This is a genomic window from Arenimonas fontis (genome assembly GCF_008386465.1).
In the GTDB taxonomy this organism is placed as follows: Bacteria; Pseudomonadota; Gammaproteobacteria; order Xanthomonadales; family Xanthomonadaceae; genus Arenimonas; species Arenimonas fontis.
Genome location: NZ_VUOD01000007.1, coordinates 1 through 56174, shown reverse-complemented (window position 1 = coordinate 56174; position 56174 = coordinate 1). Strand labels below are relative to the sequence as shown.

The window sequence follows — 56174 nt, the reverse complement described above, 5'->3', positions numbered from 1 at the left end:
GCCAGGATCGCCGGGCTCAAGGCCGAGGAGGCCGGCCTGCAGGTGGCCGGCTCGGTGATGGCCTCGGACGCCTTCTTTCCCTTCCGCGACGGCATTGACGCCGCCGCCGCCGCCGGCATCGCCGCGGTGATCCAGCCGGGCGGCTCGATGCGAGACGCCGAGGTGATCGCCGCCGCCGACCAGCACGGCATGGCCATGGTCTTCACCGGCCGCCGCCACTTCCGGCACTGAAGCCATGAACGAGGCCGCCGGCACCGCGAGACGACGCCTGTGGCGCGGCCTCGCCCTGCTGCTGGTGCTGGCGGCGCTGGTCGCCTGGGGCATGGACCGGCAACGCGAACGGGCGCAGCGGCAGGCGGCGGCCGACGAACTGTCGCGGGTGCTGGCCGAGTTCCGCCGCGGCCTGCCTACGCCCTACGCGCCCGGCCTGGTCACCGAGAGCGCCGGCTTCGAGGGGACGGCGCTGGTGATGACGATCCGGGCGGAGAAGCGCCGGGTCGGCGACGGCGACGAAGGCCAGCTGGCAGCGGTGCGGCGGGCCGAGCAAGCGCTGATGCTGCCGCTGTGCGCAAGCGCCGACGTGCGCTTCCTGCTGGCGCGCGGCCTGACGATCAAGCGCCGGTTCGTGGACGGCGACGGCCGGGTATTCTTCGACATCGAACTGGGGGCGGACGATTGCGGCCGCGCCCGCACGGGAGTCACGCCATGAAGATCCTCGTCATCGGCTCGGGCGGCCGCGAGCACGCCCTGGCCTGGAAACTGGCGCAGTCGCCGCGGGTGCAGGAAGTGCTGGTGGCGCCCGGCAACGCCGGCACCGCCGCCGAACCGCGCTGCCGCAACCTGGACATCAAGGCCAGCGACCTGGACGGCCTGCTCAATGCCGCCGAAACCGAAGGCGTGGCCTTCACCGTGGTCGGTCCGGAGGCGCCGCTGGTGGCCGGCGTGGTGGACCGCTTCCGCGAGGCCGGCCAGCCGATCTTCGGCCCCACGGCCGCGGCCGCGCAGCTGGAGGGAAGCAAGGCCTTCGCCAAGGACTTCCTGGCCCGGCACGGCATCCCGACGGCGTTCTACGCCGTGTTCGAGGACGCCCGGCTGGCCATCGAGCACGTGCGCGAGCACGGCGCCCCGATCGTGGTGAAGGCGGACGGGCTGGCCGCCGGCAAGGGCGTGGTGGTGGCGATGACGGTGCAAGAGGCCGAAGCCGCCATCCGGGACATGCTGGAGGCCAATGCCTTCGGCGAGGCCGGGGCGCGTGTGGTCATCGAGGAGTTCCTCGAGGGCGAGGAGGCCAGCTTCATCTCGATGGTGGACGGCAGCACCGCCCTGCCGATGGCCACCAGTCAGGACCACAAGCGCGTCGGCGACGGCGACACCGGCCCGAACACCGGCGGCATGGGCGCCTATTCGCCGGCGCCGGTGGTCACGCCGGAGGTGCACGAACGGATCATGCGCGAAATCGTCGTGCCGACCGTGCGCGGCATGGCCGCCGACGGCATGCCCTTCACCGGCTTCCTGTACGCCGGCCTGATGATCACGCCGGAGGGCGCGCCCAAGGTGATCGAGTTCAACGTCCGCTTCGGCGACCCGGAAACCCAGCCGGTGATGCTGCGCCTGCGCAGCGATCTGGTGGACCTGGTCGAGGCCGCCATCGCCGGCCGCCTGCATGAGGTGAGCGCCGACTGGGATCCGCGTCCCAGCCTGGGCGTGGTGCTGGCCGCCGAGGGTTATCCCGGCACGCCGCGCACCGGCGACGTCATCGCCGGCCTCGGCGTGGACCCGGGCCCGGACGCCAAGGTCTTCCACGCCGGCACCGCCTTCAGGAACGGCCAGGTAGTCACCGCCGGCGGCCGGGTGTTGTGTGCCTGCGCCCTGGGCCAGGATCTCGCCGAGGCCCGGCGCCGCGCCTACGCCGCCGCCGCCAACCTGCACTGGCAGGGTGTGTTCCACCGCGGCGACATCGGCTGGCGCGCCCTCCGGTCCTGAGCGGGCAGCGGGGCGGGAAACACGGGGGCGGGCATGGCACACAACCAGTTCGAACTGTTGCGGCAGCGGCGATTCCTGCCCTACTTCGTCGTCCAGGCCCTGGGCGCCTTCAACGACAACGTCTATCGGCAGGCCATCATCGGCCTGCTGTTTTTCATGGGCGTCACGCCGGAACAGCGCACCCTGTACACCAACCTGGCGCCGGCGCTGTTCATCCTGCCCTACTTCCTGTTCTCCGGCCTGGCCGGGCAGATCGCCGAACGACTGGAGAAGCAGAAACTGATCCGCATCACCACCGCCATGGAGATCGGCATCATGTCGGTCGCCGGCATCGGCTTCCTGCTGCAGTCCATGCCGCTGCTGCTGCTGGCGCTGTTTGCCACCGGCCTGCAGTCCACCCTGTTCGGGCCGGTGAAGTATTCGATCCTGCCCAGCGTGCTCAAGCCGGAGGAACTGACCGGCGGCAACGGCCTGGTCGAGATGGGCACCTCGCTGTCCATCCTGCTGGGCATGATCGCCGGCGGCCTGATTTTCGTGCTGGCCGGCCAGTACGGGCCGGTGACGGCCGCCAGCGCCATCGTCCTGCTCGCCGTCACCGGCAACCTGGTGGCGCGCGCCATCCCGCGGGTCGAGGCCTCGGCGCCGGACCTGAAGATCCACTGGAACCCTTTCCCGGAATCGCTGCGGGTGCTGCGCCTGGCCCGACGCCAGCTGGCCGTGCGCAACGCCATCCTCGGCATCTCCTGGTTCTGGTTCGTCGGCACGGTGCTGACCGCGCAACTGCCGACTTACGCCGAGCGGTTCCTGGGCGGCGGCCAGACGCTGTACCTGTTCTGCTTCGTGCTGTTCTCGGTCGGCACCGGCGTCGGCTCGCTGTTGTGCGAGAAGCTGAGCCGGCGCACCGTCGAGATCGGACTGGTGCCGCTTGGCGCGATCGGCATGACCGTCTTCTGCGTGGACCTGTACTTCGCCCAGCCGCAGGCGGCGACCCAGGCCGGACTGACCGTGCGCGAGTTCGTCGCCGGCGGCAACTGGCGCGTCGTCATGGACCTGACCGGCATCGGCCTGTTCGCCGGCCTGTTCATCGTGCCGCTGTTCGCCCTGGTGCAAAGCCGCACGCCCAAGGCCGAGCTGTCACGGGTGATCGCCGGCGTGAACATCCAGAACGCCGGCTTCATCGTCCTGGCGGCCGGCCTGGGCATAGCGCTGCAACTGGGGCCGGTGAACATCCTCGGCATCACGGTGCCACTGCCGGCGCTGAGCATCCCGGAGATCTTCCTGGCCCTGGGCATCGCCAACGCGCTGGTGGCGATCTTCATCTTCAGCCTGGTGCCGGAGTTTTTCCTGCGCTTCCTGGCCTGGATTTACGTCTCGCTGTTCTACCGCCTGCGCATCCGCGGCGTCGAGGACAACGTGCCGGACGAGGGCCCGGCCCTGCTAGTGTGCAACCACGTCAGCTACATGGACCCGCTGGTGATCAGCGGCGCGGTGCCGCGGCCGATCCGTTTCGTCATGTACTACCGGATCTTCAACATCCCCGGCCTGCGCTGGGTGTTCAGGGCCTACCGCGCCATTCCCATCGCCGGCGCCAGGGAAGACCCGGCGGTGCTGGAAGCGGCCTTCGAGGCCATAGACCGGGCCCTGGCCGAAGGCGAGCTGGTCTGCATCTTCCCCGAGGGCGCGCTGACCCGCGACGGCGAGATCGCGCCCTTCAAACCTGGCGTCGAGAAGATCCTGGCGCGCCGGCCGGTGCCGGTGGTGCCGATGGCCCTCACCGGCCTGTGGGCCAGCATGTGGAGCCGGCGTGACAGCCGCCTGGGCCGCCTGCGGGTGCCGCGCCGGCTGCGCGCGCCGGTGCAGCTGATCGCCGCGCCGCCGGTGCCCGGCGAATCCGCCAGTGCCGCCAGCCTGGAAGCGCAGGTGCGGGCGCTGCGCGGTGACCGCCCCTGAGGCCGAGCCCTGGTCATCATGCCGATGCGCGTCGCACCGCATCGGCGCCATTGACGCATCCTGCCGTGCGCCGCAAGCTTGCGCCAGCGCGGCAAGGCCCGCGCGGCATCCAGGGGAATCGCGGGGGAGCACATGAACTGTCCGAATTGCGGCCACAGCAACAGCGCCGGCGCCAGCGCCTGCGAACAGTGCGGCGCCAGCCTGGCGGCCGCCGTACCGCCGGCACCGCCCGCCGCGCCCCCGCCGCCGCAGTATCCGCCGCAGGCCCCGGCCCAGGCCGGGCCGCAGGTGCCCAACCACCTGGTCTGGGCGATCCTGGCCACGATCTGCTGCTGCCTCCCCACCGGCATCGTTTCGATCGTCTACGCCGCGCAGGTGGATGGAAAGCTGCAGGCCGGCGATCTGGCCGGCGCCCGCCAGTCCTCCGACAACGCCAAACTCTGGGCCTGGATCTCCTTCGGCCTGGGCCTGGTCGGCATCTCGGCCTATTTCGGGCTGGCGTTCCTGGGCTTCCTGGCCGATGCCGGCCGCCATTGACACCACCACACCGACCCGGTCCGCGCCAGGCTGGCGCGGACCGGCCATGTTGCTGACGATCGTTGCCGGCGCGCTGCTGCTGCGCCAGGCCGACCCGAACGCGCCCGGCAGCCTGTTGCCGCCCTGCGCATTCGAGTGGCTGACCGGCCTGTACTGTCCCGGCTGCGGCGCCACCCGCGCCCTGCACGCCCTGGCGCACGGCGATCCGGCGCGCGCGCTGGCGATGAACCCGCTGCTGGTGCTGTCGCTGCCGGCGATCGCGCTGATGCTGGCCCGCGTCGCCGGCTGGCTGCCGGCGTCCTGGCAGCCGCTGACGTGGCGCCTGTCCGACGCCCGCCCCTGGGCCGTCGTCATCATCGCCTACGCCATCACCCGCAACCTGCCCTGGGCCCCTTTCTCATGGCTGGCCCCCGGGGGGATTCATTAGCCGCGACCAGAACCCTCAGGTCGTCCAGCCGGCGAGGACGAAGAGGGCGATGATGCCCAGCCATAGCAGCAGGACGCGCCAGACCAGGCTCATGGCGTCGCGCAGTTCCAGCAGGCCCGGCGCCTGGGCCGGACCGTCGGCGGCGTAGGCATCTTCCTCGGCCAGCTCGATGGCCACCGAAGCGCGGGCGGCGGCGCCCAGGAAGCCGCTGTCCAAGCGCACGCCCTCGGCGTGCCAGTCGCGCCAGGCACTGAGGACGCGGTCGAAATCGGCCGCCAGGGCCAGGCCGAAGGTCATCAGCTGGGCGACCGGCCAGTTCAGCACCGCCAGCGCCGCGCGGGCCACGCCGCGCTGGCCCTCGGGCAGGCTGCGCCGGGCCTCGCCCTGGGCGCACAGCGACACCAGCCGGTAGCCGATGGCCCCGACCGCGCCGGCCACCATGAACCAGAACAGCACCCCGAACCAGCGCCACAACGCGCAGCGGAACACCGCCTCGACCAGGGCCGGCCCTTCGCAGCTGGGTTCGCCGCCTTCGGGGAACAGGGCCTGCGCCGCCTCGTGCCGGGCCTGCGGCTCGCGTGCCTCGATCACCGCTTCGACATCCAGGTCCAGGTCGCGCGGGCCCCAGGTGTAGAGCAGCGCCAGCAGGGCGAAACCAAAGGCCGGCAGGCCATAGAACAGCTCGTCCAGCAGGAACTGCGCCAAGCCGACCAGCAGCAGCGGCAAGCCCACCGCCACCAGCAGGCCGACCCGGTTCGGCCATTCGCCGCCGCCGGTTCGGGCGCCCAGCCAATGCAGCCAGGCGATGAACCAGTCGTAGCGGCGCAGACTCGGCAGCGCCGGCACCAGGTGACCCAGCAGCAGGGCGACGACGACGGCGATCAGGGCGGCGGACATGGGGGGATTCTAGCCTTGTCCGGCCAACCAGGCGTCTATCAGCCAGCGGGCGATGGACAGGTGCGGCGAAAGCTTGACCTCGCCGCTGGCCACGGCGGCCAACAGGTCCTGCTTCGAGAACCAGCGCGCCTGTTCCAGCTCGTCGCCGACCACCGGCTCCACCGGCAGGCCCTCGGCCTGGAAGCCCAGCATCAGGCCCATCGGAAAAGGCCAGGGCTGGGAGGCGAGGTAGCGGCAGTTCAGCACCGGCACGCCGGCTTCTTCCATCACTTCGCGCGCCACCGCCTGTTCCAGCGATTCGCCGGGCTCGACGAAACCGGCCAGCACCGACCAGCGCCGCGGCGGCCAACTGGCCTGGCGGCCCAGCAGCAGGCGCCGGCCGTCGCTGACCGCGACGATGACCGCCGGGTCGGTACGCGGGTGGTACTCCAGGCCGCAATGGCCGCAGCGTGCCTGCCAGCCGGCACGCGAGATCAGCAGGCGCTCGCCGCAACCGCCGCAGTGGCGCTTGCGACCCTGCCAGTGCAGCAGGGCGCGTGCCTGGGCGGCCACCGCGGTTTCCAGGGCCGGCCACTGGGTCGCGGCACTGCGCAGGTCCAGACGGCCGGGCAAGGGCTCGGCCAGGCTCTCATGCGCGACAGCAAACCAGGCGCCGGCCTCGGACAGGCCGAGGAAACTGGCGCCGGCGGGGCGTTCCTCGCCCAGATCGCGGCCTTGCAACCAGCCTGGCGCCTCGACGCTGCCGGCAAAACGCAGGTGGCCTTCGGCATCCACCGCCACCACCCGGGCCGAGGGCCAAAGGGCCCGCAACTGGTCGGGATCGTCCCGCAGCTGCTCGGCGCGGTCCAGGCCCGGACCGCGGAAGGCGTAGCCGGGCGCGGGCGCCTGGGTCACGGCTCAGGCGGAAAAACTGCTGCCGCAGCCGCAGGTGGTCTTGGCGTTCGGGTTGCGGATGACGAACTGCGCGCCCTGCAGGCTCTCGCGGTAATCCACTTCGGCGCCCATCAGGTATTGCAGGCTGAGCGGATCCACCAGCAGGGTGACGCCGTCGCGCTGCAGCGCCAGGTCGTCCTCGGCCTGCTGCTCGTCGAACTCGAAGCCGTACTGGAAACCCGAACAGCCGCCGCCGGTGATGTACACCCGCAGCTTCAGCCTCGGATTGCCCTCCTCGGCGATCAGGGCGGCCACCTTGGCGGCGGCAGCGGCCGTGAACTGCAGGGGGGCGTCGAGCTGCTGGTAGCTGGGCTGGGTATCCATGGCCGGAAGGATATGGGGCCGCGCGGCCGCCGCTTCAAGCATCCTGTGCCTCGGCCTTGCCGCGCCGGATCGGCGTGGCGCCGGCCGGCAGTTCCTCGGCTGCCGGGGTCTCGCCGTGGATCAGTCGGCCGGTGACCGTGGCACCGGCCGCCATCTCCACCACCTTGTAATGGATGTTGCCCTGGACCCGGGCCTTGGCAGTGAGTTGCACCCGTTCGTAGGCGTGCACGTCGCCGGTCATGCGGCCGGAGATCACCACCACCGGCGCGCGCACCTCGCCTTCGATGGCGCCGTCCTCGGCGATGGTCAGGACGGCGTCGGTGCCGTCCTCGGCCAGGACCTTGCCGAAGATCCGGCCTTCCACGTACAGGCCGCCGCTGAAGCCGATGTCGCCGCGGATGGTGGCGTGCGGTCCGACCAGGGTTTCGATGGCGGAGTTTCCGTTGCGGGGGGATTTCTTGTCGCCCATGCCGAGCATCTCTCTAGTCTCCTCGTGGTTCCGCGGCCTGCCAGGGGAAGGCCTGGTCCACGGTGTTGCCGTCCGCGCGCAACTGCACCCGGACGCGCTGGGGGGTGAAGCCGTCCGGGAGCATGATGCTCCCTTCCAGCTGCTGGAAATAGCGGAAGGAGAACGGCTGTCCGGGTGCGCCCGGCTTCTGGACCAGTTGCTCCCACGGCAGGCTCATCAGCCGGCCGTCCTTGACCCCCTCCACGGTCAGGCGCGCCTCGCCCTTGCTGATGGCGCCGCGGTTGAGGTTCTGGGTCAGGGTTACGGTATAGCGCCAGGTGCCGCCGGCCTCCGGCGCGAACACGGCTTCGTGCACGCTCAGGCCGCGGCGTTGGCCGGTGGCCCCGACCAGGCGCTCGTAGAAGGCCACGTCGGCGCGCAGGCCGGAAATCTCCTCCTCGCGCTCGGCCAGGGTCGCCTGCAGCTCGGCGTTGGCGGCCCGGCTGATCTGGTCGCTGCGGCGCAGGGTGGTGACGTTCTGCCGGAGTTGCCGCACCAGGGCCTCGGCCTCGCTGGCCCGGCGGGCGGTCAGCGCCAGCTCCTGGCGCACCTGTGCCAGTTCCGGCACGGCCCGGCGAGTGGCCCACACGCCCACCGCCACCAGCGAGCCCAGCCAGGCCGCTAGCAGCAGCGCCAGCAACACCTTCTGATAGGGGCGGTGCGGCACGACGACGAAGCGCGGCTTGTCGGGAACGGGGGTACTCATGCGGGCGGGGGGACCCCTGGGGAAGACCGGCACTAAAGCCGGGGGACTCAGGCAGCGTCAAGGCGGAGGCTCACTATACTGTGAACGCCGTCACGTTCCGGGGAGACCGCCATGACCGAAGCCCATGTGTTCGCCCTCGGCCTGGCCCTGGCCTGCCTGGCGGGCGTGCGGGCCTACCTGACGGTATTCGGTGTCGGCCTGGCAGGCTTGATGGGTTGGGTGGACCTGCCCTCGGCCCTGGAGGTGACCAGTTCGCCCTGGGTCCTCGGTACCGCCGCCGCCCTGGCCCTGGTCGAGTTCGCTGCCGACAAGATTCCGGGCGTGGACTCCGGCTGGGACCTGCTGCAGACCCTGGCGCGCATTCCCGCCGGCGCCTTCCTGGCCGCGGCCACCCTGTCCGACGACGGCCAGCTGGGCACCGGTGCCCTGGTGTTGGGTGGCAGCGCCGCGCTCGGCATGCACCTGATCAAGACGGGCACCCGCGCCGCCATCAACACCTCGCCCGAGCCGGTGTCGAACTGGGTGGCCTCGGCGGGCGAGGACATCACCGCCCTGGGCGCGCTCGCCCTGGTGTTCGCCCATCCCTGGCTGGCCCTGGCGCTGCTGTTGCTGGCGATGCTGGCCGCCGCCACCCTGGCCTGGTGGGTGTTGCGCTGGATCTGGCGCCGCCGCCCGCGCCTGCGCGCCGCGCCCGGCTGAACGCACCCGGCTGAATGCGCCTGGCCGGCACCGCCCCGCGCCGGCGTTGGCTTCGGGGATGAGCCCGGCCGCACTGACAGTCTCCCGGTCGGGGGGCATAATCCGGCCAAGACCGGGGGAACCGCGATGAATCCGCACGACGAGTCTCGGCTCGCCGACCACCGCCACGCCTTCCTGCGCCACCTGCCCCGGCGAGTGGAGTTGATCGGCCGGCGTCTGCACCGCTTCCTCCAGGATGGCTGGGACATCAATGGCCTGGCCCTGATCCACGACGACGCCCGTTGGCTGGGCGCCGCCTGCCAGCGGCATGGCCTGGACGAGGCCGGCCAGCACCTGGGCCATCTGCACGGACTGCTGGCCCAGACCCTGCGCGACCAGGAACTCCCCGATCCCGCCCTGGGCGAGCGTCTTTGGCGCCTGATAGAAGAGATAGGCGAGGCCGTGCCCATGCTGGCCGAGGTCGCCGCCGAACCGGCCGCGCCGGGGCAACAGGCGCAGACCCTGCGGCGGGCGGAAACGCCGCCGGCGCATTACTGGCGCCGCTGGGGCGACGACGCGCCACCGCCGGCCAGGGCCGCTGCCGGACCGGCCGGGGCCAGGCCGTCCACGCAAGCGGAGCTCGCGCCGGCGGCGTCCGTCCGCAAGACTGGCGCCCAAGCCGGTCCGGAAGCGCGGAACGGGACGACGGCCGGCACCAATCCCGCGCCTGCTCCGGCCACGTCTGCTCCGGCCACGTCTGCTCCGGCCACGTCTGCTCCGACCGCGCCTGCTCCGGCCGCGCCTGCTCAGGCCGCAGCGGCTCCTGCTCACAGACCCGTGGCCGATGCGGCGCGCGCGCCCAGGCCGGCCGCGCAGCCCGCCCCGCCCCGCCCGGTGCCGCGACCGCCGGCCTCGGCGCCGCCGGCCCCGGTGGACGGCTTGCGCGTCTATCACCTGACCGACCATGGCCCGCTGTCGCTGGAACTGGACCAGCGCATGGAAGCGCTCGGCTACGAAGTGGAGCTGCTGGAGAGCGCCGAGGAACTACACGAGCTGCTCGGCGCCCTGCCCGCCCACCTGGCCCTGGTGGATGCGGCCTTCCAGAGCCGGCTGGAGGCGATCGGCGAAACCGTGCGCCAGGCCCGCGAGCGCGGCCCGCACCGGATATTGCTGGTGGCCCTCTCGGAGACCGACGACATCAACCTGCGCCTGGCGGCCCAGCGCGCCGGCGTGGATGCGCTGGTGATCGAACCCGACGGCGCCCAGGACGTGCTGCGCCGCCTGGCGCAACTGTTGCAGCCGGGCCCGGAAGAGCCCTACCGCGTGCTGATCGTCGAGGACGACCGCGGCCAGGCGCTGTTCGCCGAGGGCATCCTGCGCAATGCCGGCATGGAGACCCGGGTGGTGCTGGACTCGCTGGACGTGCTGGCCGTGCTCAACGAGTTCCAGCCTGACCTGGTGCTGATGGACCTGCACATGCCGCATGCCAACGGCATCGAGCTGACGGTGCTGATCCGCGAGCAAGACGGTTTCCTGGACACGCCGATCGTGTTCCTGTCCGGGGAACCCGATCCGGATCGCCAGTTCGACGTGCTCGAAGCCGGCGGTGACGATTTCATCGCCAAGCCGGTCCGTCCACGCCACCTGATCGCCGCCGTGCAGAACCGCATTCAGCGTCATCGCGCCACGCTGGCTCGACGTGGCTCGCGCCATGGCCGCGACCCGGCCACCGGCCTGCACGACCGCGGCGAACTGATGGCACGCCTGGAGGCCCGCCTGGCCGGCGGCCAGGGCGGACCCGGCGGCGTGCTGTTCCTGGAAGTCGAGAGCGTGAACCTGCTGCGCGACCGCTTGGGCCTGACCGCGCTGGAACAACTGCTGGCCCAGGTCGGCCGCATGGTGGCCGAGCGTGCCGGCGACACGCCGGTGGCGCGCTTCGGCGACGGCAGCTATCTGCTGCTGGACGAGCAGCGCGACGGCGCCGGCCTGGAGACGCTGGCCAGCCAGTTGCGCGGCGCCCTGGTACAACACCCCTTCGACGTGCACGGCCATCCCTTGCGCCTGCGCGTCTCGGTCGGCATCTGCGCCTTCGAACACCGTCTGGCCGACGCCGCCGCGGTGCTCAACGCCGTCGAGCGCGCCGCCCGCGAAGCCCGCACCAGCGAAAAGGGCGTGCGCAGCCACGAGCCGGCGCAACCGAGCGAAGCCGCGCGTGAAGCCTCGCTGGTGCAACAGATACGCGAGGCCATCGCCCTGAACAGGCTGGAGCTGCATTACCAGCCGGTGGTGGCGGTGGCAGGCAGCGACGACAGCCAGTACCAGGTGCTGCTGCGCCTGCGCGACGCCGAGGGCAAGCTGCTGCCGGCGGCCGAGGTGGTGCCGCTGGCCGAGCGCGGCGATTTCATCCTCGACATAGACCGCTGGGTGCTGACCGCGGCGTTGAAGCTGATCCGGCAGCGCCGCGCGGAAGGCAAGCCCTTGCGCCTGTTCGTCACCCAGTCGGCGCTGACCCTGGCCGACCCGGGCCAGGCGGCCTGGCTGAAGTCCGAGCTGGCGGCGCACGACGTGCCCGGCACCTCGCTGGTGATCGAGCTGCGGCTCGAGGACGCCGCCGTCCACGCCGCCACCGTGCGCGAGTTCTGCGACCGCATGCTGGACGACGGCGTGCAGTTCTGCCTGAGCCAGTTCGAGGCCGGCCGCGAACCGGAAAGCCTGCTGGACCGGCTGCCGCTGGGTTTCGTCAAGCTGGCGCGCAAGTACACTGCCAGTGTCCTGCCGCAACCGGTGCGCGACGAACTGCGGGTGCTGATCGAGCGATGCCACCGGCACGGCCTGGAAGTGATCGGCCACGGCGTCGAGGATCCGCAGGCGGCCGCGACCTTGTGGATGAGCGGCATCGACTTCATCCAGGGCAATCTGGTGCAGCAGGCCGACACCGACATGGATTTCGATTTCCAGCAGGCCGTACTCTGATGCGAAGGATCGCTCCCAATCCCAACGACGCCCTGATCGTGCGCTGGCTGGCCATCGCCGGCGCGGCCGGCGCCGCCGCCGCCGCGGCCATGGGCCATTTCAGCGACAACTGGCTATGGCAGACCATCGCCCTGGTGGCCGCCCTGCTGGCGGTGGCCGGAATCGCCGGGCTCTGGCGCGCCTTCCGGATGCGCAATCAGGCGCTGGAGGAAGCCGCGCAGCACAGCGGCGAACGGGTGCGGGAAGTCAGCGCCCTGCAGGAGGAGCTGGCCCTGCACCGCCGCCTGGAGCGGGAGCTGACCGAGGCCAAGCAGGCCGCCGAGGCGGCGATGATGGCCAAGGGCGAGTTCCTGGCCACCATGAGCCACGAGATCCGCACCCCGCTCAACGGCATCATCCCGATGCTGGACCTGCTGATGAGCAGCCGCCTGCAACCGGACCAGCAGGAGATCCTGCGCACCGCCTACACCTCGGCGCGGCAGATGCAGCGGATCGTGGACGACATCCTCGACTACTCCAAGCTCGAGGCCAACAAGGTCACCCTGGAGACCACCAGCTTCAACCTGCGCGAGCTGCTGGACTCGGTGATCCGGTTGATGGAAAAGCCGGCCGAGAGCAAGGGCCTGCGCCTGAGCCTGCAGATGGACCCGGCCGTGCGCCTGGCCGTGCGCGGCGACCCGGTGCGCCTGCGCCAGGTGCTGACCAACCTGCTGAGCAATGCGGTGAAATTCACCGAGCGCGGCTCGGTCACCCTGTCGGTGACCCGGCGCGGCGAGGGCCGCACCCAGCACGAGTTGCGTTTCGAGGTGGCCGACACCGGCATCGGCATCCCCCGGGAGGGCACCGACCGGCTGTTTCGTGCCTTCAGCCAGGCCGACGCCAGCACCACCCGCCTGTACGGCGGCACCGGCCTGGGCCTGGTGATCTGCAAGCGCATCGTTGACCTGATGGGCGGCAGCATCGGCGTGGAATCGCAGCCCGGACGCGGCTCCACCTTCTGGTTCGAGATTCCATTGCTCAAGGCCGCCGGCGACATCCAGGGCCAGCGCACCGACCTCAATGGCGCCCGGGTGCTGCTGCTGAGCACCGATCAGGCGCTGCGCCAGCGCCTCACCCAGGCGGCGCCGGAATGGGGCGCCACCCTGACCCTGACCGAAACCACCCAGGACGCCCTGACCCGCCTGCGCACCGCCCTGAGCCGCGGCGCCACGTGGGCCTTCGACCTGCTGCTGGTGGACCTCAACAGCGTGCGTTCCACCGCCATCGCCCTGCACCGCAACCTGCGCCGCACCCCCGAGCTCGAGGATCTGCGCCTGGTCTGGCTGCACGGCGAGGAGACCGTGCCGGCCGAGTTGTCGCAGGCGCCGCATTCGATGATGCTGCCGCGGGTCACCGGCGTGTCCGAACTGCGTTCGTCGCTCACCAGCTTCCTGGCCGCGCAGGCCGGCACCCGGGCCGTTGCCACCGAGGAGATCCCGATGCAGGAGCACAGCCCGGAGCCGGCCGTTCCATCCATCGCCGACGCCCAGGCCCGAGCCGCCGCCGGCAAGCTGCGCGGCCGCGTGCTGCTGGTGGAGGACAATCCGGTCAACCTGATGGTGGCCCAGCGCCTGGTCGGCCTGCTGGGCCTGCACTGCGAAACCGCCGACAATGGCGAAAAGGCCCTGGAACGCATGAGCCAGGGCAATCTGGACCTGGTGCTGATGGACTGCCAGATGCCGGTGAAGGACGGCTACACCGCCTCGCGCGAATGGCGCGAATACGAAGTCAGCAACAACCTGCCGCGCCTGCCGATCATCGCCATGACCGCCAACGCCATGGCCGGCGACCGGCAGAAATGCCTGGACGCCGGCATGGACGATTACCTGAGCAAGCCGGTGGACCGCCGCCTGCTCGAGGCCACCGTGGCCCGCTGGCTGAGCCAGCGCCATGCCGGCGCGCCGCCGGCGAGCCTGCCGACCCCGGCACCGGCCGCGATGACCATGCCGGCCGGGCCGGCGGCGGCACGTCCGGCCGCTGCGGTCCGCCCCGCAGCACCCGCGCAGGCAGCGCCCGCGCCGGTGCCCCAGGCGCGGCCGGACGGAGCCGCCGGCCCGCTGCCACCCCGACCCGTTGCGCCTGCCGCCGCGCCGGTGCCACCCCGCCCTGCGCCGGCATCGGCCGTGCGATCCACAGCCGCGCCGCCCCTCCGGGCACCGGCAGCGGCACCCGCCCCGGCCACCCCGCCTACGGCCGCCGATGTTCCCCCGCCGCCACCGCCGGTCTTGGCCGCCGACGTGGTGGATGAACTGCGGTCGGTGATGGGCGCCGAGTACCTGAGTCTGGTGCGCCTGTTCCTGGAAGATGCGCCCGGCCACGTGCGCGCGCTGGAAGCGGCGGCGGCGGCCGGCGACATGAGCGCCATGGTGGCGCCGGCGCACACGCTGAAGTCGGCCAGCGCCAACCTCGGCGCCATGGCCCTGTCGGCCGCGGCCAAACGTATCGAACTGGGTGCCCGCCAGGGCGTGCTGCCTCGGCCGGCGGTGGCGGTGGCGGTGCTGGAGTCGGAGTTCCGCCGCGCCGAGCAGGCGCTGCGCGGCTTGCTGCGCTGAGCGTCGCGCCGCCCGCGGGCCAGGCCCGGCACGATACCGGGCCGCCCGGACGGCGTGAGTCCACGCCGCGCGCGGGCGTGATCGCAGGGATGCCGGATCCCGCGCGCGGGACCCTGGGCGAGGAAGGGTATCTCAGCCGCCCATCTTGGATTGCAGGTAGTTCTGTTCGCCCACCCGGCCGATCAGGTCCAGCTGCGTTTCCAGCCAGTCGATGTGCTCTTCCTCGCTTTCGAGGATGGCCACCAGCAGTTCGCGCGAGACGTAATCGCCGACCTGCTCGCAATGGGCGATGCCGGCCTTCAGGTCGGGCACGGCCTGCTGTTCCAGCTTGAGGTCGCACTCGAGGCATTCGCGCGGCGTCTGGCCGACCAGCAGCTTGCCGAGGTTCTGCAGATTGGGCAGGCCGTCCAGGAACAGGATGCGCTCGATCAGCCGATCGGCGTGCTTCATCTCGTCTATGGATTCCTTGTACTCGTGCTCGGCCAGCTCTTTCAGGCCCCAGTTGCCGTACATCCGTGAATGCAGGAAGTACTGGTTGATGGCGATGAGCTCGTTGTACAGCGCCTTGTTCAGGTGCGTGATGACCTGGGCGTCACCTTTCATGGCGGGCCTCCTTGCGTGCTTGACGTGGGAGCAGCCTAGCCCGATCGCGCAGCCGATGACGTAAAGGCAATCGCTCGCGTTTGCCAATCGGGTGCGTTCTCGTTTGCGGGGCCCTCACCCCGGCCCCTCTGCCGCGAGGGGAGAGGGGAGGAGCCGGCACGCCGGCGCGCGACCAGGCCGCCGGCCCCTCTGCCGCGAGGGGAGAGGGGAGGAACGACACGAAGCCGCTCTCCCTTTGTGGGGGGGGGTTGGGGAGAGGGGATTACGGAGAGAGAGTGATGTCCCGGATCCCTGTGCGGCTCAGGCCGCCGCCAGCACCGGCAGCGGGAACTCGTTGCGACCGCGGGCTTCCGCCAGCAGGGCGCCGGCCAACTCGCCGCAGGTGCCGCAGCCGGTTCCCAGGCCCGTGCGCATGGCCAGCTCGGACACGGAGGCGCAGCCGGCCCCGGCCGCCTCGCGGATGTCCTGGTCGGTAACGCCGTGGCAAATGCAGACGTACATGGAACCGCCTGTAATGGGAACGGTTCGCATTCGACCCGAAATGAGAATGCTTGTCAACACCGGATGGCCGAGCGCCTGGCCGGAGGCGGGCAAACGTTCAGGCGGGCGGGCGACTGGCCCGCCGGGCAGGGCTGCCGGGCTCCAGACTGGCGGGACTGCCGGGCCCCTGACCCGCCGGGGCGAGCCGGGGATCGGCTTCGGCCCGCCGCGGGGAAATCAGCCGCCCGTCCGCAACGGCCGCCGGAAGGCCGGGCGGTGGCCGGCGCGCATGGCCCGCGGGCGCAGTTCCTCGGCCGGTTCCGGCACCGCGGCCTGGCCGGCCACGTCTCGGGCCCGCGGCGCCAGGTGCGAGAGCGCGCGCAGGTAGACCTCGCGCTTGAAGCTGACCACGTGCCGGGCCGGGTACCAGAAATCCACCCAGCGCCAGGAGTCGAACTCCGGCTTCTCGCTCAGGTCCAGGCGGACATCATCCTCGGCGCCGGTGAGACGCAGCAGGAACCAGACCTGCTTCTGGCCGATGCACACCGGCCGGTTGCCGTGGCGGATGCAGCGCCGGGGCAGCCGGTAGCGCAGCCAGCCCGGGGTGCTGGCCAGCACTTCCACGTGCCGGGGCTCCAGGCCGACCTCCTCGCGCAGCTCGCGGTACATGGCTTCCAGGGGCGTCTCGTCCGAGTTCATGCCGCCCTGGGGGAACTGCCAGCCGTCACGGCTGACCCGCCGGGCCCAGAACACCCGGCCGTCGCCGTGCATCAGCACGATGCCCACGTTGGGGCGGTAACCGTCCGGATCCACCACGGGACGGACTCCAATGCTGTACTGCGGGCCAGCCTGCCACAGGCCCGCGCGCCACCACAAGCGCGACGGCCCGGCCGAATTGACAGGGCCGCCGGGAGAGCCGAAAATTCGCGGCCCTGTCCGCCCCGGACAGCACCCGTGGCTATGTAGCTCAGCCGGTTAGAGCACAGCACTCATAATGCTGGGGTCGGTGGTTCGAGTCCACCCATAGCCACCACTTCCGAGCCCGCCGATTGGCGGGTTTTTCGTTTCCGGGCAGCGCCCTGGGCAGAAGATCTGCCTGGCCGACCCATTCCTTCACTGGGTATGCCGACGTAGGGCAGACATGCCCGCATGGATGTGGGTCAACACCCCTGCGGACTCTTGCTACTTTTCGCCCATGGCTACCGCCGGCAACTTCGCGAGAAGTTCAAATCCCTCCCCGAGGGCGCCACGACAGAATCGTGGCGGCTCAGGATTTGAACCGCCCGCTCCTGAACGTCCGGGGAAAACTTCGCTGCCTTTCTCATTGCTCAATCCTCTCAACGGAATGAGCCTCCGGTAAAGGCGGGGCGGTTCAGGACGCACATGTTCGTGTGACGCCGGACGCCGCCGGTCATGGCCGCGACTGCAGCCCCATCACTTCCGCCACCATCCGCATCGTGTTCACGTGCAGCTGCACGACTTTCTGCAACGGTTCCTGGTAACCGCCGGCCAGCACCCAGGCTACCGGTACGCCCGCCGAATGCAGCCCGGAGAACACCTGCAGGTCGCGCATGGCCATCTGCGCCGTGTCGAGGAAGCCGCCCAGCGGGTCGTCCACATGCGGATCGGCGCCCGCCTGGTAGAGCACGACGTCGCAGGTATCGGCCAGGCGCGCCACATCCGATTCCACCTGGGCCAGGAAGGCCTGGGGATCGCAGCCATACATCCATTCTTCGCCGGCGGTGATATGGGTGATGCCTTCGCGGCCGACGCGGTCGAGGATGTCCTCGGTACCGTCGCCGTAGTGGTAGTCGTAATCGAGGATGCCCACGCGCAGGCCCGGGCGATCGGCCCTCAGCGCCAGGGCCGTCACCATCAGGCCGTTGAAGGTGCAGAAGTCGGCCGCCTTGTCCCAGCCGGCGTGATGGAAACCCGACACCGGCGCCGCCACGATACCGGCGCCATCCAATGCCCAGCGCGCCGCGCTCAACAAGGCGCCGCTGGTCCAGGGCAGGCTGGCGGCCACCGCCGGGTCTCGATTGCCGAAGCCGTTGGGCCGGCGCCCGGCCAGTACGTCCTCGACGAAGCTGCGCTCATGGGCGAGGCACAGCTCCTGCACCGTGACCGGCTGCGGCGGCCGCACTTCCAGGGCCGGCCACTCGGCCCGCCAAGCCGCCATGACCGCCGCCGGCTTGGCCGCACTCGGCGACAAGGCCTGCATGGGCGCATTCATCCGCTCGCTGTAGATCGCCTTCATTGACGTACTCCGGCAGGACCCGCTGCCGATTGTCGCCACGCCGCCGTCTCAGCCGTCGAGACGGCAGTCGCGATACTGACGGCGACCGGCGTCCGTCCACGACAGGCGCCGGGGACACCACGGCGCGAGAACATCTCATGCGCGACGAAGACTACCTGGACCTCCCGGTCATCTGCAGACCCGCCGGCGTGGACGGCCGGCCAAGCTGGCTGGGTTACCGCTTGCCCGGCGACATCGCCGAAACCCTGGGCATTCCCGCCGGTCCGTGGCCCGTGCCGGTGCGTTTCCTCCATGAACACCTGGGACGGACCCGCCGGCTGATCGATCCGGGCGCTCTGTGCGCATTCCTGATGGCCGACCGTGCGCGTCCGCGCCCGAGCCCTCGCCACATTGCCGGCACGGAGATGCAACGCGCCCTGCTGGCCCACCTGGCCGGCGGCGACATCCGTGAAAGGGTGCTGGCCGGCGGCACCGACTGGCGGGCGGAGTTCGGGCCGGCCCCGTCGGGTCCGGCGGTCGGGCTGCAGGCCCATGCGCGCACGCTCGCCCTGCTGGCCCCCGGCGCCGAGGCAGCGCTGCGAATCACCTGTTTCGAGCCGCTCGACCATTGCGTCGCCGGCATGCTGCTCGACCTGGTCCGGCGACGCCCGCCCGCGGATGGCCAGGAGGCCGTATCGCCGGACTTCCGCGCCTTGCTGGAACGCGCCGATGCCTTCACCAACCATCACGCCCGCCGCCTGGGAAGGCCGCACCTGCGGGCCTGGCCTGGCGGGCTGGAGGGCTCAAGGCCTGGTTGCTACCCGCCCGACCTTTCCGCCGCCCTGCCGGCCGCGCAATGTGGCATCCAGCTGCGGCTTCGCGACGCCTGGGGCCAGTATCTGGACGCACTGCTTGGTGACGAGCATGCCGCGCGGCAAGCGGCCGCCACCGGGATCACACCCGCCCCAGCACCGGGATCAGCGCCCCGGTGATCGCGCTGGCCTCGTCCGACAGCAGGAAGACGATGGTCGCGGCCAGCTGTTCCGGCTTCACCCAGCGGCTGAAGTCGGCATCGGGCATGTCGCGCCTGTTGGCCGGGGTGTCGATGATGCTGGGCAGCAGGGCGTTGACGGTGATGCCGCGCTCCTTGAGCTCCTCGGCCAGCGATTCGGTGAGCTTGGCCACGCCGGCCTTGGAGGCGGCGTAGGCGCCCTTGCCCAGTTCGCCACGGGTGGCGGCGTTGGCGCCGATGTTGACGATGCGGCCGCCCTCCTGCAGATGCGGCAGCGCCGCCATGCAGGCGGAGACGGCGGTGCGCAGGTTCATCCGGTACATCGCGTCCCAGGTCTCGAGTGCGCCGCCCTGCACCTTCTCCCAGGCGAAGCCGCCGGCGATGTTGACCAAGCCGTCGAGGCCGCCGAAATCGCCGGCGATGCGGGCCAGCGCCGCCCTGGCCGCGCCGCCGTCGCCCAGGTCCACGCCGCCGTGCAGGCTGGCGCCGGCCAGTTCGGCCGGCTTGCGCGGCGCTTCGGCGTGGTCGAGGGCGGCGACCTTGGCGCCCTGGGCGACCAGGGCCTGCACGACGGCGGTGCCCAGGGCACCGAAGGCGCCGGTGACGGCGATCTTCTTGCCGGTGAGGGACATGGCGGACTCCAGTGGAACGTGGGCCGTCATGGTAACCGAGACGCCACGGCGGCCGGATGGAGCGCCCTCGCGCGCCGGCGCAGCGTGCGCCGGCATCGGGTTCAAGACGCCGGCACCCGCACCCATCCCTCCATCAGCACGCGGGCGCTGCGGCTCATGATGGCCTTGCGCACCACCCACTGGCCCTCACGGCATTCGGCCTCGGCGCCGACGCGCAGGGTGCCGCTGGGGTGACCGAAGCGCACGGCCTGGCGCTGGCCGCCGCTGGCCGCCTCGTTCACCAGGGTGCCGGGGATGGCGGCGGCGGTGCCGATGGCCACGGCGCAGGTGCCCATCATGGCGTGGTGCAGCTTGCCCATGCTGAGGGCGCGCACGCACAGGTCGATGTCGGCGGCGGTGATGTGCTTGCCGCTGCTGGCCACGTAGTCGGTGGCCGGGGCGACGAAGGCGACTTTCGGCGTGTGCTGGCGCTTCGGCGCTTCCGACACGTCCTTGATCAGGCCCATGCGCACGGCGCCGTGGGCGCGGATGGTCTCGAAGCGGGCCAGAGCCGCCGGGTCGTTGTTGATATCCAGCTGCAGCTCGGTGCCGGTGTAGCCGATGTCGCGAGCGCGCACGAAGATGGTGGGGATGCCGGAATTGATCATGGTGGCCTGGAAGCGGCCCACGCCCGGCACGTCCAGTTCGTCCACCAGGTTGCCGGTGGGGAACAGGGCGCCACCGTCCTCGCCCTCCTCGGCCGGGTCCATGAACTCCAGGACGATCTCGGCGGCCGGGAAGGTGACGCCGTCGAGCTCGAAATCGCCCAGCTCCTGCACCTGGCCATCGCGGATGGGCACGTGGCAGACGATGGTCTTGCCGATGTTGGCCTGCCAGATGCGCACCGGGAAAACGCCGTCCTTCGGCAGCCGTTCCTTCCCGATGAAGCCGTTGGCGATGGCGAAGGGGCCGACGGCAGTGCTGAGGTTGCCGCAGTTGCCGCTCCAGTCCACGAAGGCGGTGTCGATCGAGACCTGGCCGTACAGGTAGTCCACGTCGTGGCCGGGCTGCGTGCTCTTGCCGATGATCACGCACTTGCTGGTGCTGCTGGTGGCGCCGCCCATGCCGTCGGTGTGCTTGCCATAGGGATCGGGCGAACCGATCACCCGCATCAGCAGCGCGTCACGCGCCGGGCCAGGTACGCGCGCGGCTTCGGGCAGGTCCTCCAGGCGGAAGAACACGCCCTTGGAGGTGCCGCCGCGCATGTAGGTGGCGGGGATGCGGAGTTGTATTGGTGGGGACATGGATTTTCCGGTCGTTGCTCGCTGGATGGTTCGGTGGTGAGTTTGGGCGGATAGCACTGCGGTCAGGAGTCCGGCACCGTGTCCAGCATGTCGGCCACGCACTGGCAGGCTGCGATGGTGTCGAGGACCAGGCGCTCTTCCACATCGACATGGCCTTCATACTCGGACAGGTTGCGCCGGTTGTGCGCCTGGTCCAGTACGCGCCAGACCTCGGGGCCGAGCCCGAGGGTATGGGGCAGCACCTGGAAGACGATGTAGCGACTCTGTGCACGATAGCCGCGCATTCGCAGGGCAGCCAGGCACAGCGCATGCGCGGCGTTGTAGGCCAGGTCGAAGCGGCATTCCAACGACAGCGGGATTCGCCGCATCGGCCAGTCTGGCCTTGCCGGAGCGGACAAGGCCGCTGATCTCCGCCTCATCGCCAGGCTCCGGGATCAGTTGACCCACGCTGGCGAGGTTCTCAAGCGGCGAGGACATCATCACTTCCCACCAGCCAGAGCTTGGGCTGCGCCGTCACTTTGGTAATGAAGGGGTTCTTCTCCCGCAGCCTGCGGGAGAGTTCCTCACGCGTGTAGAGGGTCGGATGGATCTCCCGGCCCAGCGCGGCGATGGCCGGGCTCAGCGCCGCCATCGTTTCCGCATAGCCCAGCGAATCCGACACCAGCAACAGGTCGATGTCGCTGCTGGCGGTATCCGCGCCCCTAGCCACCGAGCCGTAGACGAAAGCGGCGTGCAGCCGGTCGGCCAAGGGTGCCAGCGCTTCCCGCAAGGGCTCGGCCAGGCCAAAGGTCTTGCGGACGATGGACACCAGCTCGTCGTGGATGGGGCACTGCGGATTGGCCGAGTACAGCTTCTGGTTGCCCTGCCGTTCGACCTTCAACACGCCGCTACCGGCCAGGCGCGCCAGCTCACGCTGTACGGCGCCGCTGCCGGCGCCGGTGAGCTGGATCAGCTCGCTGACGCCGTAACGCCGGCCCGGCTGGCCGAACAGGTGCGCGAGGACGCGCTGCTGCGTCTGCGTGAACAGCGCATCGGACAGGTTGGCCCGCGCGTAGGCCGCGGCGGCCTCACTGACCCGATTGTTCGCCTTCGTGCCCATTTCGGGCATGTTAGTGCCCAAAATGGGTATCTACAACCCCCTCCCACCTCCCCTTGCGGGAAAGGGGCCGGTGGAGGGAAAAAACTCCAGCCGAACCCCTCAATCCAGCCTGTCGTACTTCTTCGCTGTCCCCCGGGCCTTGTCGGCAGGGTATCGCTGCCTGTTGATCTCGAGCTTCCTGGCAACCGCCTGCTCGATGTCCACCCCAAGATCGTGAGCCAGCATGCTGAGCAGGATGGCGATATCAGCGATCTCCTGCTCTATCTCCTGCTTGCGCTCGCGAACGATTCCGGAAAGCTCATCGTCCCTTGCCCACTGTGAGAACTCCGCCAACTCTGCCGCCTCCAGGACGATCGAAGTGGAGAGTGTCCGCAGGTTGTGGAACTGCTCCCAGTCGCGCTCGCGACGGAACTCAAGAAGCTTCTGGAGCAGTTCCTTGCTGATCATGTGCTACTCCACGAACCTGTTCTCGTTGTGCCACCTAAGGAAGGCGGGGTTAGGCATGTCGATGGGATCCTCTGGCAAAGAGGCCAAGGTCTGGCCATGCAGGCGGTAATACGCCTTGCCATTGAAGTATCGGTCACGGATCCGTCCGCTCACCCGCACCTTGAGGTCCGGCTCAACGGTCACCAAGCCAGTGTCGAAGAGTTTATGGAAATCTGAGCGCAGAAGCAGGCCGTTGCTCACTTGATGGGGGCCCTGCTCGGCATACGGGAGGATATGGGCAGCCTCTAGAACCGGGAGTGTGTGCTCACCGGTGATAGCGCATCGTCGCTTGTAAGCGTCAATGACCAAAGTACGGAATGATCCTTGCCCCAAGCGGGCGCGCTGGAGGAAAGGACGACCAAAGCGCTCTTCTTCTTTCGACGCAACATCGAGGACGTGATCCGATGCGGCCGTTCTCAGCTCCGAGAGGATGCTGGCGCCATCTGCGGCTTCAGCATCGTAGGTCTTGCCGACCATGATGTTCTTGGCGAAGCGGTCCCCCGCCTCAATCCATCTCTCCTTCGGTAGATAGAACACGCCAGTAAGTACTGTGCAGCCGATCTCTGTATTGAAGTCAGTCGGCTCGTTCCTTAGCGACGTGATCAGCTTCAGGAACTCGGACAAGCTCGGTGCACCGTTCTGCTCGCCAAAGACCTCCCAAGCGGACACCAGCGGCAGCCGTGTGTAGCTGACGAAGTGGCCACCTCCGACGATGTGGTGGTAGGGCGCCCTCAGCTTGAACAGGAACAGGGTGCCAGCCGGCATGTTCGCAATCGGCGGCACCCTAGAGCCTGGCTGCCAGAAGTTCACCTCCCTGCAGTCGCAGCTGGACAGGAACTTGTACCAGCTGTTGTCTGTGACGCCGCACCAGAAACGCATGCACTAACCCCTGCCAGACGTGCCAGAGTGAATGCGGGATGCAGTATCGGAGCGGTGGGCCGTGGTAGCAATCCCCTGTCCCCCTCTCCCCAACCCCTCTCCCGCAAGGGGAGAAGTGCTTTCCCGGGTCAGGCCGCCTGGCTGGCCTCCAGGAAGTCCTGGGCGAAGCGCTGCAGGACGCCGCCAGCCTCGTAAATCGAGACCTCCTCGTCGGAGTCCAGGCGGCAGCGCACCGGCACCTCGATGCGCTCGCCGTTGCGGCGGGTCACCACCAGGGTGAGGGTGGCGCCGGGCTGGCGCTCGCCGATCACGTCATAGGTCTCGCTGCCGTCCAGGCCCAGGCTGATGCGGTTGCTGCCGGACAGGAACTCCAGCGGCAGCACGCCCATGCCGATCAGGTTGGTGCGGTGGATGCGCTCGAAGCCCTCGGCGACGATGGCCTCCACGCCGGCCAGGCGCACGCCCTTGGCCGCCCAGTCGCGCGAGCTGCCCTGGCCGTAGTCGGCGCCGGCGATGATGATCAGCGGCTGGCCGCGATCCATGTAGATCTCGATCGCCTCCCACATCCGCATCACCCGGCCTTCCGGCTCGATGCGCGCCAGCGAACCCTGACGGACGCTGCCGTCCTCGTCGCGCACCATCTCGTTGAACAGCTTCGGGTTGGCGAAGGTGGCGCGCTGCGCGGTCAGGTGGTCGCCGCGGTGGGTGGCGTAGGAATTGAAGTCCTCTTCCGGCAGGCCCATCTTCGCCAGGTATTCGCCGGCGGCGCTGGTCGGAAGGATGGCGTTGCTGGGCGAGATGTGGTCGGTGGTGATGTTGTCGCCGAAGATCGCCAGCGGCCGCATGCCGCGCAGCGTTCGCGGCTTGGCCAGGGCGCCTTCCCAGTAGGGCGGCCGGCGGATGTAGGTGCTCTGCGGCCGCCAGTCGTACAGCGGGCTCACCTTCCCGGCGCTGGCCTGGACCGGGCGGAACATCGGTTCGTAGACCTGGCGGAAGTGCTCCGGCTTCACCGAAGCCTGCACCACCGCGTCGATCTCGGCGTCGCCGGGCCACAGGTCCTTGAGCAGGATCGGGCTGCCGTCCTCGCGGTAACCCAGCGCATCCTTCTCGATGTCGAAGCGCACCGTGCCGGCGATGGCATAGGCCACCACCAGCGGCGGCGAGGCCAGGAAGGCCTGCCTGGCATAGGGATGGATGCGGCCGTCGAAGTTGCGGTTGCCGCTGAGCACGGCCGTGGCGTACAGGTCGCGCTCCACGATCTCCTGCTGGATCTTCGGATCCAGGGCGCCGCTCATGCCGTTGCAGGTGGTGCAGGCGAAGGCGACGATGCCAAAGCCCAGCTTCTCCAGCTCCTGCTTCAGCCCGGCCTCTTCCAGGTACAGCGCCACCGCCCTGGAACCCGGCGCCAGCGAGCTCTTCACCCAGGGCTTGCGCTTGAGACCCAGCGCATTGGCCTTCTTCGCCAGCAGGCCGGCGGCGATCACGTTGCGCGGATTGGACGTGTTGGTGCAGGAGGTGATGGCGGCGATGATCACGGCGCCGTCCGGCAGCAGGCCCTGCGCTTCCTGGGCGCGCGCGGCCTCGAGATTGCCGGCGATGCCCTTGCCGGCCAGCTCGGTGGTGGCCACACGCACATGCGGGTTGGACGGGCCGGCCATGCTGCGCACCACGCCGGAGAGGTCGAAGTTCAGCACTCGCTCGTACTGCGCGTCCTTCAGCTGCCCGGCCCAGAGGCCGGCGGCCTTGGCGTAGGTCTCCACCAGCGCCACCTGCTCGTCGCTGCGGCCGGTCAGGCGCAGGTAGTCAATGGTATTGCGGTCGATGGCGAACATGGCCGCGGTGGCGCCGTACTCCGGCGCCATGTTGGAAATGGTGGCACGGTCGCCCAGGCCCAGCGCCGCGGCGCCCTCGCCGCGGAACTCCAGCCAGGCGCCGACCACGCGCCGCTTGCGCAGGAACTCGGTCAGCGACAGCACGACGTCGGTGGCGGTGATGCCCGGCTGCGGCCGGCCGCTCAGCTCGACGGCGACGATCTCCGGCAGGCGCATCCAGGAGGCGCGGCCCAGCATCACGTTTTCCGCTTCCAGGCCGCCGACGCCGATGGCGATCACGCCCAGCGCGTCCACGTGCGGCGTGTGGCTGTCGGTGCCGACGCAGGTGTCTGGGAAGGCAACGCCGTCCTGCACGCACACCACCGGCGACATCTTCTCCAGGTTGATCTGGTGCATGATGCCGTTGCCCGGCGGAATCACCTCCACGTTGCGGAAGGCCTTGCGGGTCCATTCGATGAAGTGGAAGCGGTCTTCGTTGCGGCGCTCCTCGATGGCGCGGTTCTTGGCGAAGGCGTCCGGCTCGAAGCCGGCGTGTTCGACCGCCAGCGAGTGGTCCACGATCAGCTGCACCGGCACCACCGGGTTCACCTGGGCCGGGTCGCCGCCGCGCTCGGCGATGGCGTCGCGCAGGCCGGCCAGGTCCACCAGCGCGGTCTGGCCCAGGATGTCGTGGCAGACCACGCGGGCCGGGAACCAGGGTAGATCGCGCTCGCGCCGGCGCTCGACCAGCTGGCGCAGGCAATCGTCGAGGATGTCGGCCGGGCAGCGCCGCACCAGGTTCTCGGCCAGCACGCGCGAAACGTAGGGCAGGCCCGCCCAGGCCCCTGGCCAGCGCGCCTCCACCGCCTCGCGGGCATCGAACCAGTGCAGGGAGGTGCCGGGCAGCGGCTTGCGGTAGGCGGTGTTCATGGGGCTGGCCTTGCGGGTGATCAAAGCCCGCCATTATCGGCCATGCGGCAAGTTCGGGCACGACGCGCGGCGCAGGCAATCCTCTCCCGGCGCCTCTCCCGCGAGGGAGGAAAGGAAATACGCCGAGCCTCTCTCCCCTTGCGGGAGAGGGGTCCGGGGGAGATGGAAAACCCGTCAGCCCGCTATTCCGCCGGCGCGTCGAAACGGTAGGGCGTGGCCTGCGCCGAGGGCCGCTGCCGCCACTCCTCTACGAAGCCGCGCAGGGCCGGCCAGCCCTGCATATCCATGGGGTTGCGGAAGGGCAGGTGCTCGAGCAGGGCGAACAGCTGCAGCTCGAACAGCGGCAACACCCCCTCGTGGAAACCGGCGCGGATCTCGGCCAGATGCCCATCCAGCCAGGCCAGGCTGCCCACCAGGCTGGCCCGGCGCTTGCGCGAGGCGGCATCCGGCGGGCGAGCGGCGACGATCTCGTGGAAGACCACTTCCACCTCCATCGCCATGGCATGCGCCACCAGCTCGTGGGCGTTCATCGGCAGCGGCGTGCGTGCCTGCTCCGGCCAGAACACCCGCGCCTCGCCCCCCTCAGCCAGCCGCGCCAGTGCCCGGCAGGCATTGCCGCTGCCCCAGACCACGGCGCCGTCGTCCAGGCGCAGGGCCGGCAACTTCAGGGCCGGATTGCCGCCGAAGGTGGCGGGATCCTCGCTGAGCAGGTCGTGGATGGGGCGCAGCGCGCAGTCCAGGCCCAGTTCGATGGCCAGCATGCGCACCACGCGGGTGTAGTGGGAACTCTGGCGGCCGATGATCAGGGGCATGCCGGCATTGTCCGCGCCGGACGCCGCCCCGGCAACGTGGCCGGGCTCAGCCCTCGCCCGCCGCGATCACCACCTTGCCCAGGTGCCGGGACGCGGCCAGGGACCGGTAGGCGTCTCCGGCCCGGTCGAACGGGAATACCCGGTCGATCACCGGCCGCAGCCCGGCGGTTTCCACGAAACGGGAGAACCGCAGGGCCATGGCCCGGCTGCCGACCATCAGCCCGAGCAGCCGCTTGCCGCCGAGGAACAAGGCGGCCGGATCCAGTGCCGCCGGCTCGCCACCGCCCAGGCGGCCGACCACGGCCACGCTGCCGCCCGGCCGCAGGGCCGTCACCGACTGCGCCAGGGTCACCGGCCCGCCGACGTCCAGCACCCGGTCCACGCCCTCGCCACCTGCCAGCTCGCGCAGTACCGCGCCCCAGGCAGGCACCCGCCGATAGTTCACGGTGAAGTCCGCGCCCAGGGTCCGGGCCCGCTCCAGCTTGCCGTCGTCCGACGAGGTCAGGATCACCCGCAGGCCCGCCGCCTTGGCCAGCTGCAGCGCCCAGACCGACACCCCGCCGGTGCCCAGCAGGGCGACGGTGGCGCCCGGCGGCAGCGGATCCAGTTCGAACAGCGCGTGCCAGGCGGTCAGGCCGGCACAGGGCAGGGTCGCCGCCTCGACCGGATCGAGATGGGCCGGGGCCGGCACCCAGGCGGTTTCCGGCGACACGACCTCCTCGGCCAACACGCCGTCCACGCTGCCGCCCAAGGCCCGGGCGGTCGCGGCGGTCGTGACCGGGCCGGCCAGCCAGTCCGGGAAAAAGCTGCTGATCACCCGGTCGCCGGGTCGGAACAGGGTGACGCCGGGGCCGGCTTCCAGCACCACGCCGGCCGCGTCCGAGGCCGGCACGATGGCCGGGCCACCCTGGCCGGAGCGGCCGTCCGCAAACATCAGGTCGCGATGGTTCAGGGCCACGGCGCGAATGCCGATCCGCAGCTCGCCGGGCCCGGGCGCGCGTCGGGGGCGGCGGACCGCTTGCAAAGCGCCGATGCCGGCCCCGCGCACGAGGCGGTAGGCGATGGCGTCCGTCGCCACCGGCGCGACAGCACCGGACGACGAAGGAGCTTGGGCGGACGACGAAGGAGCTTGGGCGGACGACGAAGGGGCTTGGACGGACGACGGCAGGGGCTGGGCGGAAGGGCGATGGGACATGGGCATGCTCCGGAGCGGGGGGGTGCGGCATCCTCCCTCCGGCGAATTCGCGGGTAAACTCGCGATTCATGCATACCTAACATGCGTTTTTGCATACCCTGTCCCCCGGGGGAGGCACATGGCCCGGCACGCCGATTGGAGCGACCTGCAGTTTTTCCTGGCGGTCTGCGAGCGCGGCTCGGTAGGCGCCGCGGCGCAGTTGCTGGGCGTCAACCACTCGACCGTGCTGAGGCGCATCGCCAGTCTGGAAAACAGCCTGTCGGTCCGCCTGTTCGAACGGCGGCCCGGCGGTTACGTGCCCACGTCGCGCGGTCAGGAACTGGCCGCCGCCCTGGCCGGCCTCGCCGAGCAGGTGGAGGGCGCCAGACGCCGGGTCACCGGCGGCGACCTGCAGCTTGCCGGCAGCCTGCGCCTGACCGCTCCGGACACCCTGCTGCACACGCTGTTGCTGCCGGGCCTGGCGGCATTCCGCGCCCGCCACCCCGCCCTGCAGCTGGAACTGGTGATCAACAACCACTTCCTGAACCTGGGCCGGCGCGAGGCGGACGTGGCGGTGCGCGGCTCCAACCGGCCGCCGGAAAACCTGGTCGGCCGGCGGGTCGGCCGCGTGCAGACGGCGCTGTACGCGTCCTCGGCCTACCTGGCCACGCTGGGCCCCTCGGCGGACGAGACGGACTACCGTTGGGTCGGTCATGTGGAATCGCTTGCCCACCTGGAGTCGGCCCGCTGGATCGCCCGTCACGTGCCCCCGGACCGGGTGGCGCTGCGGGTGGACGGGCTGCTGAGCCTGGCCCGCGCGGTCGCCGAGGGCTTTGGCGTCGGCTGGCTGCTGTGCCCCGTAGCCGAGAGCCTGCCGGGGCTGGTGCGGCTGCGGCCGCCACCGCCGGAGTTCGACACCCAGGTCTGGGTACTGACGCATCCGGACCTGCGGCGCAATGCCCGGGTGCGCGCGCTCACCGATCACCTGTACCAGAGCCTGTCGGCCGATCCGCGATTGCGGCACGACGACCGTGGCTAAGGCCCTGCCGCCGCCAACCGCTCGGCCAGGCCGCCGGCCCGGCGCGCCGGCCGGGCCAGGGCGGCGTCCAGGCTGTCCTGCGGCGCCCACAGCTCCAACGCGCGCCGGGCCCGGGACAGGCCGGTGTAGAGCAGCTGCCGGGACAGGATGCGGTGCTCCGGGTCCGGCGGCAGCAGCACGGCAGCCTGATCGTATTCGCTGCCCTGGCTCTTGTGGATGGTGATGGCGAAGGCCGGCTCGTGCGCCGGCAGCGCGCCCGGGGCGAAGGCGCGGGCCCCGGCCTCGGTCTCGAACCAGACGCGCAGGCGGCCGTCGGCGCCGCGCAGACAGAGGCCGATGTCGCCGTTGAACAGGCGCAGCCCGTAATCGTTGCGGGTGACCATCACCGCCCGGCCCGGGTACCAGGGGGCATCGGCCGGCACCTGCCAGCGCTGGCGCAGGTGACGCTCGATGGCGGCATTGATGGCCTCGGTGCCGAAGCTGCCTTCGCGCAGGGCCGCCAGCAGTTGCCGCTCGGCCAGGGCGCGCAGCGCCTTCGTCGCCGCCGCGGCTTCGTCGCCCGCCAGCGGTGCCGGCGAACCGGCCTCGGCCAGGCCGTCGGCCCAGCGGCGCAGCACGCGCGCCAGTTCGGCGCTGTTTTCCACCGGATGCGCCCTGCCCTGCCCGCCGGCCGCGGCAAGCGCCGCCTGCAGGGCCTTGGCCTGGCCCAGGCGCACGGCTTCCAGCACCGGCAACAGGCGCGAATCGGCGCGGAAGCTGTGGCGCAGGCGCACCAGTTCCGGTGCCTGCTGCGCTTCCAGCACGGAGACCAGATCGCCGAGCACCGAACCGGCGCCGACCGGATCGAGCTGGTCGGCATCACCCACCAGCACCAGGGTGGCGGTCGGCGACAGCGCCCGCAGCAGGGCGCGCAGTTGCGCCAGGTCCAGCATCGAGGCCTCGTCCACCACCACCACGCCGGCGCTGATCGGCGAGTCGGGGCCGCGGCCGTAGGCCTGGCGGCCGGGCGACCAGCCCAGCAGGCGATGCACGGTCAGCGCTTCGCTGGCCGGCAGCAGCTCGAAATACGGCGCCCAGTCGGCCGGCAGCTGTTCGCGCAGGCGCGCCGATTCCTGCCGCAGCGACTGCACCAGGCGCTGTGCCGCCTTGCCGGTGGGCGCGGCCACGGCGATGCCGTCGCGGGCGGCGATGCCGTCGCGCGCCAGGCGCAGCAGCATGCGCAGCACGGTGGTGGTCTTGCCGGTACCGGGGCCGCCGGTCAGCACGAACAGGCGGCGGCCGCCGACCGCGCGCACCGCCTCGCGCTGGGCGCCGTCGCGGGCGGGATCTCCGCCGGGGAACAGCGCCGCCAGCCCAGCCTCGTCCACGGGCAGCGGCGTGGCGGCGCGGCGGCGTTCGCCGATCAGCGCCGCCACCTCGCATTCGTGCACGTAGTTGCGCCAGAGGTAGAAGCGGCCGGCGGCGTCGAGGACGAAGGGCCTCGTTTCGCGACCATCGCCGACCATGCTTTCGCCGGCGATGGCCTGGCACCGTTCGCCATCCAGCGGCGCCAGGGCGGTGTCGCCATGCAGTTCGGCGACGGCGGCACGGGCCGCCAGTTCGGCCAGCACGGCGCCGCCGCCATGCGACTGCACCCAGCGCGCCATGGCGCGGCCGAGCGCGCGTTCCTGCAGGCGGCCTTCCAGCTCCAGGCGCGGCGGCTGCGCGTAGTCGAGCCAGTTCATGCCGCCATCTCCCCACGGCCGGCGAAGACGCCGTCCACCGCCGCCAGCAGCGCCGGATCGAAACGCCGGCTCCACACGCCCGCGCCCGGCGCCAGGCCGGCGGCGCGGACGAACAGGTAGATGGCCTCGCCCAGGTGCCGTTCCGGCGCGTAACCGGCGAGGCGCTGGCGCAGGTAGCGGTGCAGGGCCAGGGTGTAGAGCAGCGCCTGCAGCCGGTAATGGCTGCGATCCATGGCCTGGCGCAGGGCCTCGCCGCGGTAGTCGGAGAGGCGCTCACCCAGCCAGTTGCCCTTGTAGTCCAGCACGTGCACGCAGCCGGCGTGTTCGAAAATCAGGTCCACCTTGCCGGTCATCAGGCCGCGCAGGGCGGCCAGGCCCAGCGGCGGCACCAGCGTCGGCTCACCATGTTCGGCGCAGGCGCGACGCAGTGCATCGAGGCGGGCGCCGTCGAGGGCAAAGTGGAAGGCCATCTCGGCGCGTTGCTTCTCCGGCGGCACCTCGGCCAGGCACAGGCCCGGCAGCAGTTCCGCCTGCAACGCCGCGTCCAGGCGCGCGGCCAGGCGCGGCACCAGCACGTTGACGGGTTCGCTGCTGGAGCGCACGCCAAAACGCGCCAGTTGCCGGCCGACCAGCTCCAGCTGCCCACGCAGCGGCTTGCCGTGATCGCGAAGCTCGAAACTGGCATGCACGGCATTGCCGAAGGCGGTACCGCGCAGGGCGGACAGGGCCAGCAGTTCCGGATGCGCCGGCTCGGGCTCGGCCTCGACCGGTTCCAGCAGCGGCGCTTCCTGTTCGTCGTCGGCCGCGGCCTCGTCCAGCGCGCGCGCATGCGCGCCGCCGATCAGGGCGGAGAAACTGAGGCGATGGCGCGGGGGCGCCGGCGGCGGCGGCTCGAGCGCCTCGCGGCGCGGAGATGCCGTCGGCAAGGACAGCGGCGCGACGCCCTCCTCCGGCCAACCCTCACGCCATTGCACGCCCTCGATCAGCGGGCGTCGGCCTGGCAGACCCAGGCGTTCCAGCAAGGCGTCCAGCGGCGCCCGCTCCGGGTCGCCCAGGGCCGCCTGGCTGCCCTTCTTCGCCGGCCGGTCCGGCGGCAGCGCGTAGACGTGGCAGGCGTGGATGGCACGGGTGAGCGCCACGTACAGCGTGCGGAAGCGCTCGTCCTGGGCCTCCTGGCGGTGCCAGTCGGCGGCCCCGGCATCCAGCCGTGCCACGCGGCCGGGCACGTCCGGGTCCGGAACCAGCCACGGCCCCTTGCCGCCCCCCTTGTGCTGGTGGTTCCACAGCAGCGGCAGGAACACGATCGGGAACTCCAGGCCCTTGGCGCCATGCAGGGTCATCAGCTGCACGCGGTGGGCGTCGGATTCGATGCGCAGCTGCCGCTGCTCGCTGTCGGGCGCTTCGCTGTCGGCCTCGCTGCGTTGTTCGCCGAGCCAGGCCAGCAGCGCGTGCGGGCCCAGGCCACGCTCGCTCTGCGCCTGCAGCAGTTCGCCGAGGTGGCGCAGATCGGTTAGGTCGCGTTCGCCGCCGGGATGCGCCAGCAGGCGGGGCGCCGCTTCCCCGGCCATGGCCAGCACGGCCGCCAGCACACCCTGGCGCCGCCACAGCTGGCGCAGGCGATGCAGACGGTCGGCGGCGGCATCGAGCGCGGCGGCGTCCTGTTCCAGTGCCTGCACCGCCGCGAGGTCGCCGCCCCAGAGCCGGGTCAGCATGGCGGCGCGCAGGGCCGTTTCATCCGCTTCGGCGGCGATGGCTTGCAGCAGTACCTGCAGTTCGAAGGCCCAGTCGCTGTCCAGCACGCTGGCGCGGGCGCCGCCGACGCAGGGCACACCCAGGGCCAGCAGCTCGCGGCGCAGGCGGACGATGTCGGCATTGCCAGGCAGCAGCACGGCAATGTCGCCGGGAGCGACGCGTTCCGGCAGGTGTTCCTTGCCCCGCTTGCGCACCAGGGTGTGCGCCGGGTCGGCGAGCAGGGCGGCGATGTGGTTCGCGCAGGCCTTCAGTGCCCGCTGCCGGCGCTCGGGCTGGGACGGCGGCGCCTCCTCCAGCAGGTGCAGCACCAGCGGCGCCTGCGCCGGCTGGCCGCCGATCAGGTAGGGCGTCTTGTCCTGGCGGTCGCTGGCGGCGACCGGGTGGTAGGCGATCCCGCCCCGCCCGGTCGTGCTCAATTCGTTGCCGGCGGCGGCGAACAGCGCGTTCAGCGCCGCCACGTAGGCGCGCGAGGAGCGGTGGTTGGTGGCCAGCGGCAGATGTTCGCCGGCATCGCGGCTGGCGCGCAGGTAGGCGTGCACGTCGCCACCGCGGAAGCCGTAGATGGCCTGCTTGGGGTCGCCGATCATCACCAGGCGCCCACGCGGCAGGCCGCCGCCGTCGCGATAGATGCGGTCGAGGATGCCGTATTGCTGGGCGTCGGTGTCCTGGAACTCGTCCACCAGCGCCGCCGGCCAGTCGGCGAACAGGACATCGGCCAGGGCCGGGTTGGCGCTGATGGCGGCGTGGGCGCGGCGGATCATCTCGTCGAAGGTGAGCTGGCCGCGTGCGGCCAGGCGTGCCTCGCGCCATTCGCCGACGCGTTGCACCTGCTGCGCCCAGAAGCGCAACGCGGCGCCGTGGCGGGAGGCGAGGAACCGCGGCCAGGCCGCGCGCAGGCTGGCGATGGCCGGCAGTGCCAGGAAATCGGCCTGGCGGTCGTCCTTCACCTGTTTTTCCAGCTCGAAGGCGGTGAGCAGCTTGAAGCGCTCGTCCATCTTCTCTTGCGTGGGTTTCTTGCTGTCATTGGGCCAGACACCGGTTTCCAGCCACTGCCCCAGCTCTTCCAGGCTCGTCCGCAGTACGGCGTTCTTGCGCGTGAACCACTCCAGCTGCGCGACCACCTCGCGCAGCGGTCCGGCCAACGACGGTGCCAGCGCCAGGCGCACCTCTTCCAGCGTTTCCTCCGGCGCGACGATGCGCACGCCCGGCCGCAGCAGCTCGCCCAGCACGCGGGTGAACTCTTCCAGACCGATGTCCTGCAGACCGGCCTCGTGCAGCGGCGTGTCGTCGCCCTGACGCAGCACGCGCCAGGCGTCGCGGGCCAGTTCCTCCAGCAGGGCCTTGCCGGAGGCGGGTTCGCCGGGCTCGAAGGCCTGGCCGCTCTCCAGCGGATGCTCGCTGAGGATGCGCTGGCAGAGGCCGTGCAGGGTGCCGATCGGCGCGCGGTCGAAATCGGCCAAGGCCAGGCGCAGGCGGCGCAGGTCGCGGGCCCGACAGGCCTCGTCCTGCCAGCGCGAAAGCAGCCAGGCCTCGCCTTCGTCCGGCGCTTCCGGCACGGCTCCGGCGGCGAGATCGAGGGCTTCGCGCAGGCGCCGGCGCAGGCGTTCGCGCAACTCCTGTGCGGCCGCCTCGGTGAAGGTGGTGACGACGATGCGCTCGACGCCGAGTTCTTCCCCCCGCTCCAGCAGCAGGCGCAGCCAGAGCACGCCGATGGTCCAGGTCTTGCCGGTGCCGGCGCTGGCCTCGACCAGGGAACGGCCGCCGGGCCCCAGCTCCAGCTCGCGCCAACTCGCCACCTGACCGACCGCGCTCATGCCGGCTGCTCCCAGGGCTGCATGGCCTGCCACATCAGCTGCGCCGCCTCGCCCAGCAGGGAGCGCCAGCGGTCATCGGCATCCAGGTCGATGCCGCGGCCGAGCAGTTGCGCGTAGGACGGCGCCCAGCTGCGTTCGCGTTTCCAGGCATCCACCGCCTTGTCCGGATCATTGGCCAGGGCCCAGCTGGTGCGCGGGAACCAGGGCCAGGGCTGCGAAGGCGGCATCGTGGCGGCATCGAGCAGGAAGGCCAGCTTGGTTTCCAGCACCGTGCGCATGCGCGCCTGTTCGCCGGCGTCGGCGGCGAGAAAGGCGTCGTCCCAATCGGCGAGCGCGCGCTGCCAGGATCCGGGGGCGCCCGGTCTCGTCGTCAGCGCCACCACGCGCACACGTCGCTTCAGGTTCTCCGGCGCCAGCCGGCACAGGGCCCAGGCCAGGTAGAGCGGAAGGCGGTCGCGGAAACCCAGACCGTCCTCTTTCTCCTTGTGCGCGAAGCCGGCGAAGACGAACAGCCAGTCATCGCGGCCACGCACATTGGCCAGCTCGCCCAGCAAGGTATGGCGACCGACCTGGCGGGTGATGGCCGGCTGCACTTGCGGCGCCAGGGTCGGCGTGAACAGTTCGGTGGCGTCTTCACGCCCCCTGGCCACGTCGACCAGGCGCTGCGCGAGTTCCTGTTCCTTTTGCCAGGTCTTCGCGCCAAGCGCGCCGGCGGGCAGCACGCCGGCCAGGCGCAGGTGTTCCGGCGGCGGTTCGTCCAGGGAGAAGCCCGGATCGGACAGGGCGCGCTCGCAGAGCTGCTGCGCCTGCCGGTCGAGGAAATCCAGGCGCGCCTCCAGCGGCTCGTCCACCTCCAGGCGACGCTCGCCCAGACCATCCAGGCGCGCGCGCAGGCCGTCGGCCAACACCAGCTTGGCCGGATCGCGGGCCCAGCGCATCAGGCGGTCCAGCTCGATGACGGACGTCCCGTCGGGGGGCGGTGGCAGCGCCGGTGTCAGCAGCGTCGGCCGGTCGGCCTCGCCGCCGACCATGGCAGCGAACTCGCGCGAGAAGCTGCGCAGCGCAGGATCATCGCCGAAGCAGGCCTCGTCGAAGGGCTGCAGCGGATGCGTGACCTGCCAGGCCGGCGAGGCTTCCGCCTCCGGTTGCAGCGGGTCCTGCCAGTCCGACCTCGGCAGCGCCGCCATCAGCTCGGCCAAGGGCGCGGCGGGGTTGCGCGCACTGCCGTCCTTCGCATCGAAGGCGACATGGCTCAGGTGCAGGCGGTCGCGCGCCGACATCACCGTTTCCAGGAACAGGTAGCGGTCGTCGCTGCGCACGTCGCGGTCGCCGAGTCGGCGCAGGCCGGGGCGGCCGATCGGGTCCAGGCCGGCATCGCTGTCGCGGCGCGGGTACTCGCCTTCGTTGAGGCCCAGCACCGCCACCACCCGGAAGGGAATGGCCCGCTGCGGCACCATGCCGCAGACGGTGACGCCGCCGGCGAGGAAGCGCTGGCGTTCCGGCACCGCCGCCATCGCCTCTTCCAGGCACTGGCGGACGACGGGAAAGCCGATCTCCGGATCCAGCCCGGCCTCGCCCGGCTCGCTGGCCAGGCGGCGCAGCAGGCCGCGCAGTTCGTCCATGGCCTCGCGCGAGGACGGGTCTTCCGGATCGGGCTGGAACAGCGCTTCCAGGACCGCTTCCAGGCGCTGCGCCCAGGCGCTGGCCTTGCGCGGCGCGGTGGCATCGGCGCGCAGCTGCGCCAGTTGCTGCAACAGGTGGTCGAGCGCGCCCAGCACCGCCCCGACGTTGCCGATGCCGGGCACCGGCGCGATGCGGTCGGTGCCGACCTGCAACACCGCTTCCGGCGCCTGCTCGCCGTGCACGTGGCTGGCCAGAAGGCGGTCCATGGCCCAGGCCAGGGTGTGTTCCGGCGTATCCGGCACGCCCTGGGCGGCGCGGGTGGCCGGGTCCAGGCCCCAGGCGGCGCGGGCCTGGGCCAGGGCGTTTTCCAGCAGGGCCAACCCATCCTCGTCCAGGCCCAGGCGACGGGCCACGTCGGGCTGGGCGACGAAGTCCATCAGCTCGGCGGCGGTGGTGCGCGAGCCCGGCAGCGCCAGCAGCTGGCGGAAGGCCTTGAACAGCGGTCGCGCCCGCGCCACCGGCACGTCGGCCAGGTGGTAGGGCAGCGGCGCCTCCGGGTCACCGGGCGCGCCGAACACGGCCGGCAGCAGTGGCAGGTAGTCGGCGATTTTCGGCGCCATCACCACCATGTCCTGCGGCTCGATCGTGGGATCGTCGCGGCGGGCCCGCAGCAGGGCGTCACGCAGGGCTTCCAGTTCGCGCAGGCGGCTGTGGCAGCGGTGCACGCGCAGGGAAGCATCGCCGCGACGCTGTTCGGGCGGACGCGGATCTTCCGCCAGCAGGGCCGGGTCGAGCCGGCGAATGCTTTCCTGCAGTCGTTCGAGCAGGTTCTTCGGCGGCTCGTCGTGGTCGCGCTCGTCGCGGAAATGGCGCAGGTCGATCTGCGCATCCAGCGACTGCATCTGCAGCATGAAATGCTGGCCGAGCCGGCCCCAGGCCGCCAGCAGCGGATGGTGCTGCCCGAGGAACACGGTTTCCGCCTCGGCGCCGAAAGGCGCTTCCGCCAGTGCCCGCAGACGGGCGCGGTCGGACACCAGGCCACCCCAGTACTCGCGGCAGGGATCGGGCAGATAGAACACCACCGGCCGGTGCGCGGCCAGCGCCCGCAGCACGGCCAGCTCGGCCGGGGCCAGGTGGCTGAGACCGAACACGTGCAGCGGATCGCTGGCGGCGAGACGGACGTCGTCCCCACGCAGCCGGCGGGCCAGCTCGGCCAGACGTTCGCCGCGATGCGGTTCGTGGATCTGCCGGCTCAGTGCCTGCCACAGCGCCGGATGGAACCCTGCCTCCCTGAAGGCCACCCTGCCCTTCGCCCACTCCGCCAGCCAGTCCGGGCGGTAGGCCATGTACTGGGTATGGATGCGCGCCAGCCGGTCGGCGAGCTGGAAACGACGGCGCTCGCCGTCGGGGCCGGCCAGGCGCTCGCGCAGGGACGGATCGGGTGGCGTGGCCAGCAGTTCGAACAGGCGCCAGCGCAGCTGCGGCCGGCGCCAGGCCGCGGGCGAGGTGGCTTCCTGGCCCAGCACCTCGACGGCCAGGCGATCAAGAAAGGTGCTGGGCAGCAGGATGTCGATATTGGCGACGATGCCCTCGCCGCCGCGATGCTTCGCCAGCGCGCCCGACAGCCACTGCCGCATGCCCGGATGGGCCGCGATGACCGTCTGTGGTGTCAGCAGGCCGTCTGGTCGCTGTTCGCCCAGCAGGAAATCGAGCGGCTGCAGCAGAGCCTCCAGACGGCTGGCCCGGAATACGGTAATGCCCTCGCTGGCGCGCTGCTTCCAGTCCCCGCTCATCCTTCACAGCCTAGCCGATCGGTCGGGCCAGGCTAAGACGGACGGGTCTCACCTGGAGAGAACGGCGACGGCGATCTGGCCGATGAGGGCAGAGCGGCGGCGAACGGTCGCCACCTTCGATCTCACGTCCGCTTGCTGCTGTCCCCGGGAAGCGGTGCGGACATCCAGCCAGGGCCGCGCGCGCGGCGCCGGAGCCCGCCGGGCAGGCGCGACGCGCGAGCCACGGCCGGCGTCCGGATCGGTCATTCGACCGTCCGATAGGGATTATTGCGCTCCCACTCCAGCTGTCGCAGCAACGCCTCCCATTCGGCCTGGCTGACGCCCGGGGCGGGCGGCGGCAGCGGCGCATCGTCGAGGCCGGCGGCGACGGCGCGGGTGATGCTGGAGTCCAGTTCACGCATGGCGGTTCTCCTCTCTTCGGGTGAGAGGCCAGCATGGCGACAGCCGCACCGGCGGGCGGATAGGAAGAACGTAGACCGGCCGCTGGGATGGCGAAACGTCGGGGCCGGGGCGATTTCCGGCAACGGCGTCAGCCCGGCGCTACAATTCCCGCCCCGCCCGCCGGCCCGCCGCATGGACATCTTCAAGACCTTCACCCTGGAAGCCGCACACCGGCTGCCGAACGTGCCGCCGGGGCACAAGTGCGCGCGCCTGCACGGACACAGTTTCCGGGTCGAGCTGCACGTCAGTGGCGAGGTCGGCGCCGACACCGGCTGGGTGATGGACTTCGCCGACATCAAGGCGGCGTTCCAGCCGCTGTACGAGCGGCTGGACCACCACTACCTCAACGACATCCCCGGCCTGGAAAACCCGACCAGCGAAAACCTGGCGATCTGGATCTGGCGGGAGCTGAAGCCGAGCCTGCCGCTGCTGAGCGCGGTGGTGGTGCACGAAACCTGCACCTCCGGCTGCCGTTACACCGGGCCGGACTGATCAGGCCGCTCCTCCAGGGGTGGCACCAGGCTGCGCAGGCTGGCCCGGACCTGGGCGAAATCCAGCTTCGGGTCGCGCACGCAGCGCAGGATGACGCCGTCCACGAGACAGCGCAGCAGCAAGGCATGCCGGCGCAGCGCCGGCGGCGGCAGGCGGACGCCGGCGGCCAGCGCTTCCCGCTCGACGATCCGCGCCATGTCGGCGCAGGCCTGTTCTTCCTGCGCGCCGACCAGGGCGGCGATGGCCGGGTCGCGGCCCGCCTCGGCAGTGACCTCGAGAAACAGCGCCGGGTCGAAGGCGCCGGGCGCCAGTCCGGCGCGGCGCCATTCGGACAGCTTGTCCAGGACGCGCTCGAGCAGTTCCAGTCGGCTGCCGACCTCGGCCATCGTCCGCATCCTGACTTCCCGTTGTCCTTCGGCGATCGCACGGATGATCTCCGCTTTGCTGGCGAAGTAACGGTAGATCAGGCCGGCGCTCATGCCGGCCCGTTCGCCGATGCGGGCCATGCTGGCGCCGTGGAAGCCGCTCTCCGAGAAACACTCGCGGGCCGCCTCGAGGATCCGGGCGCGCTGCGCCTGGGCGCGCGCCCGGGATTTCTCGCTGCCGCCGATCGGCATCGGGCTCATGTCCGCCGGCCGAACAGCCGCCGTACCGCGACGAAGAACAGCGGGATGAAGAAGATGCCGAGGAAGGTGCCGGTGACCATGCCGCCAATGACGCCGGTGCCGATGGCGCGCTGGGCGCCGGAGCCGGCGCCGGTGGCGATGGCCAGCGGCAGCACACCGAAGCCGAAGGCGATCGAGGTCATCAGGATCGGCCGCAGGCGGTCGCGCACCGCCGCCAGCGTCCCCTCGACCAGGGCCATGCCACGCTCGACATTGGCCTTGGCGAATTCGATGATCAGCACCGCGTTCTTGCTCGACAGGCCGACCGTCGTCAGCATGCCGACCTGGAAGTAGACATCCCGCTCCATGCCGCGCAACCAGGTGAACAGCACGCAGCCAAGGATGCCCAGCGGCGCCACCAGCAGCACCGAGGTGGGAATCGACCAGCTCTCGTACAGCGCCGCCAGGCACAGGAAAACGATCAGCACCGACAGCGTGTACAGCATCGGCGTCTGCGCGCTGGCAACCCGCTCCTGGTAGGACGTGCCGCTCCACTCGATGCCGAAGCCCTCTGGCAGCTCGGCCGCCAGCCGCTCCATCTCGGCCATGGCGTCGCCCGAGCTCACGCCCGGGGCCGGCAGGCCGGTGATGTTGATCGCCGGGACACCGTTGTAGCGCTCCAGGCGCGGCGAGCCGTACTCCCAGCGGGTACTGGCGAAGGCGCTGAAGGGCACCATCTCGCCGGCGGCGTTGCGCACGTACCACTGGTTGAAGTCCTCCGGCACCATGCGGAAGGGCGCATCGGCCTGCACGTACACCCGCTTGACCCGGCCGCGATCGATGAAATCGTCCACGTAGCGGCCGCCCCAGGCCAGGGACAGGGTGCTGTTGATCTCGGCGATGGACACGCCCAGGGCGGCGGCGCGGGCGGTGTCCACGTCCACGCGGAACTGCGGCGTGTCTTCCTGGCCGTTCGGGCGCACCTGGGTCAGCAGCGGGCTTTGCGCCGCCAGGCCCAGCAGCTGGTTGCGCGCCTCCATCAGGGCGGCATGGCCCTTGCCGCCGCGGTCCTGCAGGTAAAGGTTGAAGCCGCCGGTGGTGCCCAGCTCGGGCACCGGCGGCGGCGCCAGGGTGAACACCATCGCGTCCTTGATCTGGCTCAGGGCGGCCCAGGCGCGGCCGACCAGGGCATCGATGCTCGACTCGGGGGTGGTGCGCTCGTCCCATTCCTTCAGATTGACGAAGGCCATGCCGTTGTTCTGGCCGGAGCCGGCAAAGCTGAAGCCCTGCACGGTGAACACCGACACCAGGTGATCGGATTCCTGCTCGAGATAGTACTTCTCCACCTGCTCCATCACTTTCTGGGTGCGCTGCTGGGTGGCGCCGACCGGCGCCTGGACGATGGTGAACAGCACGCCCTGGTCCTCGTCCGGCAGGAAGGACGAGGGCACGCGCATGAACAGCGCCACCGCCAGCACCGCCAGTACGGCATAGATGGCCAGGAAACGGCCGGTCCGGCGCAGCATCCTGGCGACGATGCCCTGGTAGCGGCTGTTTCCGGCGTCGAACGTCCGGTTGAACCACTTGAAGAAGCCGCGCTCGCCGTGGTGCTCGCCCTTCTTCAGCGGCTTGAGCAGTGTGGCGCACAGGGCCGGCGTCAGTACGATGGCCACCAGTACCGACAGCGCCATCGCCGAGACGATGGTGGCGGTGAACTGGCGATAGATCACGCCGGTGGAGCCGGTCAGGAAGGCCATCGGGACGAACACCGCCGCCAGCACCATGCCGATGCCGACCAGGGCACCGGTGATCTGGTCCATGGACTTGCGGGTGGCCTCGACCGGGCTGAGGCCCTCCTCGCTCATCAGGCGCTCGACGTTCTCGACCACGACGATGGCGTCGTCCACCAGCAGGCCGATCGCCAGCACCATGGCGAACATGGTCAGCATGTTGATCGAGAAACCCAGGGCCAGCAGCACCGCCAGGGTGCCGAGCAACACCACCGGCACGGCGATGGTCGGGATCAGGGTGGCGCGGAAGTTCTGCAGGAACAGGAACATGACCAGGAACACCAGCACCACTGCCTCGAGCAGGGTCTTGACCACCTCGCGGATGGATGCCTGCACGAAGGGCGTGGTATCGAAAGGCACCACCGCTTTGAGGCCCTTCGGGAAACTCGGCGCCAGCTGCTTGAGCAGGGCATCCACGCCCTGGGCGGTGGACAGCGCGTTGGCATTGGTGGCCAGCGACACCGCCAGGCCGGAGGCCGGGCGCCCGTTGTAACGGGTGATCACCTGGTAGCTGTCCGAGCCCAGCTCGACGCGGGCGACGTCGCCCAGGCGCAACACCGAACCGTCGGCATTGGCGCGCAGGATGATGTCGCGGAACTGCCCGGGTGTCTGCAGGCGGTCCTGGGCGACGATGGTGGCGTTGATCTGCTGGCCATCGATCGCGGGCGTGCCGCCGAGCTGACCGACGGCAACCTGGGCGTTCTGCGCCTGCAGGGCCGACACCACGTCTGCCGGCGTCATCCGGAAGGTGTTGAGCTTGCCCGGGTCCAGCCAGATGCGCATGGCGTATTCGCCGCCGAACACCTGCACGCTGCCGACGCCCGGCACACGGCTGAGCGGGTCCACGATGTTGGCGGACACGTAATCCGAGATGTCGGAGCGCTCCATGCTGCCGTCCTCGGAGACGAAGCCGATCACCAGCAGGAAGCCGGAACTGGCCTTGGTGACCGAAATGCCCTGCTGCTGCACGATCGAGGGCAGCCGCGCGGTGGCCAGCTGCAGCTTGTTCTGCACCTGCACCTGGGCGATGTCCGGGTCGGTGCCGGTTTCGAAGGTCAGGGTAACCGAGACCGCGCCGTTGGAATCGCTGGTGGCGGACATGTAGTCCAGCCCGTCCAGGCCGGTCATGGCCTGTTCGATGATCTGGGTGACCGAGCTCTCCGCCACCTGCGCCGAGGCGCCCGGATAGACGGTGCTGATGGTCACCGAGGGCGGGGCGATGGTCGGGTAGCGTGAAATCGGCAACCGGGTCAGCGACAGCGCGCCGGCCAGCATGACGATGATCGCGATGACCCAGGCGAAGATGGGCCGATCAATGAAAAACCTTGCCATGGATTCGGCTCCGGATTATTCGGCGCCGGCGGGGGCCGGCTCCGCCTGCGCCGGCTGCTCGCCGGCCTCGACCGGCGTGGCCGGCATGCCGGGCTGCACCTTCTGCAGGCCCTCGACGATGACGCGGTCGCCGGCTTCCAGGCCGGATTCGACCAGCCAGCGGTCGCCGACCGTGCGGCTGGTGACCACGGTGCGCGCCTCCACCTGGCCGTCGGCATTCACCACCAGGGCGCTGGCATTGCCCTTGGCGTCGCGGCTGATGCCCTGCTGCGGCGCCAGCACGCCTTCCGGGCGCAGGCCCAGCTGCACCACCGCGCGCACGTACATGCCCGGCAGCAGCAGATTGTCGGGATTGGGCACGCGCACCCGCAGGGTGTAGCTGCCCGTGCCTTCGTCCACCGTGACGTCGGTGAACTCCAGCCGGCCCTCGTGCGGGTATTCGCTGCCGTCCTCCAGCAGGACGCGCACCGGCACGCCCTCGTTGGGCCGCAGCTTGCCGGCCTCGATGTCCTTGCGCAGCTGCAGCCATTCGGCGGCCGACTGCGCCAGGTCCACGTAGATCGGGTCGAGCTGCTGCACCGTCACCAGGGCGTCGGTCTGGTTGGCGGTCACAAGGGCGCCGGCGGTGACGCTGGACTTGCCGGCGCGACCGTCGATCGGGGCGACGATGCGGGTGTAGCCCAGGTTGACCTCGGCCGAATCCAGCGCGGCCTTGGCGGCGGCGACGCCGGCCTGGGCCTCGGCGGCGGCAGCCACCGTGCGCTCGTGGTCCTGCTGGCTGACCAGCTTGCGCGCCACCAGCTCGGTGGAGCGCTGGGCCGCCAGGCGTGCCGTCTCCGCTGTGGCGCGGGCGCGGGCCAGGTTGGCGGCGGCCTCGTCGCGGGCGGCGCGGTAGCTGGCGTCGTCCAGCTGGTAAAGCACCTGCCCGGCCTTCACCAGGCCGCCTTCCTCGAACAGGCGCTCCTTGACGATGCCGCTGGCCTGGGGCCGCACCTCGGCGACCAGGAAAGGCACGGTGCGGCCGGGCAACTCGCGGCTCAGCGGCACCGGCTGCGCCTTCAGGGTGACCACGGTGACCTCCGGCGGCGGCATCTGCATGGGAGGGGCGGCGTCGCCGGAACAGGCGGCCAGGGCCAGGCTGGCGCCGGCGGACAGGACGAGAACACGCCAGGAACGGGCTGCGGACATGGGGGAGCCTCGGCGGAAAGTGGGAGCGGACGCGCCCGGGGCGGGCGGCGCGGGAAAAAGTGAATGGGCATTCTATTTTTGGTTCCTGAACTGTCAAGTGCAGGAAGTAAGCCGGGAATCCCGGGTTTGCCCGCACCTGCCCCGGCCCGGTCAGGCAAGGGCCAGGTAGGGTGCGAGTTCTTCCGGTGCGGCGCCGGGGGCATGCGGCAGCACCCCCCAGCAGGGAACGGGAAGGGCGGCCGAAAGCAGGCCAAGGTATTCGTCGGCGTCGTTCCCGGGCGGTTCGATCCGGCTGCCGACCCAGGCCAGCAGGTGGCAGCCGTCGGCAACCACGGCCCGGGCGGTGAGCCGGGCATGGTTGAGGCAGCCCAGCCTCAGGCCGACCACCAGCAGCACCGGCAGGTCCAGGGCCCGGACCAGGTCCACCTGGTCCAGGCCGCCACCCAGGCCGGACATCCAGCCGCCCACGCCCTCCACCACCACCCGCCCGGCCAGGGCCTCGAGTCGGCGGTGCGCGTCCAGCAACGCCGCCAGCGACACCGCCACGCCGGCCCGGGCCGCCGCAATCTGCGGCGCGGTCGGGTCGGGCAGCGCCACCGGGTTGACCAGGGGGTAGGGCGGCCTGGGTGCGCTGGCGGCCTGAAGGCGCAGGGCATCCTCGTTGCGCAACCCATCCGGTGTGAGCGCGCAACCGCTGGCCACCGGCTTCATGCCCACGGCCGGGCGACCATCCCGGCGCAGGGCGTGCAGCAGGGCCGCGGAAACCACCGACTTGCCCACGCCGGTATCGGTACCGGTGACGAAACAGCCGCGCCGCATCATGACGAACCGGCGCCGTAACGTCGGCGGGCGCGACCGGCTGCGCGCTTGCCCACCCAGTACGAGAGGTTCATCAGGAAATAGACCAGGCCCGGCAATCCGGCCAGCCAGTATGGCGGCACCGCGGGCATGGCCAGCGCCGTCAGCAGCGAGAGCGCCCCGACCAGGGCTGCCCAGCGCAGCACCGCCACTTCCGCGGCAGTCTGCGCCGTTTCCTCCAGGTCCAGGTCCAGCACTGCGCGCTGGCGCAAGGCGTGCGAGTACAGGGCCGCGAGGCACAGCGACAGCGTGGCGAAGGCCAGGCCGTAGACGATGAACATGATGCGGATGTCGTCGTAGCCGCTCAGCCGTTCCAGCGGCGAAGGAATCCAGCCGCCGGTGATCCAGGCGAAGAAGGTACCGAACAGAAGCTTGAGCGGATAGACGTAGACCATCACCAGAAACACCAGCAGCAAGCTCAGCAGCGTGCTGCGGCCGTCATCCAGGCCATAGCGCCGGCTCCAGCGGGAATGCCCGTGCCAGAACAGGCCCAGCTGGGCGAAACAGGCGGCGAAGGCCGGCACTCCCTTGAGCGCGTCCAGCAGCTCCTGGATGGTCGAGGGCACCCGGTCCACCGAAATCACCAGCAGGGTCAGGGTGAAAGCAAAGGCCGCGTCCACGAAGGCCTCGGTACGGGTGACCTGGCCGCCGCGCAGGCGGAAGCCGTTCTCCACGGGCAACGCTCTGGTGTCCATGCCTCTCCTCCGCCGGCGAGCTTAACAGCAGCCCCGGCCGCGCCGCGCTGCTAAACTCGCTTCCCCCGCGAGGAAACCGGCATGTTCCAGTCCAGCACGCTCGACGGCGACAAGCCGCAGCAGTACGCCCAACTGCTCGAACAGGCGCGCGCCCTGATGCACGGCGAGCGCGACCACATCGCCAACGCCGCCAACCTCGGCTCGCTGGTATTCCATGCCCTGCCGGAGCTGAACTGGGTGGGTTTCTATTTCTTCGACGGCCAGGAACTGGTGGTCGGCCCTTTCCAGGGGCGGCCGGCCTGCGTGCGCATCGCCCTGGGCAAGGGCGTGTGCGGCACCGCCGCCGCGACCCGGCAGACCCAGCGGGTGGCCGACGTGGACGCCTTCCCCGGGCATATCCCCTGCGATTCGGCGTCCCGTTCCGAGCTGGTGGTGCCGTTGTACCTGGGAGAGCGGCTGGTCGGTGTGTTCGACCTGGACAGCCCGGTACCGGACCGCTTCGACGCCGACGACCAGGCCGGGCTGGAGGCGATCGCCAAGGCCTTCCTGGAGACCCTGGATCCGGCCGCCCCGCCGCGATGAACGAGGATTGCCGATGAGTTCCGACGGAAAGCTGCGCAACATCGGTCCCAAGTCCGCCGCCTGGCTGCGCCAGACCGGCATCCACAACCAGGCGGACCTGGAAGCGGTGGGGGCGCTGGCCGCCTTCATCCGGGTCAAGCGGGCGGGTTTCAAGCCCAGTCTCAACCTGCTGTACGCCCTCGAAGGCGCCATCCTCGGCTGTCATTGGCAGGAGATCCCGGAAGAACGCCGCCAGGAACTGGTGCTGGCCGCCGGCGAGGAAGTGGCCAAGCTGCCGCCGCCGCGCGGCAAGCGGGTGCCGGTTGCGGGCCCGGTCATCACCCTGCGCCACGACGAGGACGAGGGCACGATGCCGGAACCCGATTTCGGCTTCGACGATCCGGCCGCCGAGCGCGACTGAGCCGCCGCCTCAGCGCACCACCGCGTACTCGCGCGCGTCCTCACGCCACTTCGGCGTGCTCCGGATGGTCGGCAGCACCTGCCCGACCTCGTCCACCAATTGCCACATCGCCGCGTGCTGCGGATTCATGAACCGCTCGGCGATCACCTGTTCCATGAAAGCCTGCAGGGGCGCGTAGAAACCACGCACGTTCAGCAGCAGGATCGGGTTGAAATACAGGCCCAGGCGCTTGAGGGTGATCGCCTCGAACAGCTCCTCCAGGGTGCCGCAACCGCCGGGCAAGGCCACCACGGCATCGGAATCGGCGAGCAGGCGGTGCTTGCGCTCGCGCATGTCCTCGACCAGCTCAAGCCTGGTCAAACCGGGGTGGCCCCATTCCAGGTCGGCCATGAACCTGGGCAGGATGCCGATCACCTCGCCGCCCTTGGCCAGGGCGCCGTCGGCCAGCGAGCCCATCAGTCCCTGCGAGCCGCCCCCGTAGACGATGCCGCAGCCCTCGGCGGCCAGGGCCTCGCCCAGGGCGCGGGCGGCGGCATGGAATTCGGGCGCCACGCGGGCGCTGGAAGCGGCGTAGACACAGATGCGCATGGATGGGCCTCGGCGGGACCCGGCGCTCAGTGCCTGCGCGTGGGTGCGACCGGCAGCGGAACCGGGCGATGGGAGGGCGCCATTGTGCCACCGGCGGCCGCGGCGGTGGCCGCCAGCACCCGGACCATGGCGCGGTAGGCCCCGGCCAGCCGGGCGAACAGCTGGCCGTAGCCGCCGCCGGCGCTGCCGGCCACGCCGTCATAGGCGTTGCGGCCGATGTCCTGGAAGTAGTCGGGCGATACCCGCCGGCGCTCGGCCAGGGCCGGGTACCAGCCGGCGATGATCAGGCAGCGGTCGCCGACGTCGCGCAGGGCGTCGGCGCGGGCGCGGCCGGCCAGGTCCATGGCCTGCAGCCATTCCAGGGCCATGGTGCGGCCGGCCAGGGCGCCGTCGCGCAGGTGACGCATCAGCAGGAACACCAGGTAGGCCTCGACGTCCTCGGGCAGGTCCAGGCCTGCGCGCGATTCGCCTTCGCGCACCAGCTCCTGCCACAAGGCCATGGGCGCATCCTCCCGGAAACCGCCTTCCGCCATTGCCAGCCTCCTTCTCGCTCGCGGGACCGATATGGCCCTGCTCTAGCACGGAGCCGGCGCGGCCGGGAAATCAGCAGCCGCCCGCCGTGGCTGCCAACATCATTCCACCGTCACCGACTTGGCCAGGTTGCGCGGCTGGTCCACGTCGGTGCCGCGCAGGACGGCCACGTGGTAGGCCAGCAGCTGCAGCGGCACGGTCGAGATCACCGGCGCGGCGATCTCGCCGGCGCGGGGCAAGGTCAGCACATGGCCCTTGTCCATGCCGGTCGCGACGTCCTCGTCGGCGAACACGTACAGCTGGCCGCCGCGGGCGCTGACCTCCTCGAGGTTGGACTTGAGCTTGTCCAGCAGCGCATCGTTGGGCATCACCGCCACCACCGGCATGTCGGCGTCCACCAGGGCCAGCGGGCCGTGCTTGAGCTCGCCGGCGGCGTAGGCCTCGGCGTGGATGTAGCTGATCTCCTTGAGCTTGAGCGCGCCTTCCATGGCCACCGGCCAGTGCGTGCCGCGGCCGAGGAACAGGGCGTGCTGTTTCTGCACGAAGGCCTCGGCCAGCCGGCGGATCTGCGGATCCAGGGCCAGGACCTGCGCCACCTGGCCGGGCAGCAGTTCCAGCTGGCGCACGCCGTCGGAATAGCGGGCCGGGTCCAGCCCTCTGGCGCGGGCAAGTTCCAGCGCGAACAGGGCCAGGGCCACCAGCTGGGTGCTGAAGGCCTTGGTCGAGGCCACGCCGATTTCCGGGCCTGCCCGGGTCATCAGCACCAGCTCCGATTCGCGCACGATCGAACTTTCCGGCACGTTGCACACCGCCATCCGGCACAGGTAGGGCCGCTGCCGCGACAGCTTGAGCGCGGCCAGGGTGTCGGCGGTCTCGCCGGACTGGGAGATGGTCAGGAACAGCGTGCCTTCCCGCACCACCGGGTTGCGGTAGCGGTACTCGCTGGCAATCTCGGCGGTGCAGGGCACGCCGGCCAGTTGCTCGATCCAGTACCGCGCCACCAGGCCGGCGTGATAGCTGGTGCCGCAGGCGATGATGTGCACCGACTGCGTTTCCGCCAGCAGGCGCTCTGCCTCCACGCCGAGGATCTGGGTCAGGATGCGGCCGCCGGCGATGCGGCCCTCCAGGGTGTCGGCAATGGCCTGGGGCTGCTCGTGGATCTCCTTGAGCATGTAGTGCGGGTACTCGCCGCGATCCACGGCATCGGCGCTGAAGTGCGACTCGCGGATCTCGCGCCGGACCGGCCGGCCTTCGGCGTCGAAGATGTCCAGGGCGTCGTGGCCGATCTTCACCACGTCGCCTTCCTCGAGATAGATGAAGCGGCGGGTCAGCGGCAGCAGGGCGTGCACGTCCGAGGCCAGGTACTGCTCGCCCTCGCCCAGGCCGGCGATCAACGGCGCGCCGTAGCGGGCGCCGACCACCACGCCCGGCTCTCGTGCCGACACCACCGCGATGGCATAGGCGCCATGCAGTTCGGCGACCGCCGCCTGCACCGCCGCCAGCAGGTCCTTGCCCTGGCGCTGGTGGCTTTCCACCAGGTGGGCGATGACCTCGGTGTCGGTTTCGGAAGTGAACTCGAAGCCCTCGGCCTGGAGGCGGGCACGCAACACGGCGTGGTTCTCGATGATGCCGTTGTGCACGACGCTGGTCGGGCCGGACACGTGCGGATGCGCATTGTGTTCGCTGGGCACGCCGTGGGTGGCCCAGCGGGTGTGGGCAATGCCGCAGTGGCCGTCCAGACCGGTCTCGCGCTGCAGGGCCTGCAGGTCGCGCACCTTGCCCTTGGCGCGGATGCGGGCGATGCCGTCGCCCGCGACCATGACCACGCCGGCGGAGTCATAGCCGCGGTATTCGAGCGCCGCCAGGCCGGCGATCAGATGCTGGATGATGTTGCGCTGGGCGCTGATGCCGACGATGCCGCACATGCTGCGGGAGCTCCTTTTCCGCGGTTGCCGCCAGTGTAATGGAAGGATCCGGTTGCCGTGTCCGCCCCCCTGGAGGCGGACAACCGCAGGACAGCCACGGACACCGCCTACCCTTTTTCATTCAACACCTTACCGTTGGCACGCCTCCTGCATCAATCGAGCCAGGAAAGCGGGTCGGGCCCTGCGCGAAGGTGGGGCCGCCCCAAGCGACGGGTGTGGACGACGGAGGTGGCGCGTGGCAATCAGGGATACCTCGGGACAGGATCGGCTGCTGGCCGCACCGGCGGCGCCGGCCTGGAAACGGCCGCTGACCCTGGTGGGGGCGGCGGTGGCCCTGGGGACGCTGCTGCTATGGCTGCTGGGTAGCTGGCTGGGCAGCGCCGGCGCCGTTTCGGCCGAGCGGCTGCGTTTCGCCGAGGTGACCCGCGGCACCCTGACCCGCGACGCCGCCGTCAACGGCCGGGTCGTCGCCGCGGTCAGCCCGACCCTGTATGCCCCGGCCGCCGGCACCGTCGCCCTGAAGATCGAGGCCGGCGACACCGTGGCCAAGGGCCAGGTGCTGGCGCTGCTGGACTCGCCCGAACTGCAAAACGAACTGCAGCAGGAACGCGCCACCCTGGCGCAGCTGGAAGCGGAAGTCGCTCGTCAGCGCATCCTCGCGCGCAAGGCCAGCCTGCTGGCCCAGCGCGATGCCGACGAGGCCGAGGTCGCCCGCCTGGCCGCCCTGCGCGACCTGCAGCGGGCCAAACGCGGTTACGAACTGGGCGCCCTGCCCGAGGTGGACTACCTGCGCGCCAAGGACGCGCTGGAAAGCGCCGAGATCCGCGCCCGCCACGCCAGTGCTGCTGCCAGGCTGGAAGCCAGCGATGTCGCCTTGGCGCTGAAGACCCAGGAACAGCTGCTGGAACGGCAGCGCCTGCTGACCGCCAACGTCGAGCGCCGGGTCGAGGAGCTGAACGTTCGCGCGCCGGTGGACGGCATCGTCGGCACGCTCAACGTCGCCGACCGCGCCGTGGTCGCACCCAACACCGCCCTGATGACGGTGGTGGACCTGAGCCGGCTGGAGGTCGAGCTGGAGGTGCCGGAGTCCTACGCCGAGGACCTCGGCCTGGGCATGACCGCCGAGGTCCGGATCGGCAACACCGTGGTGCCGGCCACCGTTTCGGCGATCTCGCCGGAAGTGGTCAACAACCAGGTGTTGGCCCGGGTCCGCTTCGAAGGCGAGCAGCCGCCCGGGCTGCGCCAGAACCAGCGCATTTCCGCCCGCATCCTGTTCGAGGAGAAGCCGGACGTGCTGATGGTGGCGCGCGGTCCCTTCCTGGAGGCCCAGGGCGGCCGCTTCGCTTACGTGGTGCGCGACGGCTACGCCGAGCGCGTCCCGGTCCGCATCGGCGCCACCAGTGTCGCCAGTGTCGAGGTCCTGGAAGGACTGGCCGAGGGCGACCGCATCGTCATCTCCGGAACCGAACGCTTCGCGGACGCCGAGCGCATCGCCGTCGCCGATTGAACCCACCCGCAGGAACGCCGAGGAGAACCCCATGCTGCGCATGCAGAACCTGAGCAAGGTCTACCGCACCCACATGATCGAGACGCACGCCCTGCGCGGTTTCGACATCCACGTCAAGGAAGGCGAGTTCGTTGCCGTCACCGGCCCTTCCGGCTCGGGCAAGACCACCTTCCTGAACATCGCCGGCCTGCTGGAGGAGTTCACCGGCGGCGAGTACTGGCTGGACGGGGTGGACGTGCGCGGCCTGGACGACAACGCCCGTTCGCGCCTGCGCAACGAGAAACTTGGCTTCATCTTCCAGGGCTTCAACCTGATCCCCGACCTCAACCTCTACGACAACGTGGACGTGCCGCTGCGCTACCGCGGCTTCGGCGCCGGCGAGCGCAAGCGTCGCATCGAGCAGGCCCTGGCCCAGGTCGGCCTGGCCTCGCGCATGAAGCACTACCCGGCCGAGCTTTCCGGCGGCCAGCAACAGCGCGTCGCCATCGCCCGCGCCCTTGCCGGCAGCCCGCGCCTGCTGTTGGCCGACGAGCCGACCGGCAACCTCGACTCGCACATGGCCCGCGGCGTGATGGAACTGCTGGAGGAAATCAATGCCGGCGGCACCACCATCCTGATGGTCACCCATGACCCGGAACTGGCCGCCCGCGCCCAGCGCAACGTCCACATCATCGACGGCCAGGTCAGCGACCTGAGCCACGAGACGCAGCGGGCGCTGGCCGCCGCCGCGGTCCAGGCCGAAGCCTGAGGAGGCAACGATGTTCCGCTACTACCTTGCCCTGGGCTTCCGCAGCCTGCGCCGCAATCCGGTGCTGACCACGCTGATGGTGCTGACCCTGTCGGTGGGCGTGGCCGCCAGCATGACCACCCTTACCCTGCTGTACGGCATGTCTGGCGACCCCATTCCGCACAAGTCGGACCGGCTGGTATATGTGCGCCTGGACAATCGCCCCGCCGACAGCCGCAGCAACAACCCGGAACCCCCGGAGCAGATCACCCATCGCGATGCGGTCGCCCTGTGGGACGCCGGCAAGGCGGTTCGGCAGGCCCCGATCTACGGCGTATCGCCGGCGGTGGATTCCGGGCGCGAGGATCTGCCGCCCTTCTTCGTGGACGGCATCGCCACCGGTCGCGACTTTTTCGCCATGTTCGACGTCCCCTTCCTCTATGGCCAGGCCTGGAGTGCCGAGGACGACCAGCGCGGCGCCTCTGTCGTGGTGCTGGGCCGTAGCCTGTCCGAACGGGTATTCGGCGAGGGCACCGACCCGGTCGGCAAGGGCATCCGCCTGGGCGAGCGCGAGTACACCGTGGCCGGCGTGGTGGACACGTGGAATCCGGTGCCGAAGTTCTACCGCCTGGTCGGATCGCAGAGTTTCGATACCAGCGAGGAGGTGTTCGTGCCCTTCCGCACCGCGGTGTCTGCCGAGATGGGCATCAACGGCAACCTGGACTGCAGCCAGGCTCCGCCGGAGCCGGGCTTTCGCGGCTACGTGCTGTCCGAATGCGTGTGGGTGCAGTACTGGGCCGAGCTGGCATCGGCGGACGCTCTGCGCGACTACCTCGACTACCTGGATGCCTACACCAACGAACAGCGCGCCCTGAACCGCTTCCCGCGCGACAACAACAACCGCGCGCATACGGTGAGGGAGTGGCTGGACGTGCGGGGCGTGGTCAGCGACGACACCCGCACGGCCACCTGGCTGTCACTCGGTTTCCTGCTGGTCTGCCTGGTGAACACCGCCGGCCTGTTGCTGGCCAAGTTCAGCGCCCGTCCGGGCGAGATCGGCGTGCGTCGCGCCCTCGGCGCCAGTCGCCGCGAGATCTTCACCCAGTACCTGACCGAGGCGGGAGTGATCGGTCTGGTGGGCGCGGCGGCCGGTACCGCCCTGGCTGCCGGCGCGCTGGCCTGGATCCGCAAGTTCGATGAGAACCTGGACCTGGTCGCCCGCCTGGATCTGCCGATGCTGGCCGCAGCCATCGTTCTCTCGGTGCTGACCGCGCTGCTGGCCGGCCTGCTACCGACCTGGCGCGCCTGCCAGGTGGTCCCCGCCCTGCAACTCAAGAGCCAGTGAGGAAAGCCGCCATGGAAATCCGTCCGATCCTCTCGGCCATGCTACGCGCCAAGACCGCGCCCCTGCTGATCGCGGCCCAGGTGGCGCTGACCCTGGCCATCGTCTGCAATGCCCTGTACATCATCCGCGACCGTTTGCAGGTGGCGGCCCGGCCGACCGGCGCCGACGAACAGAACCTGTTCGAGATGCGCTTCTATCCGCATCGCCCCATCGCCGACATCAAGGGCATGCAGCTTCGCGATCTGGAAGCACTGCGCGCCATTCCCGGCGTGGTCGCCGCCGGCTGGACCAACCAGATCCCGCTGGGCCAGTCCGGCTGGAACTGGGGCGGGCTGACCGCCGATCGCCGCGGCGACACCCAGCTCAGCACCACCTACTACTTCAGCGGCGACTCGGTGATCGAGACCTTCGGCCTGCGGCTGGTAGAGGGGCGCGACTTCACGCCCGAGGAATACATCGAGATCGACCCCAGCAAGGAGCAACGCAACCCCACGGTGATGATCGTCACCCGGGCGCTGGCCGAGAAACTGTTTCCCGGCGAGACCAGTTTCGTCGGCCGCAGCTTCTACCTGGGCTCGGGCCCGGACGCGGACAGCGTCCGGATCGTCGGTGTGGTGGAACGGCTGCAAACTCCCTATGGGCAGACCGACGACCGGGTCGAGAACAGCATGATCGGCCCGGTCCGCTACATAGACCCTTTCACCCGCTATTCGGTGCGCACCGAGCCGGGTGCCCAGGACCGGGTGATGGCCGAGGCGGAGAAGGCGCTGACGGCGCTCAGCAAGGACCGGGTGCTGTTGGGCACGCGTACTTTCGCCGAAGCGCGCGCCAGCCGCTATGCCGGCGAACGCATGCTGGCGGGCCTGCTGATCGCGGTGACCGTCTTCCTGCTGCTGATCACCGCCAGCGGCATCGTCGGCATGGCCAGCCTGTGGGTGAACCAGCGCCGCAAGCAGATCGGCGTGCGGCGGGCCCTTGGCGCACGGCAATGGGACATCCTGCGCTACTTCCTGGTCGAGAACCTGCTGATCACCACAGGCGGCGTGGCGGTCGGCCTGGGCCTGGCACTGGCCTTGAACGATTTCCTGGTACGTGCGCTGGAGCTGCCGAGGCTGCCGGGCATGTACCTGGGCATCGGCATGGCCGTCATGTGGCTGCTGGGCCTGACGGCGGTGCTGGGGCCGGCCTGGCGGGCCGCCCGGGTACCGCCGGCCGTCGCCACCCGTACCGCCTGAGGTAGGCTTGGCGCATGCCGCATTCCGCCAATGCCACCGTCCTGGTGATCGACGACAACCCGGCCGTGGCGACGGCGCTGGAGGTGCTGTTCTCGCTGCACGAGCTGCGCACCCTGCACGCGGCCACGCCGGAAGAAGGGTTGGCGCGGCTGCGCCAGGAGCCGGTGGATCTGGTCATCCAGGACATGAACTTCAGCGCCGACACCACGTCCGGCGAGGAAGGCGAAGCGCTGTTCCGGGCGATCCGCGCCGAGCACCCCGGGCTGCCGGTGGTCCTGTTGACCGCCTGGACCCACCTGGAGTCGGCGGTGGACCTGGTCAAGGCCGGCGCGGCCGACTACCTGGCCAAGCCCTGGGACGACAACAAGCTGCTGGCTACCGTGTCCAACCTGCTGGAACTGGGTCAGACCAGCCGGGCCCTGGCCGCCCGGGCCGGCGAGGAACGCCGGCGGCGGCACCAGCTCGAACGCGACTACGATCTTTGCGGCCTGGTCTGGGCCGACCCCGCCATGGAACGGGTGCTGTCGCTGGCCTGCCAGGTGGCACGTGCCGACGTACCGGTGCTGGTGACCGGCCCCAACGGCGCCGGCAAGGAAAAGATTGCCGAGATCCTTCAGGCCAACTCCGCCGTGCGCAAGGGGCCCTTCGTCACCCTCAACTGCGGCGCCTTGCCCAGCGAGCTGATCGAGGCCGAGCTGTTCGGCACCGAGGCCGGCGCCTACACCGGCGCCGGCAAGGCCCGCGAGGGCAAGTTCGAGGCCGCCGACGGCGGCACCCTGTTTCTGGACGAGATTGGCAACCTGCCACTCGAGGGACAGATGAAGTTGCTGCGGGTACTGGAGACCGGCCGCTTCTCCCGCCTGGGTTCCAATCAGGAACGGCAGGTGAAGGTGCGGGTGATCAGCGCCACCAATGCCGACCTGCCGGCCATGATCCGCGAGGGCCGCTTCCGCGAGGACCTGTACTACCGGCTCAACGTCATTGAAATCCGCCTGCCCGGCCTGGCGGAGCGGCCGCGCGACATCCTGCCGCTGGCCAATCACTTCCTCGGGCCGGGCAAGCGCCTGGGCGAGGACGCCTGCGCCGCCCTGCTGCGCCATCCCTGGCCCGGTCACGTGCGCGAACTGAAGAATGTGATGCGCCGGGCCAGCCTGCTGAGCGGCGGCGAGGTGGTTTCCGCCGCCGACCTGGGCCTGCAGCCGGTGGGCGCGCGACCGACGGCCCAGGAGAGCGAGCCCGACCGCGAGGCGATCGAACAGGCCCTGGCCAGGGCCGGCGGCATCGTGTCGCAGGCCGCGGCGGAGCTCGGACTGAGCCGCCAGGCCCTGTACCGGCGCATGGAGCGCCTGGGCATCGCCAGGCCCTGAGATGTGCCTCAAGCGCCGCTCCATCGCCGGATGGCTGGCCGCCGCCAGCCTGATGGTGGCCGCGCTGGCGGTAGCGGCAGCGCTGGGCCTGCAGGCGCTGACCGGCGACTGGCGACTGGCCGCGGCCGGGGCGCTGGCGGTGGCGACGCTGGGCGCGATGTGGACGATGCGCCGTCTGGCGCGACCGGCCCTGTCGCTGTTCCGGGCCCTGGCCGGCACCACCCTGAGCTACCGCGACGGCGATTTCAGCTTCGGCCTGCGCTGGCGCCATGACGACGAACTCGGTGACCTGGTCGCGGCCCACAACGAACTCGGCGCCGTGCTGCGCGAGCAGCGGCTGGCGCTGGTGCAGCGCGAACTGCTGCTGGACACCATGGTGCAGAACTCGCCGGTGGCGATGCTGCTGGTAGGTGAGGGCGGCCACATCGTGTTCGGCAATCTGGCGGCGCGGCGCCTGCTCAACCAGGGGCGCAAGCTCGAAGGCATGGCGCTGTCCACCGTCGTGGCCGCCGCCGACCCGGCCTTGCGGGAGGCCATGGACCGGGGCGGCGACGGCCTGTTCTCCGTCGGTAGCGAGGATGATGAGGACGTGTTCCATCTCAGCCGGCGTGGTTTCCGTCTCAACGGCCGGCCGCACGAACTGCTGTTGCTGCGCCAGCTGACCAGTGAACTGCGCCGACAGGAGGTGCAGACCTGGAAAAAGGGGCTCTGTTGAATTTCAAGTGGGTTGCCGGGCATGAGGGTTGATCACTGCGAAGTCGAGCTTGCCGGCGATCAGGAAGATGACGGTTCTGATAGTGGTGAAGCGGGTGAAGCCGCGAGCGCGGCGCTTGGCGGACTGAAACAGGCCGTTGAGCGCTTCGAGGAAGCCGTTGGT

50 protein-coding genes, 1 tRNA gene and 2 pseudogenes (1 of these 53 running past the window's edge) are annotated in these 56174 nt (G+C 70.6%); 22 read left to right on the top strand and 31 right to left on the bottom strand.

From position 1 onward, the window contains the following. From purH to F0415_RS09760, 7 genes and pseudogenes are all read left to right on the top strand, one after another. Nucleotides 1-231, top strand: the 3' end of a protein-coding gene (gene purH, locus F0415_RS09785; protein ID WP_149861037.1) for a bifunctional phosphoribosylaminoimidazolecarboxamide formyltransferase/IMP cyclohydrolase. The gene continues 1338 nt to the left of window position 1, outside the view; the window shows 231 of its 1569 coding nt (coding positions 1339-1569); its start codon lies beyond the left edge, outside the window; it ends in the stop codon at nt 229-231. Nucleotides 232-235: 4 nt separating this feature from the next. Then, nucleotides 236-709: a hypothetical protein gene (locus tag F0415_RS09780; RefSeq protein ID WP_149861036.1), complete on the top strand. Its 474-nt coding sequence runs from the start codon at nt 236-238 to the stop codon at nt 707-709. Then, nucleotides 706-1983 (top strand): phosphoribosylamine--glycine ligase, encoded by a 1278-nt coding sequence (gene purD, locus F0415_RS09775; RefSeq protein WP_149861035.1) that lies wholly within the window; start codon nt 706-708, stop codon nt 1981-1983. Before F0415_RS09780 ends, purD begins: the two co-directional genes overlap by 4 nt. A gap of 33 nt (nt 1984-2016) precedes the next feature. Continuing rightward, nucleotides 2017-3933 (top strand): MFS transporter, encoded by a 1917-nt coding sequence (locus tag F0415_RS09770; RefSeq protein ID WP_149861034.1) that lies wholly within the window; start codon nt 2017-2019, stop codon nt 3931-3933. 132 nt (nt 3934-4065) lie between these two features. Then, nucleotides 4066-4131: pseudogene (locus F0415_RS12825) on the top strand (zinc-ribbon domain-containing protein); the annotation flags it as partial. Nucleotides 4132-4221: 90 nt separating this feature from the next. Beyond that, on the top strand, nt 4222-4470 hold the full coding sequence (locus tag F0415_RS12715) for a CD225/dispanin family protein (RefSeq protein WP_246149938.1): 249 nt from the start codon (nt 4222-4224) through the stop codon (nt 4468-4470). Nucleotides 4471-4516: 46 nt separating this feature from the next. Next, nucleotides 4517-4897 (top strand): DUF2752 domain-containing protein, encoded by a 381-nt coding sequence (locus F0415_RS09760; RefSeq protein WP_246149934.1) that lies wholly within the window; start codon nt 4517-4519, stop codon nt 4895-4897. Nucleotides 4898-4912: 15 nt separating this feature from the next. On the opposite strand, the gene F0415_RS09755 is transcribed toward F0415_RS09760, so the two are convergent. Genes F0415_RS09755 through F0415_RS09735 form a run of 5 tightly spaced genes read right to left on the bottom strand, consistent with a single transcriptional unit; the run spans nt 4913 to nt 8265 of the window. Then, nucleotides 4913-5794: a hypothetical protein gene (locus F0415_RS09755; protein WP_149861031.1), complete on the bottom strand. Its 882-nt coding sequence runs from the start codon at nt 5792-5794 to the stop codon at nt 4913-4915. A gap of 9 nt (nt 5795-5803) precedes the next feature. Then, the gene (nudC, locus tag F0415_RS09750) at nt 5804-6688 is read right to left on the bottom strand and encodes an NAD(+) diphosphatase (protein WP_149861030.1); all 885 of its coding nucleotides are present in this window, start codon (nt 6686-6688) and stop codon (nt 5804-5806) included. 3 nt (nt 6689-6691) lie between these two features. Beyond that, nucleotides 6692-7051, bottom strand: coding sequence for an iron-sulfur cluster insertion protein ErpA (gene erpA / locus F0415_RS09745; protein WP_149861029.1), 360 nt, complete (start codon nt 7049-7051; stop codon nt 6692-6694). A 34-nt stretch (nt 7052-7085) separates the two neighbouring features. Continuing rightward, entirely contained in the window at nt 7086-7520 is a 435-nt protein-coding gene (locus F0415_RS09740) for a bactofilin family protein (protein WP_149861084.1), read from the bottom strand. A 13-nt stretch (nt 7521-7533) separates the two neighbouring features. Continuing rightward, nucleotides 7534-8265: a DUF6776 family protein gene (locus F0415_RS09735; protein WP_149861028.1), complete on the bottom strand. Its 732-nt coding sequence runs from the start codon at nt 8263-8265 to the stop codon at nt 7534-7536. Nucleotides 8266-8376: 111 nt separating this feature from the next. Here F0415_RS09735 and F0415_RS09730 point away from each other — a divergent pair, with 111 nt between their 5' ends. The 3 genes from F0415_RS09730 to F0415_RS09720 all read left to right on the top strand — a co-directional run bounded on the left by F0415_RS09730 (nt 8377) and on the right by F0415_RS09720 (nt 14507). Further along, complete coding sequence (locus F0415_RS09730; protein ID WP_149861027.1) at nt 8377-8964, top strand: DUF4126 domain-containing protein; 588 nt, start codon at nt 8377-8379, stop codon at nt 8962-8964. Nucleotides 8965-9090: 126 nt separating this feature from the next. Next, the gene (locus F0415_RS09725; protein WP_149861026.1) at nt 9091-11916 is read left to right on the top strand and encodes an EAL domain-containing response regulator; all 2826 of its coding nucleotides are present in this window, start codon (nt 9091-9093) and stop codon (nt 11914-11916) included. Beyond that, entirely contained in the window at nt 11916-14507 is a 2592-nt protein-coding gene (locus F0415_RS09720; protein WP_188310355.1) for a hybrid sensor histidine kinase/response regulator, read from the top strand. The genes F0415_RS09725 and F0415_RS09720 overlap by 1 nt, the downstream gene beginning before the upstream one ends. Before the next feature lie 132 nt (nt 14508-14639). On the opposite strand, the gene bfr is transcribed toward F0415_RS09720, so the two are convergent. The 3 genes from bfr to F0415_RS09705 all read right to left on the bottom strand — a co-directional run bounded on the left by bfr (nt 14640) and on the right by F0415_RS09705 (nt 16406). Then, entirely contained in the window at nt 14640-15110 is a 471-nt protein-coding gene (gene bfr, locus F0415_RS09715; protein WP_149861024.1) for a bacterioferritin, read from the bottom strand. Between the two features lie 300 nt (nt 15111-15410). Further along, nucleotides 15411-15611: a (2Fe-2S)-binding protein gene (locus tag F0415_RS09710; RefSeq protein ID WP_149861023.1), complete on the bottom strand. Its 201-nt coding sequence runs from the start codon at nt 15609-15611 to the stop codon at nt 15411-15413. A gap of 216 nt (nt 15612-15827) precedes the next feature. Next, a complete protein-coding gene (locus tag F0415_RS09705) occupies nt 15828-16406 on the bottom strand; it encodes an RNA pyrophosphohydrolase (RefSeq protein WP_149861022.1) in 579 nt (192 codons plus the stop codon). A 140-nt stretch (nt 16407-16546) separates the two neighbouring features. Here F0415_RS09705 and F0415_RS09700 point away from each other — a divergent pair. After that, a tRNA-Met gene (locus F0415_RS09700) sits at nt 16547-16623 on the top strand. Nucleotides 16624-17001: 378 nt separating this feature from the next. Here the strand turns inward: F0415_RS09700 and F0415_RS09695 are convergent. Further along, nucleotides 17002-17847: a hypothetical protein gene (locus tag F0415_RS09695; RefSeq protein WP_149861021.1), complete on the bottom strand. Its 846-nt coding sequence runs from the start codon at nt 17845-17847 to the stop codon at nt 17002-17004. 137 nt (nt 17848-17984) lie between these two features. Here F0415_RS09695 and F0415_RS09690 point away from each other — a divergent pair, with 137 nt between their 5' ends. Further along, nucleotides 17985-18818 (top strand): hypothetical protein, encoded by an 834-nt coding sequence (locus F0415_RS09690; protein WP_149861020.1) that lies wholly within the window; start codon nt 17985-17987, stop codon nt 18816-18818. Here the strand turns inward: F0415_RS09690 and F0415_RS09685 are convergent. From F0415_RS09685 to F0415_RS09645, 9 genes are all read right to left on the bottom strand, one after another. Beyond that, entirely contained in the window at nt 18781-19470 is a 690-nt protein-coding gene (locus F0415_RS09685; RefSeq protein ID WP_149861019.1) for an SDR family oxidoreductase, read from the bottom strand. The genes F0415_RS09690 and F0415_RS09685 overlap by 38 nt on opposite strands. Nucleotides 19471-19571: 101 nt before the next feature. Continuing rightward, entirely contained in the window at nt 19572-20753 is a 1182-nt protein-coding gene (prpF, locus tag F0415_RS09680; protein WP_149861018.1) for a 2-methylaconitate cis-trans isomerase PrpF, read from the bottom strand. A gap of 62 nt (nt 20754-20815) precedes the next feature. Further along, the gene (locus tag F0415_RS09675; protein ID WP_246149933.1) at nt 20816-21121 is read right to left on the bottom strand and encodes a hypothetical protein; all 306 of its coding nucleotides are present in this window, start codon (nt 21119-21121) and stop codon (nt 20816-20818) included. 92 nt (nt 21122-21213) lie between these two features. Beyond that, on the bottom strand, nt 21214-21852 hold the full coding sequence (locus F0415_RS09670) for a nucleotidyltransferase domain-containing protein (protein ID WP_149861017.1): 639 nt from the start codon (nt 21850-21852) through the stop codon (nt 21214-21216). A 99-nt stretch (nt 21853-21951) separates the two neighbouring features. Next, on the bottom strand, nt 21952-22299 hold the full coding sequence (locus tag F0415_RS09665) for a nucleotide pyrophosphohydrolase (RefSeq protein ID WP_149861016.1): 348 nt from the start codon (nt 22297-22299) through the stop codon (nt 21952-21954). Nucleotides 22300-22302: 3 nt separating this feature from the next. After that, entirely contained in the window at nt 22303-23217 is a 915-nt protein-coding gene (locus F0415_RS09660) for an HNH endonuclease (protein WP_149861015.1), read from the bottom strand. 128 nt (nt 23218-23345) lie between these two features. Next, nucleotides 23346-25958, bottom strand: coding sequence for a Fe/S-dependent 2-methylisocitrate dehydratase AcnD (acnD, locus tag F0415_RS09655; RefSeq protein ID WP_149861014.1), 2613 nt, complete (start codon nt 25956-25958; stop codon nt 23346-23348). 182 nt (nt 25959-26140) lie between these two features. Further along, entirely contained in the window at nt 26141-26770 is a 630-nt protein-coding gene (locus tag F0415_RS09650; protein ID WP_149861013.1) for a glutathione S-transferase family protein, read from the bottom strand. A gap of 46 nt (nt 26771-26816) precedes the next feature. Next, a complete protein-coding gene (locus tag F0415_RS09645; RefSeq protein WP_149861012.1) occupies nt 26817-27965 on the bottom strand; it encodes a zinc-dependent alcohol dehydrogenase family protein in 1149 nt (382 codons plus the stop codon). Between the two features lie 118 nt (nt 27966-28083). Here F0415_RS09645 and F0415_RS09640 point away from each other — a divergent pair, with 118 nt between their 5' ends. Further along, nucleotides 28084-28983 (top strand): LysR family transcriptional regulator, encoded by a 900-nt coding sequence (locus F0415_RS09640; protein ID WP_149861011.1) that lies wholly within the window; start codon nt 28084-28086, stop codon nt 28981-28983. Here the strand turns inward: F0415_RS09640 and recD are convergent. From recD to F0415_RS12610, 4 genes are all read right to left on the bottom strand, one after another. Beyond that, the gene (gene recD / locus F0415_RS09635; RefSeq protein WP_149861010.1) at nt 28980-30707 is read right to left on the bottom strand and encodes an exodeoxyribonuclease V subunit alpha; all 1728 of its coding nucleotides are present in this window, start codon (nt 30705-30707) and stop codon (nt 28980-28982) included. The two genes, F0415_RS09640 and recD, sit on opposite strands and share 4 nt — an antisense overlap. Then, on the bottom strand, nt 30704-34273 hold the full coding sequence (locus F0415_RS09630; protein WP_149861009.1) for a UvrD-helicase domain-containing protein: 3570 nt from the start codon (nt 34271-34273) through the stop codon (nt 30704-30706). Before F0415_RS09630 ends, recD begins: the two co-directional genes overlap by 4 nt. Further along, nucleotides 34270-37689, bottom strand: coding sequence for an exodeoxyribonuclease V subunit gamma (gene recC, locus F0415_RS09625; RefSeq protein ID WP_149861008.1), 3420 nt, complete (start codon nt 37687-37689; stop codon nt 34270-34272). Before recC ends, F0415_RS09630 begins: the two co-directional genes overlap by 4 nt. A 242-nt stretch (nt 37690-37931) precedes the next feature. Beyond that, entirely contained in the window at nt 37932-38090 is a 159-nt protein-coding gene (locus F0415_RS12610) for a hypothetical protein (RefSeq protein WP_188310354.1), read from the bottom strand. Between the two features lie 172 nt (nt 38091-38262). On the opposite strand from F0415_RS12610, the gene queD reads away from it, so the two are divergent. After that, nucleotides 38263-38622, top strand: coding sequence for a 6-carboxytetrahydropterin synthase QueD (queD, locus tag F0415_RS09620; protein WP_149861007.1), 360 nt, complete (start codon nt 38263-38265; stop codon nt 38620-38622). Here queD and F0415_RS09615 read toward each other — a convergent pair. The 5 genes from F0415_RS09615 to F0415_RS09595 form a co-directional block, all read right to left on the bottom strand. Continuing rightward, nucleotides 38604-39248 (bottom strand): TetR/AcrR family transcriptional regulator, encoded by a 645-nt coding sequence (locus F0415_RS09615; protein WP_149861006.1) that lies wholly within the window; start codon nt 39246-39248, stop codon nt 38604-38606. The two genes, queD and F0415_RS09615, sit on opposite strands and share 19 nt — an antisense overlap. Further along, the gene (locus F0415_RS09610; RefSeq protein WP_149861005.1) at nt 39245-42349 is read right to left on the bottom strand and encodes an efflux RND transporter permease subunit; all 3105 of its coding nucleotides are present in this window, start codon (nt 42347-42349) and stop codon (nt 39245-39247) included. Before F0415_RS09610 ends, F0415_RS09615 begins: the two co-directional genes overlap by 4 nt. Before the next feature lie 15 nt (nt 42350-42364). Continuing rightward, nucleotides 42365-43537, bottom strand: a complete 1173-nt coding sequence (locus tag F0415_RS09605) for an efflux RND transporter periplasmic adaptor subunit (RefSeq protein ID WP_149861004.1) — start codon at nt 43535-43537, stop codon at nt 42365-42367. A 150-nt stretch (nt 43538-43687) separates the two neighbouring features. After that, nucleotides 43688-44359, bottom strand: coding sequence for a dethiobiotin synthase (gene bioD, locus F0415_RS09600; RefSeq protein ID WP_149861003.1), 672 nt, complete (start codon nt 44357-44359; stop codon nt 43688-43690). Beyond that, complete coding sequence (locus F0415_RS09595; RefSeq protein WP_149861002.1) at nt 44356-45090, bottom strand: TMEM175 family protein; 735 nt, start codon at nt 45088-45090, stop codon at nt 44356-44358. The genes bioD and F0415_RS09595 overlap by 4 nt, the downstream gene beginning before the upstream one ends. A gap of 81 nt (nt 45091-45171) precedes the next feature. On the opposite strand from F0415_RS09595, the gene F0415_RS09590 reads away from it, so the two are divergent. Then, the gene (locus F0415_RS09590; protein ID WP_149861001.1) at nt 45172-45672 is read left to right on the top strand and encodes a GAF domain-containing protein; all 501 of its coding nucleotides are present in this window, start codon (nt 45172-45174) and stop codon (nt 45670-45672) included. A 13-nt stretch (nt 45673-45685) separates the two neighbouring features. Next, nucleotides 45686-46072, top strand: a complete 387-nt coding sequence (locus tag F0415_RS09585) for a TfoX/Sxy family protein (protein WP_149861000.1) — start codon at nt 45686-45688, stop codon at nt 46070-46072. A 9-nt stretch (nt 46073-46081) separates the two neighbouring features. Here the strand turns inward: F0415_RS09585 and F0415_RS09580 are convergent, their stop codons facing one another. The 3 genes and pseudogenes from F0415_RS09580 to glmS form a co-directional block, all read right to left on the bottom strand. Further along, entirely contained in the window at nt 46082-46660 is a 579-nt protein-coding gene (locus tag F0415_RS09580) for an LOG family protein (protein WP_149860999.1), read from the bottom strand. 75 nt (nt 46661-46735) lie between these two features. Further along, nucleotides 46736-47193 (bottom strand): annotated as a pseudogene (locus F0415_RS09575) (hypothetical protein); the annotation flags it as partial. 99 nt (nt 47194-47292) lie between these two features. Then, on the bottom strand, nt 47293-49116 hold the full coding sequence (gene glmS, locus F0415_RS09570) for a glutamine--fructose-6-phosphate transaminase (isomerizing) (protein WP_149860998.1): 1824 nt from the start codon (nt 49114-49116) through the stop codon (nt 47293-47295). 235 nt (nt 49117-49351) lie between these two features. On the opposite strand from glmS, the gene F0415_RS09565 reads away from it, so the two are divergent. The 6 genes from F0415_RS09565 to F0415_RS09540 are packed head-to-tail and all read left to right on the top strand — an operon-like array spanning nt 49352 to nt 56012. Next, nucleotides 49352-50623: an efflux RND transporter periplasmic adaptor subunit gene (locus F0415_RS09565; protein ID WP_210244180.1), complete on the top strand. Its 1272-nt coding sequence runs from the start codon at nt 49352-49354 to the stop codon at nt 50621-50623. 31 nt (nt 50624-50654) lie between these two features. After that, nucleotides 50655-51371 (top strand): ABC transporter ATP-binding protein, encoded by a 717-nt coding sequence (locus F0415_RS09560; RefSeq protein WP_149860996.1) that lies wholly within the window; start codon nt 50655-50657, stop codon nt 51369-51371. A gap of 10 nt (nt 51372-51381) precedes the next feature. Continuing rightward, a complete protein-coding gene (locus F0415_RS09555; protein ID WP_149860995.1) occupies nt 51382-52695 on the top strand; it encodes an ABC transporter permease in 1314 nt (437 codons plus the stop codon). Between the two features lie 11 nt (nt 52696-52706). Then, nucleotides 52707-53930 (top strand): ABC transporter permease, encoded by a 1224-nt coding sequence (locus F0415_RS09550; RefSeq protein WP_149860994.1) that lies wholly within the window; start codon nt 52707-52709, stop codon nt 53928-53930. A 14-nt stretch (nt 53931-53944) separates the two neighbouring features. Continuing rightward, a complete protein-coding gene (locus F0415_RS09545; protein ID WP_149860993.1) occupies nt 53945-55297 on the top strand; it encodes a sigma-54-dependent transcriptional regulator in 1353 nt (450 codons plus the stop codon). A gap of 1 nt (nt 55298) precedes the next feature. Next, nucleotides 55299-56012 (top strand): PAS domain-containing protein, encoded by a 714-nt coding sequence (locus F0415_RS09540; protein WP_210244179.1) that lies wholly within the window; start codon nt 55299-55301, stop codon nt 56010-56012. Nucleotides 56013-56015: 3 nt separating this feature from the next. Here F0415_RS09540 and F0415_RS09535 read toward each other — a convergent pair. Further along, nucleotides 56016-56174 (bottom strand): transposase (locus F0415_RS09535; protein WP_149859148.1); only part of this gene is annotated, 159 nt, incomplete at its 5' end.

Excerpts from the sequence above, each read along its gene's own strand:
- F0415_RS09780 (WP_149861036.1), top strand. The coding sequence starts at position 236 with ATGAACGAGGCCGCCGGCACCGCGAGACGACGCCTGTGGCGCGGCCTC.
- purD (WP_149861035.1), top strand. The coding sequence starts at position 706 with ATGAAGATCCTCGTCATCGGCTCGGGCGGCCGCGAGCACGCCCTGGCC.
- F0415_RS09770 (WP_149861034.1), top strand. The coding sequence starts at position 2,017 with ATGGCACACAACCAGTTCGAACTGTTGCGGCAGCGGCGATTCCTGCCC.
- F0415_RS09760 (WP_246149934.1), top strand. The coding sequence starts at position 4,517 with ATGTTGCTGACGATCGTTGCCGGCGCGCTGCTGCTGCGCCAGGCCGAC.
- F0415_RS09755 (WP_149861031.1), bottom strand. The coding sequence starts at position 5,794 with ATGTCCGCCGCCCTGATCGCCGTCGTCGTCGCCCTGCTGCTGGGTCAC.
- erpA (WP_149861029.1), bottom strand. The coding sequence starts at position 7,051 with ATGGATACCCAGCCCAGCTACCAGCAGCTCGACGCCCCCCTGCAGTTC.
- F0415_RS09740 (WP_149861084.1), bottom strand. The coding sequence starts at position 7,520 with ATGGGCGACAAGAAATCCCCCCGCAACGGAAACTCCGCCATCGAAACC.
- F0415_RS09735 (WP_149861028.1), bottom strand. The coding sequence starts at position 8,265 with ATGAGTACCCCCGTTCCCGACAAGCCGCGCTTCGTCGTCGTGCCGCAC.
- F0415_RS09730 (WP_149861027.1), top strand. The coding sequence starts at position 8,377 with ATGACCGAAGCCCATGTGTTCGCCCTCGGCCTGGCCCTGGCCTGCCTG.
- F0415_RS09725 (WP_149861026.1), top strand. The coding sequence starts at position 9,091 with ATGAATCCGCACGACGAGTCTCGGCTCGCCGACCACCGCCACGCCTTC.
- F0415_RS09720 (WP_188310355.1), top strand. The coding sequence starts at position 11,916 with ATGCGAAGGATCGCTCCCAATCCCAACGACGCCCTGATCGTGCGCTGG.
- bfr (WP_149861024.1), bottom strand. The coding sequence starts at position 15,110 with ATGAAAGGTGACGCCCAGGTCATCACGCACCTGAACAAGGCGCTGTAC.
- F0415_RS09710 (WP_149861023.1), bottom strand. The coding sequence starts at position 15,611 with ATGTACGTCTGCATTTGCCACGGCGTTACCGACCAGGACATCCGCGAG.
- F0415_RS09695 (WP_149861021.1), bottom strand. The coding sequence starts at position 17,847 with ATGAAGGCGATCTACAGCGAGCGGATGAATGCGCCCATGCAGGCCTTG.
- F0415_RS09690 (WP_149861020.1), top strand. The coding sequence starts at position 17,985 with ATGCGCGACGAAGACTACCTGGACCTCCCGGTCATCTGCAGACCCGCC.
- F0415_RS09685 (WP_149861019.1), bottom strand. The coding sequence starts at position 19,470 with ATGTCCCTCACCGGCAAGAAGATCGCCGTCACCGGCGCCTTCGGTGCC.
- prpF (WP_149861018.1), bottom strand. The coding sequence starts at position 20,753 with ATGTCCCCACCAATACAACTCCGCATCCCCGCCACCTACATGCGCGGC.
- F0415_RS09675 (WP_246149933.1), bottom strand. The coding sequence starts at position 21,121 with ATGCGGCGAATCCCGCTGTCGTTGGAATGCCGCTTCGACCTGGCCTAC.
- F0415_RS09670 (WP_149861017.1), bottom strand. The coding sequence starts at position 21,852 with ATGGGCACGAAGGCGAACAATCGGGTCAGTGAGGCCGCCGCGGCCTAC.
- F0415_RS09665 (WP_149861016.1), bottom strand. The coding sequence starts at position 22,299 with ATGATCAGCAAGGAACTGCTCCAGAAGCTTCTTGAGTTCCGTCGCGAG.
- F0415_RS09660 (WP_149861015.1), bottom strand. The coding sequence starts at position 23,217 with ATGCGTTTCTGGTGCGGCGTCACAGACAACAGCTGGTACAAGTTCCTG.
- acnD (WP_149861014.1), bottom strand. The coding sequence starts at position 25,958 with ATGAACACCGCCTACCGCAAGCCGCTGCCCGGCACCTCCCTGCACTGG.
- F0415_RS09650 (WP_149861013.1), bottom strand. The coding sequence starts at position 26,770 with ATGCCCCTGATCATCGGCCGCCAGAGTTCCCACTACACCCGCGTGGTG.
- F0415_RS09645 (WP_149861012.1), bottom strand. The coding sequence starts at position 27,965 with ATGTCCCATCGCCCTTCCGCCCAGCCCCTGCCGTCGTCCGTCCAAGCC.
- F0415_RS09640 (WP_149861011.1), top strand. The coding sequence starts at position 28,084 with ATGGCCCGGCACGCCGATTGGAGCGACCTGCAGTTTTTCCTGGCGGTC.
- recD (WP_149861010.1), bottom strand. The coding sequence starts at position 30,707 with ATGAACTGGCTCGACTACGCGCAGCCGCCGCGCCTGGAGCTGGAAGGC.
- F0415_RS09630 (WP_149861009.1), bottom strand. The coding sequence starts at position 34,273 with ATGAGCGCGGTCGGTCAGGTGGCGAGTTGGCGCGAGCTGGAGCTGGGG.
- recC (WP_149861008.1), bottom strand. The coding sequence starts at position 37,689 with ATGAGCGGGGACTGGAAGCAGCGCGCCAGCGAGGGCATTACCGTATTC.
- F0415_RS12610 (WP_188310354.1), bottom strand. The coding sequence starts at position 38,090 with ATGCGTGAACTGGACTCCAGCATCACCCGCGCCGTCGCCGCCGGCCTC.
- queD (WP_149861007.1), top strand. The coding sequence starts at position 38,263 with ATGGACATCTTCAAGACCTTCACCCTGGAAGCCGCACACCGGCTGCCG.
- F0415_RS09615 (WP_149861006.1), bottom strand. The coding sequence starts at position 39,248 with ATGAGCCCGATGCCGATCGGCGGCAGCGAGAAATCCCGGGCGCGCGCC.
- F0415_RS09610 (WP_149861005.1), bottom strand. The coding sequence starts at position 42,349 with ATGGCAAGGTTTTTCATTGATCGGCCCATCTTCGCCTGGGTCATCGCG.
- F0415_RS09605 (WP_149861004.1), bottom strand. The coding sequence starts at position 43,537 with ATGTCCGCAGCCCGTTCCTGGCGTGTTCTCGTCCTGTCCGCCGGCGCC.
- bioD (WP_149861003.1), bottom strand. The coding sequence starts at position 44,359 with ATGATGCGGCGCGGCTGTTTCGTCACCGGTACCGATACCGGCGTGGGC.
- F0415_RS09595 (WP_149861002.1), bottom strand. The coding sequence starts at position 45,090 with ATGGACACCAGAGCGTTGCCCGTGGAGAACGGCTTCCGCCTGCGCGGC.
- F0415_RS09590 (WP_149861001.1), top strand. The coding sequence starts at position 45,172 with ATGTTCCAGTCCAGCACGCTCGACGGCGACAAGCCGCAGCAGTACGCC.
- F0415_RS09585 (WP_149861000.1), top strand. The coding sequence starts at position 45,686 with ATGAGTTCCGACGGAAAGCTGCGCAACATCGGTCCCAAGTCCGCCGCC.
- F0415_RS09580 (WP_149860999.1), bottom strand. The coding sequence starts at position 46,660 with ATGCGCATCTGTGTCTACGCCGCTTCCAGCGCCCGCGTGGCGCCCGAA.
- glmS (WP_149860998.1), bottom strand. The coding sequence starts at position 49,116 with ATGTGCGGCATCGTCGGCATCAGCGCCCAGCGCAACATCATCCAGCAT.
- F0415_RS09560 (WP_149860996.1), top strand. The coding sequence starts at position 50,655 with ATGCTGCGCATGCAGAACCTGAGCAAGGTCTACCGCACCCACATGATC.
- F0415_RS09555 (WP_149860995.1), top strand. The coding sequence starts at position 51,382 with ATGTTCCGCTACTACCTTGCCCTGGGCTTCCGCAGCCTGCGCCGCAAT.
- F0415_RS09550 (WP_149860994.1), top strand. The coding sequence starts at position 52,707 with ATGGAAATCCGTCCGATCCTCTCGGCCATGCTACGCGCCAAGACCGCG.
- F0415_RS09545 (WP_149860993.1), top strand. The coding sequence starts at position 53,945 with ATGCCGCATTCCGCCAATGCCACCGTCCTGGTGATCGACGACAACCCG.
- F0415_RS09540 (WP_210244179.1), top strand. The coding sequence starts at position 55,299 with ATGTGCCTCAAGCGCCGCTCCATCGCCGGATGGCTGGCCGCCGCCAGC.